At 73.0% G+C, this 54839-nt stretch carries 55 protein-coding genes and 2 pseudogenes (1 of these 57 running past the window's edge); 29 read left to right on the top strand and 28 right to left on the bottom strand.

Annotation, left to right across the window (positions count from 1 at the left end; genetic code table 11):
• Window positions 1-434: the 3' portion of a DUF4386 domain-containing protein gene (locus tag ACZ4VT_RS18135; protein WP_467950742.1), read on the top strand. The gene continues 322 nt to the left of window position 1, outside the view; 434 of the gene's 756 nt are visible here — the last part of the coding sequence; its start codon lies beyond the left edge, outside the window; its stop codon occupies window positions 432-434.
• Window positions 435-440: 6 nt separating this feature from the next.
• Here ACZ4VT_RS18135 and ACZ4VT_RS18130 read toward each other — a convergent pair whose 3' ends face one another.
• Window positions 441-1532: a polyprenyl synthetase family protein gene (locus tag ACZ4VT_RS18130; RefSeq protein WP_467950740.1), complete on the bottom strand. Its 1092-nt coding sequence runs from the start codon at window positions 1530-1532 to the stop codon at window positions 441-443.
• 969 nt (window positions 1533-2501) lie between these two features.
• Between ACZ4VT_RS18130 and ACZ4VT_RS18125 the strand changes: the two genes are divergently transcribed.
• From ACZ4VT_RS18125 to ACZ4VT_RS18110, 4 genes are all read left to right on the top strand, one after another.
• Entirely contained in the window at window positions 2502-2912 is a 411-nt protein-coding gene (locus ACZ4VT_RS18125; protein WP_467950739.1) for a VOC family protein, read from the top strand.
• A 282-nt stretch (window positions 2913-3194) separates the two neighbouring features.
• A complete protein-coding gene (locus ACZ4VT_RS18120; RefSeq protein WP_467950902.1) occupies window positions 3195-3725 on the top strand; it encodes a helix-turn-helix transcriptional regulator in 531 nt (176 codons plus the stop codon).
• A complete protein-coding gene (locus tag ACZ4VT_RS18115) occupies window positions 3725-4390 on the top strand; it encodes a glyoxalase (RefSeq protein WP_467950738.1) in 666 nt (221 codons plus the stop codon). The genes ACZ4VT_RS18120 and ACZ4VT_RS18115 overlap by 1 nt, the downstream gene beginning before the upstream one ends.
• A gap of 106 nt (window positions 4391-4496) precedes the next feature.
• Window positions 4497-4910 (top strand): VOC family protein, encoded by a 414-nt coding sequence (locus ACZ4VT_RS18110; RefSeq protein WP_467950736.1) that lies wholly within the window; start codon window positions 4497-4499, stop codon window positions 4908-4910.
• Between the two features lie 537 nt (window positions 4911-5447).
• On the opposite strand, the gene ACZ4VT_RS18105 is transcribed toward ACZ4VT_RS18110, so the two are convergent.
• Both ACZ4VT_RS18105 and ACZ4VT_RS18100 read right to left on the bottom strand, forming a co-directional pair.
• Complete coding sequence (locus ACZ4VT_RS18105; protein WP_467950735.1) at window positions 5448-5651, bottom strand: helix-turn-helix transcriptional regulator; 204 nt, start codon at window positions 5649-5651, stop codon at window positions 5448-5450.
• On the bottom strand, window positions 5648-6067 hold the full coding sequence (locus tag ACZ4VT_RS18100) for a hypothetical protein (protein ID WP_467950733.1): 420 nt from the start codon (window positions 6065-6067) through the stop codon (window positions 5648-5650). The genes ACZ4VT_RS18105 and ACZ4VT_RS18100 overlap by 4 nt, the downstream gene beginning before the upstream one ends.
• A gap of 788 nt (window positions 6068-6855) precedes the next feature.
• Here ACZ4VT_RS18100 and ACZ4VT_RS18095 point away from each other — a divergent pair.
• From ACZ4VT_RS18095 to ACZ4VT_RS18085, 3 genes are all read left to right on the top strand, one after another.
• On the top strand, window positions 6856-9477 hold the full coding sequence (locus ACZ4VT_RS18095) for a winged helix-turn-helix domain-containing protein (protein ID WP_467950731.1): 2622 nt from the start codon (window positions 6856-6858) through the stop codon (window positions 9475-9477).
• Between the two features lie 174 nt (window positions 9478-9651).
• Window positions 9652-9849 carry a hypothetical protein gene (locus tag ACZ4VT_RS18090; protein ID WP_351300711.1) on the top strand — a complete coding sequence of 66 codons (198 nt, stop codon included), beginning with the start codon at window positions 9652-9654 and terminating at the stop codon, window positions 9847-9849.
• A gap of 258 nt (window positions 9850-10107) precedes the next feature.
• Window positions 10108-10476, top strand: a complete 369-nt coding sequence (locus ACZ4VT_RS18085) for a DUF7144 family membrane protein (RefSeq protein ID WP_467950729.1) — start codon at window positions 10108-10110, stop codon at window positions 10474-10476.
• Between the two features lie 27 nt (window positions 10477-10503).
• Here ACZ4VT_RS18085 and ACZ4VT_RS18080 read toward each other — a convergent pair whose 3' ends face one another.
• The 3 genes from ACZ4VT_RS18080 to ACZ4VT_RS18070 are packed head-to-tail and all read right to left on the bottom strand — an operon-like array spanning window position 10504 to window position 13341.
• Window positions 10504-11337 carry a ribonuclease BN gene (locus ACZ4VT_RS18080; protein WP_467950727.1) on the bottom strand — a complete coding sequence of 278 codons (834 nt, stop codon included), beginning with the start codon at window positions 11335-11337 and terminating at the stop codon, window positions 10504-10506.
• A gap of 43 nt (window positions 11338-11380) precedes the next feature.
• Window positions 11381-12499: a carboxylate-amine ligase gene (locus ACZ4VT_RS18075; RefSeq protein WP_467950725.1), complete on the bottom strand. Its 1119-nt coding sequence runs from the start codon at window positions 12497-12499 to the stop codon at window positions 11381-11383.
• A 2-nt stretch (window positions 12500-12501) separates the two neighbouring features.
• On the bottom strand, window positions 12502-13341 hold the full coding sequence (locus ACZ4VT_RS18070) for a class II glutamine amidotransferase (protein WP_467950724.1): 840 nt from the start codon (window positions 13339-13341) through the stop codon (window positions 12502-12504).
• A gap of 249 nt (window positions 13342-13590) precedes the next feature.
• Between ACZ4VT_RS18070 and ACZ4VT_RS18065 the strand changes: the two genes are divergently transcribed.
• From ACZ4VT_RS18065 to ACZ4VT_RS18045, 5 genes and pseudogenes are all read left to right on the top strand, one after another.
• Entirely contained in the window at window positions 13591-13866 is a 276-nt protein-coding gene (locus tag ACZ4VT_RS18065; protein ID WP_351582874.1) for an isoamylase early set domain-containing protein, read from the top strand.
• A 58-nt stretch (window positions 13867-13924) separates the two neighbouring features.
• On the top strand, window positions 13925-14551 hold the full coding sequence (locus ACZ4VT_RS18060; protein ID WP_467950722.1) for a glyoxalase: 627 nt from the start codon (window positions 13925-13927) through the stop codon (window positions 14549-14551).
• 136 nt (window positions 14552-14687) lie between these two features.
• Window positions 14688-14942: pseudogene (locus tag ACZ4VT_RS18055) on the top strand (WCX domain-containing protein); the annotation flags it as partial.
• 213 nt (window positions 14943-15155) lie between these two features.
• Window positions 15156-16478 (top strand): serine hydrolase domain-containing protein, encoded by a 1323-nt coding sequence (locus tag ACZ4VT_RS18050; protein ID WP_467950901.1) that lies wholly within the window; start codon window positions 15156-15158, stop codon window positions 16476-16478.
• A gap of 141 nt (window positions 16479-16619) precedes the next feature.
• Window positions 16620-17630 carry a hypothetical protein gene (locus tag ACZ4VT_RS18045; protein ID WP_467950720.1) on the top strand — a complete coding sequence of 337 codons (1011 nt, stop codon included), beginning with the start codon at window positions 16620-16622 and terminating at the stop codon, window positions 17628-17630.
• Window positions 17631-17650: 20 nt separating this feature from the next.
• Here the strand turns inward: ACZ4VT_RS18045 and ACZ4VT_RS18040 are convergent, their stop codons facing one another.
• Complete coding sequence (locus tag ACZ4VT_RS18040; protein WP_467950718.1) at window positions 17651-18082, bottom strand: VOC family protein; 432 nt, start codon at window positions 18080-18082, stop codon at window positions 17651-17653.
• Window positions 18083-18222: 140 nt separating this feature from the next.
• On the opposite strand from ACZ4VT_RS18040, the gene ACZ4VT_RS18035 reads away from it, so the two are divergent.
• The gene (locus ACZ4VT_RS18035; RefSeq protein WP_467950716.1) at window positions 18223-18819 is read left to right on the top strand and encodes a class I SAM-dependent methyltransferase; all 597 of its coding nucleotides are present in this window, start codon (window positions 18223-18225) and stop codon (window positions 18817-18819) included.
• 4 nt (window positions 18820-18823) lie between these two features.
• Here ACZ4VT_RS18035 and ACZ4VT_RS18030 read toward each other — a convergent pair whose 3' ends face one another.
• Together ACZ4VT_RS18030 and ACZ4VT_RS18025 are read right to left on the bottom strand one after the other, a co-directional pair.
• Entirely contained in the window at window positions 18824-19003 is a 180-nt protein-coding gene (locus tag ACZ4VT_RS18030; protein ID WP_467950714.1) for an alpha/beta fold hydrolase, read from the bottom strand.
• A 171-nt stretch (window positions 19004-19174) separates the two neighbouring features.
• Entirely contained in the window at window positions 19175-19819 is a 645-nt protein-coding gene (locus ACZ4VT_RS18025; protein WP_467950712.1) for a ScbR family autoregulator-binding transcription factor, read from the bottom strand.
• Between the two features lie 258 nt (window positions 19820-20077).
• Between ACZ4VT_RS18025 and ACZ4VT_RS18020 the strand changes: the two genes are divergently transcribed.
• Both ACZ4VT_RS18020 and ACZ4VT_RS18015 read left to right on the top strand, forming a co-directional pair.
• Window positions 20078-21199 carry a DUF6183 family protein gene (locus ACZ4VT_RS18020; RefSeq protein ID WP_467950710.1) on the top strand — a complete coding sequence of 374 codons (1122 nt, stop codon included), beginning with the start codon at window positions 20078-20080 and terminating at the stop codon, window positions 21197-21199.
• Between the two features lie 35 nt (window positions 21200-21234).
• On the top strand, window positions 21235-22425 hold the full coding sequence (locus tag ACZ4VT_RS18015) for an epoxide hydrolase family protein (protein WP_467950709.1): 1191 nt from the start codon (window positions 21235-21237) through the stop codon (window positions 22423-22425).
• Between the two features lie 34 nt (window positions 22426-22459).
• Here the strand turns inward: ACZ4VT_RS18015 and ACZ4VT_RS18010 are convergent, their stop codons facing one another.
• A complete protein-coding gene (locus tag ACZ4VT_RS18010; protein ID WP_467950707.1) occupies window positions 22460-23008 on the bottom strand; it encodes a flavoprotein in 549 nt (182 codons plus the stop codon).
• A 60-nt stretch (window positions 23009-23068) separates the two neighbouring features.
• Here ACZ4VT_RS18010 and ACZ4VT_RS18005 point away from each other — a divergent pair, with 60 nt between their 5' ends.
• Window positions 23069-23530, top strand: coding sequence for an SgcJ/EcaC family oxidoreductase (locus ACZ4VT_RS18005; protein WP_467950705.1), 462 nt, complete (start codon window positions 23069-23071; stop codon window positions 23528-23530).
• A 25-nt stretch (window positions 23531-23555) separates the two neighbouring features.
• On the opposite strand, the gene ACZ4VT_RS18000 is transcribed toward ACZ4VT_RS18005, so the two are convergent.
• Complete coding sequence (locus ACZ4VT_RS18000) at window positions 23556-24053, bottom strand: pyridoxamine 5'-phosphate oxidase family protein (RefSeq protein WP_467950899.1); 498 nt, start codon at window positions 24051-24053, stop codon at window positions 23556-23558.
• Window positions 24054-24249: 196 nt separating this feature from the next.
• Here ACZ4VT_RS18000 and ACZ4VT_RS17995 point away from each other — a divergent pair, with 196 nt between their 5' ends.
• Both ACZ4VT_RS17995 and ACZ4VT_RS17990 read left to right on the top strand, forming a co-directional pair.
• Window positions 24250-25188 carry a hypothetical protein gene (locus tag ACZ4VT_RS17995; RefSeq protein WP_467950703.1) on the top strand — a complete coding sequence of 313 codons (939 nt, stop codon included), beginning with the start codon at window positions 24250-24252 and terminating at the stop codon, window positions 25186-25188.
• A gap of 82 nt (window positions 25189-25270) precedes the next feature.
• Window positions 25271-25966, top strand: a complete 696-nt coding sequence (locus ACZ4VT_RS17990) for a DUF6882 domain-containing protein (RefSeq protein WP_467950701.1) — start codon at window positions 25271-25273, stop codon at window positions 25964-25966.
• Window positions 25967-25996: 30 nt separating this feature from the next.
• Here the strand turns inward: ACZ4VT_RS17990 and ACZ4VT_RS17985 are convergent, their stop codons facing one another.
• From ACZ4VT_RS17985 to ACZ4VT_RS17970, 4 genes are all read right to left on the bottom strand, one after another.
• Window positions 25997-26665 (bottom strand): PP2C family protein-serine/threonine phosphatase, encoded by a 669-nt coding sequence (locus tag ACZ4VT_RS17985; protein ID WP_467950699.1) that lies wholly within the window; start codon window positions 26663-26665, stop codon window positions 25997-25999.
• Window positions 26574-26813 carry a hypothetical protein gene (locus ACZ4VT_RS17980; RefSeq protein ID WP_467950697.1) on the bottom strand — a complete coding sequence of 80 codons (240 nt, stop codon included), beginning with the start codon at window positions 26811-26813 and terminating at the stop codon, window positions 26574-26576. The genes ACZ4VT_RS17985 and ACZ4VT_RS17980 overlap by 92 nt, the downstream gene beginning before the upstream one ends.
• Before the next feature lie 422 nt (window positions 26814-27235).
• Entirely contained in the window at window positions 27236-28111 is an 876-nt protein-coding gene (locus ACZ4VT_RS17975) for a YwqG family protein (protein WP_467950695.1), read from the bottom strand.
• 119 nt (window positions 28112-28230) lie between these two features.
• Window positions 28231-28461 (bottom strand): DUF6355 family natural product biosynthesis protein, encoded by a 231-nt coding sequence (locus ACZ4VT_RS17970; protein WP_467950897.1) that lies wholly within the window; start codon window positions 28459-28461, stop codon window positions 28231-28233.
• Window positions 28462-28690: 229 nt separating this feature from the next.
• Between ACZ4VT_RS17970 and ACZ4VT_RS17965 the strand changes: the two genes are divergently transcribed.
• The gene (locus ACZ4VT_RS17965; protein WP_467950693.1) at window positions 28691-28927 is read left to right on the top strand and encodes a hypothetical protein; all 237 of its coding nucleotides are present in this window, start codon (window positions 28691-28693) and stop codon (window positions 28925-28927) included.
• A 31-nt stretch (window positions 28928-28958) separates the two neighbouring features.
• On the opposite strand, the gene ACZ4VT_RS17960 is transcribed toward ACZ4VT_RS17965, so the two are convergent.
• The gene (locus ACZ4VT_RS17960; RefSeq protein WP_467950896.1) at window positions 28959-29369 is read right to left on the bottom strand and encodes a C40 family peptidase; all 411 of its coding nucleotides are present in this window, start codon (window positions 29367-29369) and stop codon (window positions 28959-28961) included.
• Between the two features lie 414 nt (window positions 29370-29783).
• Here ACZ4VT_RS17960 and ACZ4VT_RS17955 point away from each other — a divergent pair, with 414 nt between their 5' ends.
• On the top strand, window positions 29784-31133 hold the full coding sequence (locus ACZ4VT_RS17955) for an MFS transporter (RefSeq protein WP_467950692.1): 1350 nt from the start codon (window positions 29784-29786) through the stop codon (window positions 31131-31133).
• A complete protein-coding gene (locus tag ACZ4VT_RS17950; protein ID WP_467950691.1) occupies window positions 31130-32320 on the top strand; it encodes an anhydro-N-acetylmuramic acid kinase in 1191 nt (396 codons plus the stop codon). Before ACZ4VT_RS17955 ends, ACZ4VT_RS17950 begins: the two co-directional genes overlap by 4 nt.
• 10 nt (window positions 32321-32330) lie before the next feature.
• On the opposite strand, the gene ACZ4VT_RS17945 is transcribed toward ACZ4VT_RS17950, so the two are convergent.
• Both ACZ4VT_RS17945 and ACZ4VT_RS17940 read right to left on the bottom strand, forming a co-directional pair.
• Window positions 32331-32555, bottom strand: a complete 225-nt coding sequence (locus ACZ4VT_RS17945) for a hypothetical protein (RefSeq protein WP_467950923.1) — start codon at window positions 32553-32555, stop codon at window positions 32331-32333.
• A pseudogene (locus ACZ4VT_RS17940) lies at window positions 32500-32866 on the bottom strand (FAD-dependent monooxygenase); the annotation flags it as partial. The gene ACZ4VT_RS17945 and the pseudogene ACZ4VT_RS17940, both read right to left, overlap by 56 nt.
• 64 nt (window positions 32867-32930) lie before the next feature.
• On the opposite strand from ACZ4VT_RS17940, the gene ACZ4VT_RS17935 reads away from it, so the two are divergent.
• On the top strand, window positions 32931-33485 hold the full coding sequence (locus tag ACZ4VT_RS17935) for a YbaK/EbsC family protein (protein ID WP_467950689.1): 555 nt from the start codon (window positions 32931-32933) through the stop codon (window positions 33483-33485).
• Between the two features lie 14 nt (window positions 33486-33499).
• Here the strand turns inward: ACZ4VT_RS17935 and ACZ4VT_RS17930 are convergent, their stop codons facing one another.
• The 3 genes from ACZ4VT_RS17930 to ACZ4VT_RS17920 all read right to left on the bottom strand — a co-directional run bounded on the left by ACZ4VT_RS17930 (window position 33500) and on the right by ACZ4VT_RS17920 (window position 40652).
• Entirely contained in the window at window positions 33500-34456 is a 957-nt protein-coding gene (locus tag ACZ4VT_RS17930) for an ABC transporter ATP-binding protein (RefSeq protein ID WP_467950686.1), read from the bottom strand.
• Complete coding sequence (locus ACZ4VT_RS17925; protein ID WP_467950682.1) at window positions 34453-37257, bottom strand: hypothetical protein; 2805 nt, start codon at window positions 37255-37257, stop codon at window positions 34453-34455. Before ACZ4VT_RS17925 ends, ACZ4VT_RS17930 begins: the two co-directional genes overlap by 4 nt.
• Window positions 37258-37325: 68 nt before the next feature.
• Entirely contained in the window at window positions 37326-40652 is a 3327-nt protein-coding gene (locus ACZ4VT_RS17920) for an FtsX-like permease family protein (protein WP_467950680.1), read from the bottom strand.
• 277 nt (window positions 40653-40929) lie between these two features.
• Between ACZ4VT_RS17920 and ACZ4VT_RS17915 the strand changes: the two genes are divergently transcribed.
• Entirely contained in the window at window positions 40930-41700 is a 771-nt protein-coding gene (locus ACZ4VT_RS17915) for an ABC transporter ATP-binding protein (RefSeq protein ID WP_467950678.1), read from the top strand.
• Here the strand turns inward: ACZ4VT_RS17915 and ACZ4VT_RS17910 are convergent.
• Together ACZ4VT_RS17910 and ACZ4VT_RS17905 are read right to left on the bottom strand one after the other, a co-directional pair.
• Window positions 41690-42076: a hypothetical protein gene (locus tag ACZ4VT_RS17910; protein ID WP_467950675.1), complete on the bottom strand. Its 387-nt coding sequence runs from the start codon at window positions 42074-42076 to the stop codon at window positions 41690-41692. The genes ACZ4VT_RS17915 and ACZ4VT_RS17910 overlap by 11 nt on opposite strands.
• A 143-nt stretch (window positions 42077-42219) precedes the next feature.
• Window positions 42220-42534 carry a VOC family protein gene (locus ACZ4VT_RS17905; RefSeq protein WP_467950673.1) on the bottom strand — a complete coding sequence of 105 codons (315 nt, stop codon included), beginning with the start codon at window positions 42532-42534 and terminating at the stop codon, window positions 42220-42222.
• A 629-nt stretch (window positions 42535-43163) separates the two neighbouring features.
• On the opposite strand from ACZ4VT_RS17905, the gene ACZ4VT_RS17900 reads away from it, so the two are divergent.
• Window positions 43164-44357, top strand: coding sequence for a serine hydrolase domain-containing protein (locus ACZ4VT_RS17900; protein ID WP_467950671.1), 1194 nt, complete (start codon window positions 43164-43166; stop codon window positions 44355-44357).
• Between the two features lie 524 nt (window positions 44358-44881).
• Window positions 44882-46468, top strand: a complete 1587-nt coding sequence (locus ACZ4VT_RS17895) for a glutamate synthase subunit beta (RefSeq protein ID WP_467950669.1) — start codon at window positions 44882-44884, stop codon at window positions 46466-46468.
• A gap of 73 nt (window positions 46469-46541) precedes the next feature.
• On the opposite strand, the gene ACZ4VT_RS17890 is transcribed toward ACZ4VT_RS17895, so the two are convergent.
• From ACZ4VT_RS17890 to ACZ4VT_RS17870, 5 genes are all read right to left on the bottom strand, one after another.
• Window positions 46542-46988 (bottom strand): hypothetical protein, encoded by a 447-nt coding sequence (locus ACZ4VT_RS17890; RefSeq protein WP_467950667.1) that lies wholly within the window; start codon window positions 46986-46988, stop codon window positions 46542-46544.
• Window positions 46989-47164: 176 nt separating this feature from the next.
• The gene (gene gap / locus ACZ4VT_RS17885) at window positions 47165-48163 is read right to left on the bottom strand and encodes a type I glyceraldehyde-3-phosphate dehydrogenase (protein ID WP_467950665.1); all 999 of its coding nucleotides are present in this window, start codon (window positions 48161-48163) and stop codon (window positions 47165-47167) included.
• Between the two features lie 128 nt (window positions 48164-48291).
• The gene (locus tag ACZ4VT_RS17880) at window positions 48292-49245 is read right to left on the bottom strand and encodes a GlxA family transcriptional regulator (protein WP_467950663.1); all 954 of its coding nucleotides are present in this window, start codon (window positions 49243-49245) and stop codon (window positions 48292-48294) included.
• 108 nt (window positions 49246-49353) lie between these two features.
• On the bottom strand, window positions 49354-51258 hold the full coding sequence (locus ACZ4VT_RS17875) for an ATP-binding cassette domain-containing protein (RefSeq protein ID WP_467950661.1): 1905 nt from the start codon (window positions 51256-51258) through the stop codon (window positions 49354-49356).
• A 614-nt stretch (window positions 51259-51872) separates the two neighbouring features.
• On the bottom strand, window positions 51873-52493 hold the full coding sequence (locus tag ACZ4VT_RS17870; protein WP_467950660.1) for a TOPRIM nucleotidyl transferase/hydrolase domain-containing protein: 621 nt from the start codon (window positions 52491-52493) through the stop codon (window positions 51873-51875).
• An 81-nt stretch (window positions 52494-52574) separates the two neighbouring features.
• Between ACZ4VT_RS17870 and ACZ4VT_RS17865 the strand changes: the two genes are divergently transcribed.
• The 3 genes from ACZ4VT_RS17865 to ACZ4VT_RS17855 all read left to right on the top strand — a co-directional run bounded on the left by ACZ4VT_RS17865 (window position 52575) and on the right by ACZ4VT_RS17855 (window position 54740).
• On the top strand, window positions 52575-53057 hold the full coding sequence (locus ACZ4VT_RS17865) for a hypothetical protein (protein WP_467950658.1): 483 nt from the start codon (window positions 52575-52577) through the stop codon (window positions 53055-53057).
• Window positions 53058-53197: 140 nt separating this feature from the next.
• Window positions 53198-54004: a class E sortase gene (locus ACZ4VT_RS17860; RefSeq protein WP_467950656.1), complete on the top strand. Its 807-nt coding sequence runs from the start codon at window positions 53198-53200 to the stop codon at window positions 54002-54004.
• Window positions 54005-54200: 196 nt separating this feature from the next.
• Complete coding sequence (locus ACZ4VT_RS17855) at window positions 54201-54740, top strand: hypothetical protein (RefSeq protein ID WP_467950654.1); 540 nt, start codon at window positions 54201-54203, stop codon at window positions 54738-54740.
• Window positions 54741-54839: the final 99 nt, after the last annotated feature.

Genomic DNA, 54839 nt, shown 5'->3' with positions numbered 1-54839 from the left:
TCAGGAGGCAGGCCGAGAGCGCGGCGGGCGCCGACGAGGCTTCCCTGATCACGGCCGGCAGGGCGCTGGTGGCCTTCCACGACTGGACGTTCCTGTTCGGGCCGAACTTCGTACTGGGGGCCAACACCCTGGTGCTGGCCACCCTGATGTACACCGCGCGGCTCGTGCCGCGGCCCATCGCGGTCCTCGGACTGGTCGGCGGGGCGATGATCTGCGCCTCGGCGACCGCGGTGCTGTTCGGGATCTACGAGCAGGTCTCGGTGCCGGGGTCGCTGGCCGCGCTGCCCGTGTTCGCCTGGGAGGTGACGCTGGCCGTCCGGCTGCTCCGCAAGGGCTTCGACGAAGGTGCCGACGAAGGCGCCAACGAACGTGCCAACGAAGGCGCTGGCGTCGGCGTCGGCGTCGGCGCCAACGAAGGCGTCGGCGCCGGGTGACCGTGCTCAGGCCATCCGGTGCACGTTCCACAGCGGCAGGCTCCGGAAGAACTCCACCGCCTCCGTACGCCAGTACGGCTCCCAGGACGCGGCCTCCGCGGAGGCCTCCTGCGCGTACCGCCGGATCTCCGCCTTGAGCCGCCGGTCCACGCCGGCGCCGCGGGCGATCTCCGCGATCCGGCCGAGGGTGTCGTCCGAGCAGTCGGGATCGCCGAGCGCGGCCTCGACGAGGGCCGCCTCGGGCCCGGTCACGGCGGCCAGGAGCGCGCGGACCGCGTAGGTGCGGCGGCCCGAGCGGATGTCGGCCCCGGTGGACTTCGCCTCGTCCGCCGGGTCGTCGCCCAAGGGACCGAAGAGGTCGAGGAAGTCGTCGCGCATCTGCTCGCCGATGCCCACCAGCCTGGCGTACCGGTGCAGTCGGGCACGGTGCGGCGCCGGGTCCTCGCCCGCGGCCAGCAGGCCCATCGTCAGCGGCGCGAGGATCGAGTAGCGCGCACTCTTGAAGTCGGTGACGGTGTGCAGGAACTCCTCGTCGGGCAGCGCGTGCGAGTCCCGCTCCAGGTCGGCGAGCTGCCCGGCCACCGTCTCCGCCGCCGTACGGGTGTGCACGGTGAGCAGTGCCTGGCGCAGCTCGACAGGAGCCTCGGCCTCCAGCAGGACCTGGGTGGACAGGAACGCGGCGAGGTCCCCGGCGAGTATCGCGAGGCCGAGGGCGGTGGCGTCGTGGTCGGGGAACTCCCGGCGGTAGGCGTAGTAGGTCGAGGGGCCGCCGCGGCGCAGGGGCGCGTCATCGATGATGTCGTCGTGGACGAGCCCGTGCGTCTGGAGCAGTTCGATGCTCAGCGCCGCCTCCGCGAGCCCCGGCACGTCGTCGATGGTGACCAGCCGGGCCGCCTCGTACATGAGGACGACGCGCAGCCGCTTGCCGCCGCGCATCGAGAACTCCCGCAGCAGCTCCAGGCACCGGGGAACGTACCGGCTCGGCACCGGGACGTCGAAGCGCCCCGCGAGGCCGTCGAAGTACTGCTCGAACCGGGAGTCGAAACGCGTCCGGTGCAGGGCGGCGCGTTCGAGGGCGGAGGTGACGTTGGCATGCATGAAGATCAGTATCCCCGCGACCCCGGGCGGCCGAGCACCGCCAGGATGCGGCGCGCGTACCCCCCGGGGCGTTCGGAAGCTGCCTGATGGACCGTACGCTGCGCCGATTCATGCCGGATCCGGAAACCTCTACCGGCTCGCGGAACGGCGGTCGCTGGTCGTCGACTCGCTGCTCGTGCTGGGCACGTCGGCGCCGGGCCGTTGCTCGGGCAGGAGCAGCCGCCGGGCCGGCGGTCCATGGACGCGCCGGGGGCGGTCCTGACGGCTCTCGTGGGCCCGGTCCTGCCGGCCCGCCGCATCGCGCCCGTCGAGGTGTTCGCGAGCTGTTTGGCGGCGCAGGCGCGGACCGCGTCGGCGGCCGCAGGCTCCAGCTGCTGACCCCCTATGGCCGGGAGGGCCGCCGGACCCCGCTCGGGGTGAACCGGGCCCCGGCAAGGGGTGGGGCGACGGCGAACAGGCGGTCCTGGTCGGGCTCCTGACGGGGTATCCAGGCCAGGTGCCGTGTGCGAGCATCCCGTGGATCCGTATGCCGGTGCTGTCGATCCGCGTATTGGTGCCCAGTCCGAAGACGAGGAAGAAGAGAACGAGAGTCACCAAGGGGATGGTCAGTCCGACCTGGAACCCGAATGTAGGGGTGTCGTCGAGCCACAGCATCAGCCTGCCCGCCGCGGTGCAGCTCGTTCACGATCCCGACCCCCGCCGCGGTGAGCAGGATCAGGAGGAGCGGCCCCCACGCCCAGCACCAGCCAGGTCAGCCCTCCGAGCGTCAGCATGAGCCCGTACGCGATCTTCTTTCTCTCCACAGTCCCCCCGCCCTCGCAACTCTGCAGCGGCGCGCGCAGTGCAACACGGATGGTGATCAAGGGACCCGGACCGCTGCGCGGTGCCGGAGCGCGTGAACGTCCGGGCGTGTCCATCGATCAGGAATCGAGAAGCGCCGTTCACGGCGCTGCCTCTAGCCTGCTCACCATGGACATCACCATTCACACGACCGCTCTTCCGCACGACGACCCGGACGCGTCGCTCGCCTTCTACCGCGACGTCCTCGGCTTCGAGGTCCGCGGCGATGTCGGGCAGGGCAGGATGCGCTGGATCACGGTCGGCCCGGCCGGTCAGCCGGGCACATCGATCCTTCTGGCGCCGCCTGCCGCCGATCCCGGCATCACCGAGGACGAGCGCCGCACGATCACCGAGATGATGGCCAAGGGCACCTACGGCTGGATCCTGCTGGCCACCCCGGACCTCACCGCCACGTTCGAGAAGGTGCAGGCCGGTGATACCGAGGTCGTCCAGGAGCCGACCGAGCAGCCGTACGGCGTCCGCGACTGCGCGTTCCGCGACCCCGCGGGCAACCTGATACGCATTCAGGAGCTGCGCTGACCTGTGCGGTATCGATGCGGCTGCGCGGGCCGACATCGCGACGGTAGCTGACGTGCCTGCCCTGCCGCCCGCCGGCCCGGGTCGCGTCCGGGTCCTCATGGAACCGGTTGTGAACCCGGACTCCGTCCCGCTGCTGTCCGGCAGTTGCCCGCAGCGGCGGCTGGTCGAGTTCGGCGGGCCGGTCCACATCACCAAGCCTCTGGGGTGCCCGCCGAGGCGGGCACCCCAGACGCCCGAAGACGCCGATGGAAACGGAAGATGAAAGACGAAGGGGAGGGTTGTATGTGCAAGCCTGAATGGCGGCGTGCCCGCGTCCAGGCACAGCGCCTGGCTGATCTCGCGCGGCTGCGCCGTGTCCGCGACCGGATCGACAGGGAATGCGCGCAGCCGCTGAACGTGGAGGCGCTCGCCCACGATGTGAACTTGTCCGCCGGGCATCTGAGTCGGCAGTTCCGGGCCGCCTACGGGGAGTCGCCGTACGCGTACCTGATGACGCGTCGCGTCGAGCGGGCGACGGCGCTGCTGCGGCGCGGCGACCTCAGCGTGACCGAGGTCTGCTTCGCGGTCGGCTGCGCGTCGCTGGGAACGTTCACCACCCGCTTCACCGAGCTGGTCGGCATGCCGCCCGGAGCCTTCCGACGCGAGGCGGCGCATGCGGCGAACACGGCGGCCGGCCATGCCCCCGCTGCGGGTACGGCCCGCGATGAGGGGTCGGCGATCAAGGTGGAGGGGATGCCGGCGCGCGTGGCGAAGCAAGTCTCAAGACCGGTCAGGAATCGAGAAGCCCCGGCCGCCGTGCAGCCCCTAGCGTGATGCTCATGGCGACCACCACTTCCACCGCAGCCCACACGTCCCTCGCGTCCGTCACCCTTGAGGTGGCCGACCCCGAGTCCGCCCGCCGCTTCTACAGCGCCTTCGGCGTGGGCACGTACATACGCCTGCGGGCGTCCGGGGCGCACTCCACCGGATTCCGCGGCTTCACCCTGGCGCTCACGGTGTCCGGGCCGGCCACCGTCGACGGCTTCGTCGGCGCCGCCGTGGACGCCGGCGCCACGGTCCTGAAGCCCGCCGCGAAGTCGCTGTGGGGCTACAGCGGCGTCGTCCAGGCTCCCGACGGGACGATCTGGAAGATCGCGACCTCGGCGAAGAAGAACCACGGCCCCGCCACCCGCGAGATCGACGATGTCGTCCTGCTGATCGGCGTCGAGGACGTGAAGGCCACCAAGCAGTTCTACGCCGGCCAGGGCCTGACCGTGGCCAAGAGCGTCGGCGGCAAGTACGCCGAGTTCGCCCCCGGTCAGTCCAGCCCCGTCAAGCTGGCGCTGTACAAGCGCCGCGCCCTGGCCAAGGACCTCGGCGTCCCCGCCGACGGCACCGGCTCGCACCGCATCGTCCTCGGCGGCACCGCCGACACCTTCACCGACCCCGACGGGTTCGTCTGGGAGGCTGCCGCGTCGCCCGCCCCCACGCCGTCCTGACTTCCGGCCCTGCCCTACCGATTGACCGGCGAACACGCGCCGGTGCGACAGCCGGGCCCTGCCCGGACGTCCGGTACGCATACCTCTACAGCGCAAGGAGCAAGACATGAAAGCGCACGTCAGCTCGATCCTCCTCGGGGTCCGGGACATGGACCGGGCCAAGCGGTTCTACACCGAGGGGCTCGGCTGGAAGATCCAGAGCGACTTCGGCATCTCGGTGTTCTTCGAATCGGACGGCGCCTCGCCGGTCGGTTTCTACAGCCGCGAAGGCCTGGCCGACCAGGTGGGCACGGACCAGGAAGGCAGCGGCTTCAGCGGACTGGTTCTGACCTACGTCGTCCGCAGCGAGGCACGGGTCGAGGAGATCATGGCGGAGGCCCAGAAGGCCGGCGCCACGATCCTCAAGCCCGCCGGTGCTCTGCCGTGGGGCGGGTACGGCGGCACCTTCGCCGACCCGGACGGCTACATCTGGAGCCTCGGCTACAGCGCCCAAGGAACGGACCAGCCCTACGCGGAGTAGCCGCGATCCCTTGCCTCATTCATGCGCGGCCGCCACCTGCTCGGCCTCAGCAACGCCAACCGGCAGGCCGCAGGTGTCGCGATCGGCGACGAAGCCAGCCGGCCGATCCACCCCACGGGCCGGTTGCCATGTGGCGGGCCTGCGGCCCCGTCCGGCGGCAGAGCCGCCGTCACCCACCCGGCCTTCTCCCCGCGGCATGACGAAACGGTCACGGACCGCCACACCGGGCGAGCCGGTTCGTTGGACCGGCATGGAGCAGCAAACCGTTTCGCCTCCGCAATGGACCCGGTTCGTCCGGCCGGCGCGGGAGTCATGGCAGGTATCCCAGACTCCGGTCTACGACTCTGTTGAGCGGCAGTGGCTCGCGGAGGGCCGGGAAGTGCCCCGCCGTCCGGGTCTGCCGGTCGGCGGCCGACGGCCGACGGCCACCGACGACCTCTCTCACCGTGGCTGAGCAGCGAGCCGCCGGGTGGCTGCCGTCGTCTGCGCCGCCGGAGCCCGCGCGCAGTCACTGCCGCAGCTGGCGGTCGGTGTTTGTCAGTGCGTGTCTTCGTCGGGCGAGAAGAGGTTCTCGATCGGTTCGCCGAAGAGGGCGGCGATCTTGAATGCGAGGGGCAGGCTGGGGTCGTAGCGGCCTGTTTCGATGGCGTAGACGGTTTGGCGGGATACGTCGAGGCGGTCGGCGAGGTCGGTCTGGCTCCAGCGGCGTACCGCCCTCAGTTCCCTGAGCCGGTTCTTCACCGGGTTCGCGGGGTCTTGAACAGCAGGGCCGCGATCCAGACCAGGATGCTTGCGAGGAAGCTGATCTGGACCAGCCGGCGCAGGTCGCCGACCCCGGCCGCCTGGAGGAGCCCGACGGTGTAGAGCGCCATGATCAGCACACCGAACCCGATCGCCAGGGCTTCGAGCTGGCAACGACGCTGGTATTCATCCGCGCGGCGCAGGCTCCTGATGACGGCCCGGACGATCCACAGCCCGGGGGCGAGGTTCAGCAGCGACCAGAACAGTTTTGCCGAGTCCGCCGCACCGAAGAGGCCGAACTCCGCGATCACACTGAGCAGTCCGAGGGCGATGACGGCCGGCAACCAGTCGACGAACCACGCGCGGGTGCGGACCGTGTCGCTTCGGCTCTGACGGTTCTCTGATGATTTCCCCATACGGCAAACGTAAAGGGACCTTGTCTCAATGTAAATGGTCCTTGTCAGGGAAGGTGGTGGGGCCGCCGCGGTACCGGCCACGGGCGCTACCTGCCCCGGTCCCGTCGAGGCCGCAGGGCCGATTGCCCGCGGCGGAGCCCTCCCCGGTGCCGCCGTTACAGGCACCCGCCGCCCCAGGTGCGCCGCCAGCTGGTGACGGCCCGCCGTGCCCTGGAGGGGGCCAACCGCGTCTCGCCCCCAGCAGCGCTGAGTTGCGGGGCCCGGTAACCAACCGTGCTGATCGTTGGGCCTCCGGGTGTGGGTGTGTGCAGGGGCGGGGCAGGGGCGCAGACGGGAGCCGGCCGGACCGTGTGCGTCGGCGTGTCCACCGGACCCGCGACGCGGGGCGGTGCGCCGCCCGGCCGGGCGGTCATCGGGCCGACGTACCGGTGACGGGCGTCGGAGGAGGGCCGCCCGGTCGACGTGCGAAGGGCTCCCGGGCGGACCTCCCTCCCCAGGCTGCCCTGTCACCGGCCGAGGCGGGGTGAACGCGGCCGGAGCCTGCGCCGAACGGGACTCACCCGGATCGGGTGACACGACTGGTGATCACCAGTGATCACGGTTTGAGTGGGGGGCGCGGGCCGGCCGCGGTCCGCACCCCCGCAGACCCTGACCCGAGCCCATCTGACACCGGTGACCGCATGGAGAAGGCCGCAGAAAACCCCGTAGAGAACCCCGCAGAGAACCCCGCAGGGCCCGATTCACCCGCGCCTGCGCCGTACGGGAGCCCGGCACCGTCCGGGGACCCGATGCTCACGGCGCGCTTCGCCGTTCCGGCCGTACCGCGGCTCCTCGTGCACCGGCCCGAGCTGCTGAAGCGCATGACGGCCGGGGTACGGGGGCCGCTCACCCTCGTCAACGGTCCGGCCGGTTCGGGCAAGACGGTGCTCGCCGCCCACTGGGCGGCCGGCGGGCTCGCGCCGCGTCCCCCCGTATGGCTGACCGTCGAGCCGGGCGACGCCCCCGGCGCCCTCTGGGCGTACGTCCTGGAGGCCCTCCGCCGGGGCGGGGTGGCGCTGCCGGACGGGGTGGGCAGGCCCACGCGGGCCGAAGGAGTGACCCGGTCGTTCCTCGTCCGTCTGGCGGACGGGCTCGCCGCGTCGGCGCGGCCCGCGGTGCTCGTGCTCGACCAGTTCGACACGGCCCGGCCGCCCGAGGCGATGACGGAGGGACTGGACTTCGTACTCCGGCACGCGTCCGGAGGCCTGCGCATCGTGCTCACCGGCCGCACGGACTCGCTCCTGCCGCTGCACCGCTACCGGGCGGCCGGTGAGATCACCGAGATCCGCCAGGCGGACCTGAGGTTCACCCACGAGGATGCCGAGGCGCTGCTGGCCGAGCACCGGCTGAAGGTCTCGCCGGAGGGGATCCGGCTGCTGGTGGAGCGGACCGAGGGGTGGGCGGCCGGGGTACGCCTGTGCGCCCTGGCGATGCAGCACAGCGCCGACCCCGAGACGTTCCTCCGCCAGTTCGCCGCCGACCGCACGATCATCGCCGACTACCTGCTCAAGGAAGTGCTCGACGCCCAGCCGCCGCCCACCCAGGACCTGCTGCTGCGGGTCTGCGTCACGGACCGCCTCCACCCGGACCTCGCGGACGAGCTGACCGGGCGCGACGACGCAGCCCGGACCCTCGCCGGACTGGCCCGCGACAACGCCTTCCTCGAACGGATCGACGCATCGGCCTGGTACCGGCTGCACCCGCTGTTCGCCGAGGTCCTGCGCGCGCACCTCAGGCAGCGCTGTCCCGGCCTCGAGCCCCGGTTGCACGGGCGGGCGGCGCGCTGGCTGGCCCGGACGGGGCGGCTCACGGAAGCGGTCGTCCAGGGTGCGGCGGCCGGTGACTGGCCGTTCGCGGCGGCGCACCTGGTCGACAACCTGGCGATCGGACGGCTCTTCACCGGCCTGGAGGCCGATCAGCTGGGCCGGGCGTTCGCCGGCATGCCGGCCGACCAGTCGGGCGCGGCTCCCGCACTGGTCGACGCGGCCTGCCGGCTGGCCGAACGGGACCTCCCCGGATGCGAGGCCGGGCTGCGGCGGGCGGACGCGCACCTGGGCCCCGACTCCGGCCCGGCGGCGAGGCTCGGCCGCGCCTTCCTCGGCGTACTCGCGGGGCGGCTGGCGGACGACCTGACGGCCACCGAACGGGCGGCGTCCGACTTCGGCAGGCTGCTCCCCGAGCTGCCCCCGCACCTGCTCGCCGAGCGCCCCGAGATCCGCGCCCTGGTGTCGGCGGCCCTCGGCGCGGCCGAGCTCGGCGCCGGACACCTCGACCGCGCCGCTTCCGCCCTCACGTCCGCCGTCGACGCGTGCGCAGAACCCGGTACGGAGTACCCGCTCTGTGACGCGCTCGGCTCACTGGCCCTGACCGAGCTGATGCGCGGCCGGCTGCGGCAGGCCGCGCAACGTGCCCGCGCCTCGCTCGCCGTCGCCGAGCAGTACGCACTGCCGACCGGGCGCCGGACCGGTCTCGGCCACCTCGCCCTCGCGGGCGTCGCCGTGGAGCAGGACGACCTGGCGGCCGCCCGGTGCCACCTCGACCTGGCGACCGCGGAGGCGGGGACCCGTCCGGAGCCCGTGGCCGCGGTGGCGGCCGCCGTCATCCGCGCCGGGATCGCGGCGGCCGGGGGCGACGGGGAGGCCGCGCTCGCCGCCCTCCGCACGCTGCGGACGGCCGGGGCTCCCGTACGGACGCACGCCTGGGCGATGGCCGGGCTGGCCGTGGCCGAGTCGGCCGCGCACCTGGTACGCGGTGACGCCGCGGCGGCCCTGCGGGTCCTGGACGCGGTGGACGCCGGGGACGGAGAGCGCCCGGCGCACCTGGTGGCCCGGGCCCGCGCCCTGCTGGCGGCCGGCCGCGGCGAGGACGCGGCGCGGGCGCTGGCGGGCCTGCCGGACGACGACGGTGCCACGACGCCCGTACGGGCACGGGCGCGCCTGCTCCGGGCGCAGATCGCAGCGGCCGACGGCGACCCCGAGGAAGCCCGCCGGCGGCTGGGGGAGGCGCTGGGCCTCGCCCGGCCGGAGGAACTGCGCCGGATGTTCACGGAGAGCGGCCCCTGGGTCCGCCGGATCCTGAGCCGGGACCCGCAACTGGCACGGCTGCACGACTGGCTCCCCTCCCGCACCCCGGTCCGTGCCCCGGCGTCGACGACCGGCGGGCAGCAGCCACCCGTCGTGGAGCCGCTGAGCGAGCGGGAGACCGAGGTGCTGCGCAAGGCCGCCGAACTGCTGTCCACCGAGGAGATCGCCGCCGAGCTGTACCTGTCGCCCAACACGGTGAAGACCCACCTGAAGAGCATCTACCGCAAGCTTTCCGTCACCCGGCGCAGCGAGGCCGTCCACCGGGCCCAGGACCTCGGGATGCTGTGAGCAGGTCCGCCCGTCCGGCGGTCGCAGGTGCGCCGGCCTTCTCGCCCGTACCGGGCGATGCCGAGCCACCGGGCGGGGCCGACGATGAGGAGGGACGAAGGCCGGGAGCGGGCAGAACGCCGGTTCCGCTTCCCGCCCGACTCCTGCCCCGTCCCCAGAGGAGTGAGTGCTCTCATGCGCTACGAATTCCGCATCTCGGGCGTCGTGCCGGACACCCTCGCCGCGAACTTCCCCGAGCTCGACCGGATCCCCGTCCGGGAGCAGACGCTCCTGCACGGCAGCGTGACCGACGAGGCCCACCTGTACGGGCTGCTCACGCGCTTCCAGTCCCTGGGCCTGCGGGTGCTCGAAATGCGCCAGCTGCCCGCGTGACACCCCAGGCGCTCCCGGCGGAGCCAAGACCACCCGCTACGGGTGATCACAAGGACCTCCGCACCGGACGACACTGCGATGTGGGTGCCGATGCCTGTGACCCGGCCGAGCCGGAGCAGGACGGTCCGGCGCCGTACCGCCATCTGTGAGGTGAATTCCATGGGTCAGCCGACACCGACCGGGGGGAACTGGAACACCGGCCCCGCGCCGGGCAACGCTCCACTGGCTCCCGGCAGCCAAAACGACGGTGCGGGGAGCATGGGCACGCTGTTCGCCGCGGTGCTCCTCATCGTGACCGGGTGCCTCGCGATCTTCCAGGGCATCGCGGCCATCTCCAAGGACGACGTCTACTCGCGCATCGGCAACTACGTCTTCGAATTCGACCTGACGGCATGGGGCTGGATCCATCTCGTCATCGGCATCATCGCCGTGCTCACCGGAGTGGGCCTGATCGCCGGCTCGAACGCGGCCAGGGGCGCGGGCATCGCACTCGCCAGCCTCAGCGTGCTCGCCAACTTCATGTGGCTGCCGTACCAGCCCTGGTGGTCCGTCATCATCATCGCGATCGACGTGTTCATCATCTGGGCCCTGTGCACGAGCTGGACGCACACGCCCGCCACCGAGTGACACGCGGACAGCCCGTCTCGGCGCGCCTCAGCGACCCCCGTCCGGAGGGTTCGCGGGGCGCGCCAGTCCGTCGTGGAACAGCCGGCCGAGGAGCGCACCGCCGAACACGACGACACCGACGCCGACGAGCCAGGACTGGATGACGAGGACGGTGCCGAAGGGCCCGTACGAGACGGCGCTGGACGCGATCAGCGGTGAGAACACCAGCCGGGAGAAGACCCGGAGCCCGAACAGCCCGAGCATCGTGGCCACCGCCCCGGGGAGCAGGGCGGTCCACGGGACGCGGCCGCCGAGCAGCAGCCGCTGGGACCACCAGAAGAACAGGGTGCCGATCGCGACGGTGACGAAGCCGCGGGCGGGGGAGCCGTGCCACGGCGGGGAGATCGCGGACAGGTACAGGACGCCGATCAGCACGGCCAGCCACAGCACGTGCCGCCACCTCGCCCACCAGCGGGCCGGGGGCAGGTCCCATACCTTCTCGTAGCCGCTCTGCAGCGACGTGCCGAAGGACAGGCCGAACACGGTGAGCAGGGCGAGGCCGAACGCCGTCGTGGTCCTCCACACCTGGCCGGGCAGGGCGAAGAGCTGTTTGATCTCCACCATGGCGGGTGCGGACACCCCGAGCCCGTCACCGAGCCATTGGGCGAACCCCTGTCCGCCGGTGGCGTCCGCGGCGGACACGACGATCAGCAGGGGGACCAGGGTCAGGAACCCGAGCGCGGCGAACCCGAGCGCGCGCTGCCACAGTTGCAGGTCCCGAACGTTCCCCCAGCGGCGGCCGGCCCGCACCCGACGGAGGGTGCTGCCTATCCGGCGGGCCGGCGACGGCTGCCCGGGTCCCTCGGGTCTGGTCGTGGACATGGCCGCTCCAGCTGCTGCTTCCCCACGGTACGCGTAGAGGCCGTCAGACGTCGGTCACGTGCCGTGCGAGGGCGTCCACCACATCGCTCAGCCTCCCGCGGCGCCGGTGGGCGGCGCGCTGTCCGGCGGCGCCGCCTCCCGCGGTGCGCAGGCGGTCGAGCAGGGTGTCGACGAGGAGCAGGTCGCCCGACGCGCCGAGTCCGGGTGCGGCCCGCTCGCGCAGCCGGTCGACCAGATCCCAGGCCGGAAGGCGTGCGCCGCGGCACGGATCCAGTCCGTCACCCTCCAGGCCGTGCAGGGCGGCGAGCCGGTGTGCCTCCCGTAGCCTTCCGCACTCGACGCACGGGGCCGGTCGGCCTTCGTCGATCTCAGGCAGCACGGTGGCCGCGAGCCCCCGCACGAGTGCGGCCAGAAGGCTGACGGTGTCGAGGTCGGCGTTCACGTCGGCGACCCGGATCTCGAGCGTCGGCACGTGTTCGGAGGGCCGTGCGTACCAATAGATCATCCGTCGGTCCAGGAGGGCGCCACACCGTACGAGGTCGTCGGCGATGCGCTCGTAGGCGCCTTCGTCCAGGACGGGGGTGGGGCCCACCGTGGGCCAGCGAGCGTGCGCGACCGACCGCCAGCTCGCGTAACCGGTGTCCCGTCCGCGGTCGAAGGGGGAGTTGGCGGCGAGCGCCTGCAGGACCGGCAGCCAGGGGCGGATCCGGTTCGAGAACTCCAGGGCCTGGGCCCGGTTCTCCACGCCGATGTGCACGTGGCAGCCGCACACCACCTGGTCGCGGGCCCCGATCACCGACGCGAAGCGGGTGGCCATCCTCCGGTAGCGTTCGTCGGGGGTGATGGTCAGCGGACGCTCCGGCGGGATCACGGGTGTTCCGGAGGCGAGGAGCAGGCATTGCTCGCTCTCCGCCGCCCTTCCGAGCTCCCCGCGCAGTCTGGCCAGGTCGGCGGCGAGAGCGGCCGTGCTCGACGTCGGTCTGGTGCACACCTCTACCTGGGCGGTGAAGAACTCCGGCTGGACCAGTGCGCCCAGCCTGTGCGCCGCCGCGGCGATGACGAGCGGTCCGCGGCCCACCGGGGCGCGGCTGCGGCGGTCCACGAGGATGAACTCCTCCTCCACCCCCATGGTCAGCTTCGGCGTCCGCACGCGGGAGGTCACGGTCACGGGGATTTCGGCTCGAACGGAAAGTAGTCCGTGTGCCGGTCGGAGGGGAGCACCGAATAGCTGGCCTCCGGCAGCTCGTTCCAGATGCCGGGCAGGTCGCCCAGCGGTTCCGAGACCACGATCCGCGTCTCGTCGGAGACCTCGCGGAGGTAGTCCAGTTCCGGATAGAGGTGTCGTACGGTGTCGGCGCGGCTGCTGTAGTACAGCGACCGGGAGCAGCCCTGGCTCGAATACCTGAACGCCCAGACCCGCTCGCCGTCACTCACCGCGATCGTCATCTGCAGCGGATTCGGCACCCCGTGCTGCCGTCCGAGATCCTCGACGAGACCCGCCATTCGGGCCACGGCGCCCGGAACGTCCTGGTCGAGGCCGAAGGTGACCGCGAGGTAGAACATCACCTCGGAGTCCGTGGAGCCCTCGATGGAGGGGAACAGCGCGGGATCGACCGCCATGCAGAGGTCGCGCTGCAGCCGGTGGAAGTCCGTGACCGCCCCGTTGTGCATCCACAGCCAGCGGCCGTGACGGAACGGGTGGCAGTTCGTCTGCTGGATCGCCGAGCCCGTCGAGGCACGGACGTGCGCGAAGAACAGGCTGGACCGCACATGGGCGGCGAGCTCGCGCAGGTTCCGGTTGTTCCACGCGGGTCCGATGTCGCGGAACACCGCCGGCGTGCCGTCGTCGTTCCCGCTGTACCAGCCGATGCCGAAACCGTCCCCGTTGGTCGACTCGACGCCCTCCCGCGAGCGGAGGCTCTGGTTGATCAGTGAGTGCTCCGGCCGGTAGAGCACGGCATCGAGCAGCATCGGCGAACCCAGGTACGCGAGCCAGCGACACATGCCACATCTCCTTCTCGGCTTCCTCCGAGCCTAATCCCGTGGATGTCGCGGTTCGCGCCGACGAACCGCCCCCGGGCCCCGAAGACGAACGGCGCGGGCGCGGCCGCGGCAGGAGCGTTCCGCGTACCTTCGGCTACGGATGGTGGCGTAAGGGTGATGCCGGGCGGCCGGCGGCGGCGTCGGCATGCGCGCGGCGGCTCCAGTGCCCAGGATGGTGGGATCCGACCCGCGTGCCGTTAGGAGCCCCCGATGCTGGAGCGCAAGCTGCGCAAGGACCGTACCCAGGTGACGTTCGTCCTCCCCGCGGACAGTCCGGCCGGGACGGTGAGTGTGGTGGGCGACTTCAACGATTGGCAGCCCGGGGTCCACACCCTGCGGCCGCGCAAGGACGGGAAGCGCGCCGTCACCGTCGAGCTGCCCAACGAGAGCACGCACTGCTTCCGGTACCTGGCGGCCGGTGACTACTGGTTCAACGACGAGAGCGCCGGAGACCAGGAAGGCTGCAACAGCCGTCTGCACACCTGACCGGATCGGTCAGGAATCGAGAAGCAGCGGCGGGGGAGCGGCGCCTAGCGTGATGGGTATGACTTCCCTCGCATCCGTCACCCTCGAGGTGGCCGACCTCACCGCCGCCGACCGCTTCTACACCGCCTTCGGCCTGGGCACGCAGGTGCGCCTGCGTGCCTCGGACGCGCCGACCAGCGGCTTCCGAGGTTTCGCGCTGGCGCTCACGGTGTCCCGGCCGGCCGACGTCAGGGCTTTCGTCGACGCCGCCGTCGATGCCGGCGCGACGACGCTGAAGCCCGCCTCCAAGTCGTTCTGGGGCTACGGCGGCGTCGTACGGGCCCCGGACGGGACGATCCTGAAGGTCGCGAGCTCGGAGAAGAAGGACTCCGGCCCGGCCACCCGGGAGATCCAGCAGCTCGTTCTCCTGCTCGGAGCCACGGACGTGGCCGCGACCAGGCAGTTCTACGTCGATCAGGGCCTCGTGGTGGCCAAGAGCTTCGGCCGCAAGTACGTCGAGTTCGCCGCCGGGCCGGGCCCCGTCAAGCTGGCCCTGTACGGGCACCGGGCCCTCGCCAAGGACGTCGGCGTCCCCGCCGACGGCACCGGATCACACCGCCTCGTCCTCGGCAGCGGTTCCGGACCCTTCACCGACCCGGACGGCTACGCCTGGGAGACCGTCGCGGCCCCGGCGCCCACCGCCTGATCCCTCACCCCGCGGTGTGGGTCTCGCGGTCACGGGACCGGTCGGGCGGCAGCAGGGCGGGGTCACCGGCGAGCATCAGGAACCGTGCGCGGCCAAGGCCTGGAGGTGACGTCGAGCGCGCGGACGCTACCGGGCACGGGTGACCGTACAGGGCCCGGCGGCAGCGGTGGTCGAACGGATCAACTTGGCGGTCGGCACGGTCGAGGCGCTCGACGCCGGCACCTGCGTTCTGGTCACCGGCGCCGACACGGTGCAGACCCTCGCCGTCCACCTGGGCATGCTCGACTTCGACCTCGACGTCACCGAGCCCGCGGAGCTGGTCACCCCCTCCGCGGGGGCCGCCGGCGACTGTGACAAATGTAATGGGTTGTCAAGGTGCCTCTGCATCTGAAGGTTGATGCCTGGTTCGTCCTGGCGGAGGAGGCCGCGTCGTGGGTACGGGGCGAAGAATCGAGGTGTCCCGGATCGCCGGGCCCCACCGGGCCGCCGGGCCTCACCGGGCCACCGACGAGGAGCTGCCGTGCCCCACACCAGTCCTGCCCACCGCCCCGCCGCGGCCCCCGTGCCGCGACTGCGCCGCATCGCCTCCGTCACCGCCGTCGCCATGGCCCTGCTGGCCGGCCTCGCGCCGGCCGCCAACGCCGCGGGCGAGGGCACCCTGGCCGCTCATGCCGAGGCGGCGGGCCGGCATCCCGACCGCGCCCCACTGCAGAGGAGGCTGAACGCGATCCACGAGGCGGGCATCTACGGCGCCTACTCCGCGGTCCGCGACGGCCGCGCCCGCTTCGACGGCGCCGCCGGCCTCGCCGATGTCGCCGCGGGGATACCGGCCCGCCCCGACCTCCGGCACCGCGTCGGCAGCGTCACCAAGACCTTCACCGCCGTCGCCGTACTCCAGCAGTCGGCGAAGGGCCGGGTGGGCCTGGACCGGCCGGTCGGCGACTACGTGCCCGAACTCCTGCCCGGCGAGCGCGGCCGCAAGGTGACCGTCCGCATGCTCCTCAACCACACCAGCGGAATCGACGACTACATCGCGGACGCCTTCCCCTCCCTCCAGAAGGGCGCCACCGACAGCCTGGACGACAACCGGTTCCGCACGGTGCGACCCGACGAGCTGATCGGGTACGGGGTGGCCCGGCCACAGCTGTTCGAACCCGGCACCGCCTGGGCCTACTCCAACACCAACTACCTGCTGTTGGGCGAGGTGCTCCGCAAGGTGACGGGACAGGACCCGGAGCGGCTGATCACCCGGGACGTCATCCGGCGGGCGGGCCTGCGGGACACCTACTTCCCCGGCACCGACCCGCACATCCGCGGCCCCCACGCGCGCATGTACGAGAACTTCTTCGGGCTCATCGACCCGCCGCGCGACTACAGCGTCTACAACATGACCTGGGCCGGCACCGCGGGAGCCCTCGTCGCCACCCCGCAGGACCTCAACACGTTCTACCGCGCCCTGCTGAGCGGCGACCTGCTGCCGAGCCGCCAGCTGGACGAGATGCGCACCACCGTCGAAATCAAGGACGAGACCGGAGCCGTCGCCCTGCGCTACGGCCTCGGCATCTACTCCCTGGACACGCCGTGCGGGCCCGCCTGGGGTCATGACGGGGGCGTCTGGGGCGCCGGCACGTGGGCACTGTCGAGTCCGGACGGCGCACGGCAGTTCGCCATCGGGTACAACCTGATGAAGTACCACCGCCTCACCGAGGACGGCACGGCCGTCGAACCGCACCCGGCCGACGCCGCTTTGAACGACTACAAGGACCGAGCCCTTTGCGGCACCACCGCGCCGCGCGCATCGGACCCGGCCGGCAAGAACCGTCCGACCGAGGGCCCGGCAACGGACGTCCCGGCCCCGGCCGTACCCCGCGCCCTGCCCCAGGTCGACGCGATCCCGCCCCGGCTGTCGGAGAGCGCCGGCCGCTGAGGCGGCGCGGCCGCGGTTCTCTGTGTGACGCAGGAAATACGCCGCATGGAGAACTGCGCCGGGGCGCGAACGTGCCTACGCTGGGAGCAGGCCGCCTCGGTGCGTGCGTCCCCGCACGCCTACCTAGGACGATCGATGCCCATGAAGCGCCTGGCAGAGTTGCGCTCGATCAACGGAATCCCCGCGCTCGCCACCGTGGCCGCGATGGCCGCCGCGTGCCTGATGCCCGGGTACACCGCGACCGCCGCTGCCGCTGCCGTCGCCACCGCCCCGGACGACGGTTCCTGCGCGACCTCACCGGCGGACAGCTTCTGGCGCGCCCCTGTGGACCGGCTGCCCGTGCACCCGAGCTCCGCCCGGTACGTCTCCTCGATCGGTTCCACCGAGCCCCTGCACCCGGACTTCGGGTCGGGGCTCACGGAAGGCGAACCCTTCGGCATCCCCATCACCGGCACGGACACGAACCTGCCGGAAACGAAGGTGACCTTCGACATCACCGAGGAAAGCGATACGTCGGGGTACCGGATCCCGTCGAACGCCAGGATCGAGAACGGTCCGGCGAGCAGCGGAGACCGCCACGTGGTCGTCTGGGACCGCGCCCTGTGCAAGTCCTACGAGCTCTGGAACGCGCGGCAGCAAGGGGACGACGCCTGGCACGCCGGATCGGGCGCGGTCTTCGACCTGCGGTCCAACGAACTGCGGCCCGACGGATGGACCTCGGCCGATGCCGCCGGCCTCGCCATCCTCCCCGGGCTCGTGCGCTACGACGAGGCGGCAGCCGGGCGGATCGACCACGCGATCCGCATCACCGTGCCGCGTTCGGACCAGAGCTACGTCTGGCCCGCGCGGCACCAGGCGGGCGCCGCGGCGGACAAGTCGCTGCCTCCCATGGGGCTGCGGCTGCGGCTCAAGAGTTCGGTGGACACCTCGCAACTGGCCCCACAGGCCAAGGCCGTGGCCGAGGCGCTCAAGAAGTACGGGGCCATCGTGGCGGACAACGGCTCGGCCTGGTACATCACCGGTGAGGAGAACGCCGGTTGGGACAACGCGCAGCTCGACGCGCTGAAGGGCTTCAAGGGATCGGACTTCGAGGCGGTCGACACCTCCGGACTCCAGCAGTCGCCGGACTCGGGCGCCGTTGCGCCGAAGTGATCCCCGAAGCGAGTCAGGTCTCAGCGTTCGGCGAGCTCCGAGGGGGCTTCCTGGACGACCCAGCCGTTCCCGTCGGGGTCGGTGAAGGTGAGGAAGGAGTTCCAGGTCCCGCCCTTGCCTTCCTCCCAGCCCGTCGCACCCACGTGGCGTACGGGGGACACGTCCACGCCCCGGTCCGCCAGGTTCCGGTGGGCCTCTTCGATGTCGACGACGCACAGCTGAAGGCCGTGGAGCGTGCCGGGCGCCATCGTTCGGGTGCCGGGCGCCGCCGGCATTCCCCGGAGCATGGCGATCGAGCAGCGGGAGCCGGGCGGCGTCATCTGGATGATGCGCACTCCGGGCGCGACCTCGTCGTCGAGGTCGACCTTGAAGCCGATCTTTTCGGCGTAGAAGGCCTTCGCGCGGTCCATGTCGGTGACGGGGACGGGGACCACTTCGAGCGTCCAGTCCATGGGTGCCTCCTTGGTGTGTCCGGTCGTGAGTGCCGAGCTGGTTCCACGTTCGCCCACACGGGCCTGCTCGGGCACGTCGAAACGCCCGTAAGCCTCCGACTTGACACGGCTGATCGCCCTCCACGTGTTTCCATGGCGACGTGGAGAGCATCACTCAGGACCTCCTGACCAAGGGGTTCGGCCGGCCCAGCGGGCTGCTCGGCCGGCTCGGCGGCCGGCTCATGGCACAGGGCAACGCCGCCACCGAGCGGCACGCCGTCGCCCTCGCCCGTCCCGCCGAACAGGAGGTCGTCCTGGTCGTCGGGCCCGGCCCCGGAGTCGGGCTCGAAGCCGCGGCCCGCCGCTCGGCCCATGTGATCGGCGTCGATCCTTCCGACGTCATGCTCGCCATGGCCCGCCGCCGCTGCGCGTCCGCCCTCGCCCGCGACCGGCTCCGCCTCACCGTCGGCACCGCCGCCCGCACCGGCCGACCCGACCACTCCGTCGACGTCGTGATCTCCGTCAACAACCTGCACCTCTGGCCCGACGTACCCGCCGGCCTCGCCGAACTCCACCGTGTCCTGCGCCCCGGCGGCCGCATGCTCCTCGCCGCCCACGAGAAGTGGCTCCCCATCGCCCTTCCCGCGCTCGCGCACACGGTCCTGGCGGCAGGCTTCACCTCCGTCCGCACCTGGACCTGGCAACCCCCGACCCGCATGGCGTCCACGGCGGCCCTGCTGAGCGCGGTACGCGCCTGAGGGCTCACCCTCGGCCGCCCTCGGCGCGATGGACGAGTGCGGCGATGCGGGTGGCGAGCTCGGGCCACAACTCCCGCGGAAGGTGGTGGCCCATGCCCTCCAGGACCACCAGCTCGGCACCCGGGACGGCGGCAGCCGTGGCGCGCCCGACCCTGACGTCGCAACGGCCACCGCGTCCACCCACGTCAGGCCGGGAGACAACCACTAGGGCACAGAACCTTCGCCAGCCGGACCGCCCGATGGCTCGAACCGCCCCCGGGTGACGGGTGACGGGTGTGGGCAGGGCGGCCTCGGCCACGCCGTGGCGAGCACCCCCGTGGTTCGCCACGGCGTGTGCGAGGCCGTCCTGAGCGGGTCAGTCGGTGGGGGGAGGTGAGGCGGGTCTGGGGGTGCCGGTGGGGTGGAAGCGGGCGATGCGGTGTGGGGGGACGATGGTGGGGAGGAGGAAGTTCCACAGGTCGGTGACGCGCGTGTGCAGGTCTTCGCGGCGGGTGCGGACGTGTGAGGTGACCTGGATGCCGGTGAAGGCTCCGACGAGGAGGGTGGCGAGGACCCGGATGTCGAGCGTGGCGTGTATGTCGCCCTCTTCCTGAGCCGGGGTCAGGCAGCCGCGGCAGGTGGCGATCCAGGCGTCGTACGGGGTGGGGTCGGGGTTGGAGAACGCGCCGAACTCGATGACCAGGCGGATGCCGGCGCGGATGCGGACGTTGGTGCGCAGCCCGTGCGCCATCTGGTGGCTGAGGTCGATGACGGTCTGCAGGCCGGGGTTCTCGATGGCGGGGACGTGTTCGGAGACCTGGAAGTGTTCGTCCATCAGGGCGCGCGCGAGGGCTTCCTTGGACGGGAAGTGGAAGTACAGGGCGCCCTTGGTGACTCCGGCGTACTTGACGACGTCGCTGAGGCTGGTGCCGTCGTACCCGCAGAGGTCGAAGGCCGTGGCCGCGCCGTCGAGGATGGCTTGGCGGGTGATCTCGGCCCGCTCCTGTCTGGCCCTCGTCACGTCCTCGCCCCCAGGTCGCTGTCGTCGAGCGGTGTTCGCCGTGGTGTGGTGTGCCGCCAATGTAGACCGGCCGCCCGAAAGAAAACCAGTCGACAGGTACTTGTTTCGCGGGGCGGGGGAGCGGTTCGGGGAGTTGTGAGGGTTTTTGCGTAACGGCATTACGTAGGCGGTGAGTTGAAGCCGCGTCCGCCGGGGGCGTGGCTGTCCGGGGGCGGGGTTTCCGGAGGCGGATGCCGCCGGACGCGTAGGCTCCGTGCCGTGGCTGATCAGATTCAGAAGATCGTGACCGAGTTGCCCGACCTGACGAAGGTCACCGACGTGTGGGCGGTGGCCGACGGACGTGTCGCTCAGGGAGACCCCGCCTTCTGCGCCGACCTCGGCATCGCTCTCGCCGGCGCGTACGGCGCAGGACAGGTGTGGCAGTACAGAAGCGTCTTCGACCACCTCCTTCGCCTGCTCGCCACCACTCCGGGCCCCGAGAACGCCGCCCAGGCGCTGCGGCTGGTCTCCTCGAAGGCGGTCACCAGCAGGAGGCTGGACCGTTTCACGGCCTCGCTGCTCGCCTCCGGCCAGGAGGCCGACGCGCTGGCCACCGCGTTCACCGGACCCGCTTCGGAGGAGCTTCGGGCCTGCCTGATCCACGAACTGGTGCTCAGGGGTGTCGCCGTGGAGGAGACGCCCGGTGTCTCCGGCTGGGCCACGTCGCCGCACTGGAGGCACCACCCACTCGGCCGGCTGCCCCTGACGCTGTCCGACGTGGAAGGCGTTCCCGACCTGCCCCGCTACAGCCCGCGCGGCAGCAGTCACTCGATGCCGTTCGGCCCCTCGGAGACCCGCGCACTGGTGAACGTCACCGGCGCGCGTGTCCCCCCGGCGGAGGAGACGACGACGGAAGCCACAGCCGCCGCCATGGCCCGAGCCGTGGCGAACTGGGCCGAGGAGTCCAACGGGCGCATCGAGGCACGGGTCTTTGAGCTCACCGCCCCGCTGGACCCCGAATCCCTCCCGAAGGCGCTCCTGTCGCTGGGGCTGGAGTGCCTGCGCGGAGCCGGCAGGAAGGCGGCTCTGTCGGTCTCCGTCCTTCCGCCGGACCAGGCATGGGCCGTGCTCTTCGCCGCGGCGTCGGCGGGCGGGGCGTACAACTCCGGCTCCTTCGGCGCCTACGGCCGCCTCGCGGCCTGGCAGTCCCTGGCCGCGCTGGCCGGCTGCCCGGAAGACGCCGCCGTCGGCGAGGCCGAAGCACGCGTACGGGACTGCGTCTGGCACGGTTTCGACGCCGGCACGAAGTGGTTCGAGCAAGTGGCCTGGGACATCGGCCTGGCCGCCTTGGCCCCGGACCGCCGGCGGCTGGCCGTGCTGGCGGCCACGGACACCGACTGACGTGCGGGGCGCACCGGCTGTCTAGCATGCGGGTCATGAGTGATCTTGGTGAGGGGCTGTGCGGGTTCCGGCTCGCCGTGGAGCAGGGCGAGCTGGATGACCTCCGTGAGCGGCTGGGCCGGGTGCGCTGGCCGGACGAACTGCCCGGCGTGGGGAGGGCGTACGGGATCCCGCGCGAGCGGGTGCGCGAACTCGTCGCGTACTGGTGCGACGGCTACGACTGGCGCGCGGCGGAGGCACGGCTGAACGAGTGGCCGCAGTTCGCCACGGTCATCGACGGAGCACGGGTGCATTTCGCGCACCTGCGCTCGCCCGAGCCGGACGCGACGCCCTTGCTGATGACCCACGGCTGGCCGGGATCGTTCGTCGAATTCCAGCGGGTCGCAGGTCCGTTGACCGATCCGCGGGCGCACGGCGGGGATCCGTCCGACGCGTTCCACCTGGTGCTGCCGAGCATCCCCGGCTTCGGGCTCTCCGGGCCCACGACCGAGACGGGCTGGGAGTTCAAGCGGGTCGCGCGAGCTTTCGGCGTGCTGATGGAGCGGCTGGGGTACGGGTCATACGGGGTGCAGGGCGGTGACTGGGGTGCCGCGATCTCGCGGGAGCTCGGGCGGATCCTGCCGGGTCGGGTGATCGGAGTGCACCTGAACCTGCTGCCGGGCGGCGGCGCCACCGCCGAGCCCCGGCCCGAGGAACTGGCCGCGCTGCCCGCCGCCGAGCGGGAACGGACGCTGGCCTCCTGGGAGCGGTACCGGACCTGGGCGCGTGATCGGCAGGGCTACGCCGACATCCAGGCGACCCGGCCGCAGACCCTCGCGTACGCGCTGAACGATTCACCGGTCGGGCTGCTCGCCTGGATCGCCGAGAAGTTCGACGAGTGGAGCGATCCCGGCTGCCCCGTCGACAGGGACCAGCTGCTGACCAACGTGATGCTGTACTGGCTCACCGGTACGGCCGGCAGCGCGGCCCGGATCTACTACGAGCGGGCACACGCCGACTACGCCGGGCAGCCGCCCGAGGTGTCGCACACCCCGACCGCACTGGCCGACTTCCCCCGGGACAACTTCATCCCCCTGCGGCACGTCGCCGCGCGCACCGACACCATCGTGCGCTGGACCTCGTACGACAAGGGCGGTCACTTCCCCGCGATGGAGGTCCCCGATCTGCTGGTGGGGGACGTACGGGCCTTCTTCCGGCAGCTCCGGCAGGTGCGGCAGCCCGGCTGAGCGCCGCCGCCGCGACGCGGACGCGACCGGTCGTTCAGAGCCGGGTGGTGCTGATGCGGTCCACGGCGTCCAGGGCGGCCGGCCAGGGGAAGTGGGACGGGGAGTCGGGGCCGGCCGGACCGGGGACGAAGCCGTTCTCGCCGTAGAGGAGTTCGACACCGGCGCCGCGCAGGGTGGCCAGGGAGGTGTCGAACTGAGGATGGGCGGCGAGCGCGGCGTTGGTGCAGGGCATGGCGACCGTGGGGGTGTTCTTGCCGAGGGCTTCGGCCGCGACGCCGACGGCGAAGCGGTCGGTGAGGCCCAGGGCCCAGGCGTTGATGGTGTTGAAGGTCGCCGGGGCGAAGAGGAGGGCGTCGGCCGCAGGCCATACGTCGGCCTCGCCCGGGAACTTGTACTGCCAGCGCACCGGGTGACCGGTGAGCGCGGCGAGTCCGTCAAGGCTTTCCGAGACCCAGTGCGCGGCGGTGGGGGTCAGCCCCAGGCAGACGTCCCAGCCGCGGGTCTGGGCGTCTTCGACGACGTGGGCGACGTCGAAGACGGGCGGGGCGGCTGAGCAGAGCAGGTACAGGGTCTTCGTGGTCATGAGGCCAATATGATCATATTGCTTGACCTCAAGTAAGGTTGAGGCGGCACGATGAAGCCCATGGACATCGAAACGGACATCGAAACGGACATCGAGACGGACACGGACGCGGGCATCGAGCGGGCGGCCGAGGCCGCTTCCGTCAAGGCGATCGAAGAGGTCGTCGCCACGGTCGAGCGCACGCAGCGGGCCAAGGACGCCGAGGGGTTCCTGGCCCTGTTCCATCCGGACGCGCTGTGGACGACGGCGCACGGGAAGGTCCTCATCGGGTTCGAGGAAATCGCCGCGTTCACGCGGGCCGTGTTGCCGGCGGCGAGTGGGGACGGGGAAGTCACCTACGAGGTGGTCCACATCCGGTTCCTGCGGCCGGACGTCGCGGCGGTGAAGGTACGTCAGGTCTACCGCGAGGCCGACGGCGGCGGCAGCGAGGGCGCTCCGCTGTACGTGATGACCCGCGAGGCGGACGGCCCCTGGCTGCTGACCGCCTGCCAGAACACCCAGGTGAAGGTGGATCCGGCCTGAGCCCTTTGGCCCGGGCCGTGGTGCCTCAGGCGTCCTCGCGTTCCTCCCGCTGCCGGACGAGCTCCTCGACCGCGCTCGGGAGGGTCGTCTCGAAGTCGATCAGCTTCGCCCAGGTGGGGGTCACGACGATCCGGACCATGCCGTCGTACAGCGAGCGGATCTCGGACTCCCATACGACCCGCTGCTCGGGCGTCATCTTGTACGTGCTGTTCGACTGGAGGAACTCGTCCGGGATGCCCTCGACGACGTCCAGCTCGGCCCGGCCGCGGATGAGCAGGATCTTCGGCGGGTGCACCTCGGTGTCGATCGTCAGGGCGACCGCCGGGTTGTGACGCAGGGCCGGGAGCTTCGGGGCGTTCTGCGGTGTGCACATGACGATCTCCGCGCCGTTCCAGACGAAGGCGATCGGAACGGCCCGCGGCGTGCCGTCCTTGGCCATGTAGGCCAGGCGGGTCAGGTCGCGGGCCAGGAGTTCCCGGCTGAGCGGACGGTTCAGGACCTCGCTGATCTCGTTCGGCTCCACGGTCGGACCCACCTTCCAGTGATCGTCGTCCAGCACCACCCAGACCGGGAGATCCCAGGTGTTTTCGTTATGTATGGGGTGGGGAGGAGCGGCCAAGATATCTCCGGTGGCCTCGCCTGTCACGTGTGACGGGCCGGTGCGCGCGCCCCGTCGGCCGCTGCGCGCCGAAACGCCGCCGGTGGGGGAGAGTGGTGCTGTGGTCGACGTCGACGCGGTGGCAACCGAGCTGTACGGACTCAGGCCGGAGGAGTTCACGGCCGCCCGGGACGCGCACGTCGCCGACGCGCGCAGGGCGGGGGAGCGGGACGCGGCGAAGCGCATCGCGGCCCTGCGCAAGCCCACGCTCGCCGTCTGGGCCGCGAACCTGCTGGCCCGCGCCGACGCGGAGCAGGCGCGGCGCCTGCTGGAGCTCGGCCGGGAGCTGCGCGAGGCGCACCGGACCCTGTCGGGGGAGGACCTGCGGAAGCTGTCGCACCAGCAGCACGTGGTGGTCGCGGCGATGGCCACCGAAGCCCGTCGCCTGGCCGGCGACGCGGGGCAGGAGGTCTCCGAGGGTGTTCAGCGCGAGGTCGAACAGATCCTCCGCACCGTCCTGGCCGACCCCGACGCCGCCGAGACCTGGGCGCGGGGCGTGCTGGCGAAGGCCCCGCCGCAGGTCGTGGGCTTCGCCGAACTGGGACCCGTAGACGTACCCGGCACGGCACCGCCACCGAAGCGACGAAAGGCCGAAGACGAAGCCGAGACGGAAGCCGAAGCCGAAGCCGAAGTCGAAGCCGAGGCCGAGGCCGACACCCGGGCCGCGCAGGCGCAGGCGCAGGCCCAGGCACGGGCCGGCGCCGAGGCGGACCGGACGAACCGGGAGGCGAAGCTGGCCGAGGAAGCGCTCGCCACGGCGGAATCGGAGCGGGCACAGGCCCGCGCCGCGCTCGGCGCGCTCGACGAGCAGATCACGGACCTACAGGCGCAGCTGGACCAGGCCCGGCAGGAACGCGAGCGCCTCGGCGCCGCCGCGAAGGAAGCCGATCGCCGCCACCAGCAGGCTGCCCGGGAGGCGAAGGCGGTGCGAGCGGCAGCGCGGAAGGCCCGGCACGCCCTCGACGCCGCCGTCGGCGCTGCGCCGCGGGCGCGGCCGTAATCACTGCCTGCCTGCCTGCCGGTATCGGCGATGCCGGTACCCGCATGCCGGGTGATCGGGCCGGCGATTTAGGGTCATGGCCATGATCGTGACGAATCAGTTCAGTGACGCGTTCCTCCTGGAGGCCGAACGGCATGCGGCCTGGGGCGCCGCACAACTCGAAGCCCTGACCGCGTACATGCCGGAAGGGCCCTGGACGGCGGACCTTGAGGCCTGCCTCTACCGGCAGGGCGGTCTCGAGCTGCGGATCGCCGTGCTGGGTACGTACGACGTGCGGGAGCGGTCCTGGATGTGGGGCTGGGCCAACCCGGGACTCCGCGGCAGTGAAGTGGTGGCGCTGACCGGTGCGATCGAGCGCTACGGAAGGAACCACGGGATCGCCGAGTTCACCGAGGAGACCCTGGACCTGTCCGGTTTCGAGGATCCCCGGCGGGCGGCCGAGACGTTGGCCTTCGCGGGCATGGGGGTGGCCGAGGCGCCCGGTTACCTGGGCCTCCCGGCGGGACCGGACAGTCTGGTCTACTTCCTGCCGGACGACCCGCAGGTTCCGAGGGCCGGCCTCAACACGGTCGCGCTGCCCCGGGAACTCGTCACCGGGGCGGGCCTGATCGGCCGTTCGGCCCGGCGGGTGGTCACCGGCTACCTGGAGTACCACGGCCTGCCCCTGAGGGAGGAGGGGGACAAGATCCTCACCGATCTTCCCGGGGGCAGTGCGGCGGAGATCGAGTTCGACCACGCGGGCCGCATCGCCGCCGTGCGCCTGACGGCCGTCGCCTGAGTGCCCCTCCCGTGTCAGCCGACGCGTCCCTCAGTCGGTGGGCCCGCCGGTGCCGGCGGGAGCGGCCTCGCCGGCGATGAGGTGGGGCGTACGGGGACGGAGGCGGGCGGCGAGTACGGCGACGTCGTCTTCGGCGTGTTGCGCGTCGAGTCCGGTGCAGACGGCGCCCACCACATCCGCGACTCCGGCCCCGGAGGTCATGCGGAGCGCCGCGAGCCGGGCCAGGGAGGTGTCGATGTCCTCGCCGCGCCGTTCCACCAGGCCGTCCGTGTAGAGCAGGATCGTCTGATCGGGGGTGAGTGGCAGGGCGACGGCCTCGTACCCGCCGATGCCCGTGCCCAGCGGAGGGCCGACGGGCACCTCCAGCAGCCTGCCCGGGCCGTCGCCGGTGAAGACGGCGGGCGGCAGATGCCCGGCGCTCGCGTACACGGCCGTACCGCGGGCGGGATCCACGCGGACGATCAGGCAGGTCGCGGGGCGGCGGCTGTCGTCCGCCGCGGAGAGCGCGTCCAGCTGGCGGAGCACGCGGTTCGCGATCAGCGTCCGGATCGCCGAGCGGCTCGGACGAGTGGTTGCGGACCGGCTGCTCGGCGGGCGCGCGGCGCGATCACGCCCCGTCCGGCGCGGTCGTACGCGCGACGATCGGGGCGCTCCGTGCCGGAGACGGGCTCCGGTCGCCGGACCCGGCCGGGGAGGCACACCGGCAGGCGGCGCCGTCGGGCGTGGACGCCAGCGTTCGCTGCCGCCGTACGTGACGGGCGCGCAGTACGGCGTACAGCGCGGCGGTGGCGACACCGGCGGCGCACCAGGCGCCGAGGATCACGGCGATCGTGGTGAGGACGGCCACGGGTACTCCTCGGGTGGGAGTCGGCGGGGGCGGCGGCAGCGGAGTCGGCCGCCGGCGGAGGCATGAGGGCCAGGGGCACCGGCTTCGACCACGGCCGCCGGACGGAGGGGTGAACTCGCCACGTCACACGCCGTGTTGCTCTGGACGCTGGTGCTGAGGTGCGCACACGCGCCGAGGAACGCCGATACATCTGCGACGAGGGTCACCGTGAACCGCCTTCGGGCAACGATCCTGAGCGGCGCAGCCGTTGTGGCTGCGGACGCCATGCCCCGGGGAGCCACACGCGGCAGCGGAAGGGTGAAAGGAGTCGGGCCGTGTGGTGCTCACCGTGAGGGACAAGTACCCCGGGGGCGTGGACTTCACGCTGCCAACTGCCCCACGAGAGAACAGTATCGGGGTGCTCCCCTGCCGCCGGGGCCGTGTCAGCAGCACTGCCAGGTGAAGCGGGCCTCCTCGAAGCGGCCCGCCGCCAGGTCGGACCGGCGTATCAGCCAGTACAGGGTGCCGACGTCGCCCCACATCATGTCCGCCTCGTGATCGGTGTCAATCTGCGCGAGGAGGACCCACCCGGCGGCCTCGTCGGCCAGGCGGGGGTCCTGCCAGGAGGTGCCGGGGCCGAGCACGGCGCCGGCGATCTCCCACTCCACCGCCCCCTGCACGGGCATGGCGTGGCCGCCGACCCGGTGCCGGGCACCCCTGGGGTCGGGGTCGAGGGCCCTGAGGGCGTCGTCGAAGGGTCTGGCGTTGACGGGGTGCCTGCGCCAGTCGCGCGAGCCGACGACCTCGCCGAAGGCCGCCCGCACGCTCGGGGCGTCGTCCGCCGGCACGGTGAGCCCGGCCTGCGCGGTGAGCGGCACCTCGGGGTACGGGGGCAGCCCGTCGGGGGCGGGGTGCGGGTGGGTGGCGGTGCCGGCCGGGACGTACACCACCTGGGAGCCCTGCCGGGTCTCGGGGTCCGCCGGGTCGACGAGGGGGTCCTCGTCGCCGAGGCGCCCGTCGAAGAGGAAGAAGAGGAGGGTCCCGGAGGCGGGCAGGGGGAGGCCGACGTCGCCGGCCGCCGCGAGGGCCGCGCAGTCGAGGGACGCGATGTGCGAGAGCGGGCCGTTCCCCTCCCACACCGGCCACGGCGTGCCGGCGGGCAGCTCCGGCAGCCCGCCGAGCCGCCCCGCCGGCGGTCCGTCACCCGCGTGCGTCAGGCGCAGGCCCGGGGCGAGCATGCCGAGCCATCGCGCGGCGTCGTCGGGGGAGAGGAGGCGGTGGGCGAGCTCGTGCAGGGCGTCGGCGGGAGCGTGCGTCATGGATCGATCATGCCCGAGAGCACTGACATCTCCTCCGGGAGGCCGGACGTGCGCCGGCACCGGGCGCGGTCCTGCCGGACCGCTCGCACCCGTGTCGGCCGGCGCATCGCCCGTCCGGCTCAGCAGGTGCGTCCGACGTAGTGGGCGTTGCTCACCTTGCTGCGCGATCCGAGCCACGTCTTGCCGGGGCTCACGCACTTCTCGTAGTTGGGTCCGAAGACCTCGACCTCGATGATGACGCGTGAGCCGTCGTTCGTGCAGTGGTTGTAGAAGGAATCGGAGCCGTTGGCGAAGTAGCCGCACGGATCGGCGGCCGCGGGCGTGGCGGTGACCAGCCCACCCGCGATCATCAGGCCGACGGACAGCAGGGCGGTGGTGAGGCGACGAGCGTGCACGGAAACTCCTCAAAATTCGGTACTGACAGCAATGCGATCACCCTAGGTGCCACCCACCTGGCCGAATCGATTCAGCGGTGACCCGACACACCGATCGTGTGAAGCCGGAACCGGCTGCGTCCACTCGGCGGTAGACGCGCCGCCGCATCGCATTACGTGGGCGTCGGCATGGAACCATCTCCGCATGACAGAAAGCTCGAGCCCGTACATCGCCTCGCCGAGGGTCACAGTGCTGGCAGTGCAGCCGGGAGATCCGCCGTTCCGGATCGTGGAGATCGACGGGGAGATGGTCCGTATGGCGGAGTCCATGACCGACGTGATCCTGGCTGCCGCGGCCGCGGGAATCACCATCCACGACCTCGACGATCCGGACGCGGTCCATTGGGTGGGCGGCGGGAAACTCACCTGGCGGCTGCACTAGCCAGTAGGGGTGTCGTGTGGGCCGGGCCCGTTCAGGTGGCCCGGCCGTAGCGGACCTCTGTGCTCCAGATCCGCTCCAGACGTACGAAGGTGCCGGGGCGTGGAGCGTGCCAGATCCTGTCCTGGCCCGCGTAGATGCCCACGTGGCCCATGGTCGCGCCACTGGGGAAGAAGACCAGGTCGCCGGTCACGCGGTCGGACTTGGGGATGTGGCGGGTGTGCTCGTACTGCTGCTCGGCGGTGCGTGGAAGGCGTTTGCCGGCCTTCTTGAAGGCGTAGAGGGTCAGCCCCGAGCAGTCGAAGCGTTTGGGGCCGGTAGCGCCGTAGGCGTACGGCGAGCCCTGTTTGGAGGCGGCCACCTCCACGGCTCTGACGCCGTAGGGGGCGGCCGCGTGGGCCGGCTCCGCGTAGCCGGTCAGTGCGACGGCGGCGAGCAGCAGTATGGAGAAGACGGCGCGCGCTCGGGGGCAACAGCCCGTGAGGAGAGAGCCCTTGGGGGCCTTTCGGAAGTCGGTCCTGAAGCAGGACAATCGTGATACCTCCGCAATCGGTTGGCAGGCGGCAGTTCGGTTCAGATCAGCGGTCCGGTCCTGTTCTCGGTGGAATGAGTCGTGCTTTGGCTCTGACGGCGGACCAGTTTTCTCCGACGGGATGCACTCAACGGCATCGGACACGGCGCGAATTGTCCCGAATTTCCTTTCGATTCGAGATAATAGTTATGCATGACTTCCGACTGTGATTCCAAATCCCGCCGGTGTCAGGGGATTTCGGAACCGGCCCGCCAACTCCCCGGCGCATACGGCTGAACCGCGCCGCCGCCAGGCATCGGGCCACCGCGGAGCGGGCACTCAGCACGGGTGACCTCGACCGAACTGCTTCCGGCGCCGCCGCCGCACCGCGCCGCCGCCCGGCGGGCCCTGCTCGCCGGTTCGGCCGGCAACCTCGTCGAGTGGTACGAGTTCGGCGTCTACGGCTGCTTCGCCACTGTCATCGCGGCCAACTTCTTCACCCCGCCCACGGGCGCGGGAACGGGCACGGGAGCCGGATCCGCGAGCGGTGCCGAGGCGCTGGTCGCCACGTACGCCTCCTTCGCGCTCGCCTTCTTCTTCCGCCCTGTCGGCGCACTGCTCTTCGGCCGGATCGGCGACCGTCTCGGCCGCCGCCCCACCCTCGTCCTCGTCGTCGGCCTCATGACGCTCGCCACCACCCTGATCGGCCTTCTCCCCACCCGGGAAGTCATAGGCCCGGCCGCACCCTGGCTCCTCACGTTCCTGCGCGTCCTGCAAGGGCTCTCCGCGGGAGGGGAGTTCGGCGGCGCGGTGTCCCTGATGGCGGAGTACGCGCCACCGGGCCGGCGGGGCCTCTACGGTGCGTGGCAGTCCTTCACCGTGGCCCTCGGCCTGCTGGCCGGAGCCGGCACGGCCGCCGCCCTGGCGACGCTCCTGCCCGCCCCGGCGCTGTACGCGTGGGGGTGGCGGATCCCCTTCCTGCTGGCCCTGCCGCTCGGATTGGTCGCGCTGTGGCTGCGTACGGCACTGGAGGAACCGCCCGGGGCGACGCCCCCGGCCAAGGCCCCGGACGCGGCCCGAGGCGACCAACTGCCGCCCGCCGGTGGGGTGCAGGCCCGTGCCGTCGTCCTCGGCATCGGGCGGATCATGGGCTGGTCGGCGGCCGGGTACACCTTCCTCGTCGTCCTGCCGTCCCACCTCCAGGCCACCCTGGGAGCCTCCTTCCGGAACGCCCTCCTGGCCACCACCCTCGTCAACCTTGGGTTCGCCGCCTCGATCCTGCCCGCCGGGCTGCTCAGCGACCGGTACGGACGGCGCCCGGTCATGCTCGGCGGCGCCCTCGGGATCGCCGTACTCGCCTTCCCCCTGCTGCACTTGCTCCAGTCCCCGGACGCCTCCCCGCAGGTTCGGGCCGCGGCCGTGCTGACCGCCGGCGCGCTCGTCGGACTGCTGGCCGGACCGGGGCCGGCCATGCTGGCCGAGATGTTCCCGCGACGTGTGCGCTGCACCGGCCTCGGGCTGGCGTACGCGCTCGCCAACGCGGTGTTCTCCGGCTGCGCGGGGCTCGTCATCACCGCCTTGACCGCCCGGACAGGAGACACCGCCATCCCCGCCTACTACGCCGCCGGAGCCTGCGCCATCAGCTCGCTCGCCCTGCTGACCCTGCGCGGGAACGACCACCGGGAGCCCCTGCGATGAGGGTGGTCGGCCTGATGTCGGGGACCTCGTACGACGCCGTCGACGCCGCCGCCTGCGACCTGGAGGTCCCGGCAGGGGACGACACGCTGCACCTCACCCCGCTGGGCATGGTGAGCGAGCCGTACCCGGCCGGGCTGCGGAACGCGCTCGCGGCGGCCCTGCCGCCCTCCGCGACCACGCTCGCCGACGTGTGCCGCCTCGACACGCACATCGGGCAGGCCTTCGCGCGGCTCGCCGTCCGAGCCGACCACGAACTCTCCGACGGGCGCACCGAGTTGATGGCCTCGCACGGCCAGACCGTGTACCACTGGGCGGCGGACGGACGCGTCCACGGCACCCTCCAGCTCGGCGAACCGGCCTGGATCGCCGAGGCCGCCGGCTGCCCCGTCGTCTCCGGCTTCCGGCCGCGGGACGTCGCCGCCGGCGGCCAGGGCGCGCCGCTCGTGAGCCTGATCGACCTGATGCTGCTGCGCGGCCGGCCCGGTGTCCCGGCCGCCCTGAACATCGGGGGCATCTCCAACGTCACCGTCTCACCGCGGTACGGCGACCCCGTCGCGTTCGACACCGGCCCGGGCAACGCGCTGATCGACGCGGCGGTGCGCGAGCTGACCGGCGGGCGGCTCGACTACGACGAGGACGGCGCGCTCGCCGCCGCCGGACGGGTCCACCAGGCCCTGCTGGAACGGCTGCTCGCGGAGCCCTACTACCGGTTGCCCGCACCGCGCACCACGGGCAAGGAACTGTTCCACGAGGGCTACCTGCGCTCCCGGCTGACCGGCTTCGAGCAGCTCCCGCCGCAGGACGTGGTCGCCACGCTCACGCGCCTCACCGCCCGGACCGTCGCCGACGCGCTGCGGCCGCTGGGCGCCACCGAGGTGTACGCGTCGGGCGGCGGCGTGCGCAACCCGACGCTCATGGGAATGCTCCGCGCCGAGCTGGGCGGCACGGCGCTGCGCACCTCGGAGGAGCTCGGGCTGCCGACCGCGGCGAAGGAGGCGTACGCGTTCGCCGTGCTCGGGTACCTCACCCTGCACGGCCTCCCGGGCAACGCCCCCGGATGCACCGGAGCCGACGGCCCCCGCGTCCTCGGTTCGATCACCCCGGGCAGCCGCCCGCTCCGGCTGCCCGCGGAGCCGGCCACTGTTCCGCGTTCCCTGACCGTGCGGGCCGCCCCGGAGCCGCGCTGACAGCGCGCCCCTACGCGGGCGCGCCCGACGCGCCACAGGGCGCGTCAACGCGCCGCGAAACCGACCACTTGGGCAGGTGGTCGAGCAGATCCCGCTGGTCGTCGCCGACCCACGCCACGTGGCCGTCCGACCGCAGCAGTACCGCGGGCACGTCCACTTCCACTTCCTCGTCGGCGTCGACGAGACACCACGCCGCGGCCCCCGTCGCACCCGACGAGGTGGCGCGAGCGCACACGCGTGCCTTTCCCGCCGGCGCCGCCCTCATCGCCGGGGGCGCCCCCGCGCGCCAGCTCGACGGTCACCCCGTCCTCGTCCTGGCTCAGCCCGACCACTTCGCATCCGCGCCGGATCTCGGCACCGAGTTCGAGGGCGAGCTCCTCGAGCAGCCGCTCGGTGACCGGCAGCGGGGTGGTGAGCCCGTACGGGTGGGCGGTGTCCAGCCGCTCCGGCCACGGCTTCATGACGCCCCCGAAGAAGCCGCCGACCCGGAACTTCTCACTGACCGCGAGGAACCGCTCCAACAGGCCGCAACTCGCAGGCCGGCATCAGGCCGGTCGGTCCAGCGCCGACAACGATCACCTCGATCGCCGTCGGGTGTTAGCGTGCGGTCATGCGCGCTCCCATCGGGCCCTTCGACAACGCGGTGCCGGCTCCCGACTGCCTTGAGGAACTCGTCCCGCCCGTGGCCGAAGCCGTACGGGGCTGGGCCGGGCACGTCCCCGCCGAGCAGATCCTGTACGTGGACACCGACCCCGCCATCGCCGACACCGGCGCCTTCGTCGCGCACTACGGGCACGAGCTGCTCGGCCAGTCGGCGAACTGCGTGGTGGTCGCCGCCAAGCGCGGTGGCGCGACCACCCTCGCGGCCTGCCTCGTGCCCTCCGTCGGCCGGGCCGACGTGAACGGCGCGGTCCGGCGTCACCTGGGCGCGCGCAAGGTGTCCTTCGCACCGATGGAGACGGCCGTCGAACTGACGGGCATGGAGTACGGCGGCATCACGCCGCTGGGTCTGCCGGACGGCTGGCCGCTCCTGGTGGACCCCGCGGTCGCCGACATGCCGTACGTACTCGTCGGCAGCGGACGCCGCCGCGGCAAGCTGATCGCGCCCGGGAAGCTGTTCGCGGAACTCCCCGGTGCCGAGCTCGTCGAGGGCCTCGCCCCCTGACGCTCCCGTGATCGCTAACTGCGGTCGGGGCGGAGCTCGATGTGGTCCGGGGCCAGGTCGACCGCCACGCGGTGTTCCATGCCCAGGGCCTCCAGGAACTTCGGGGGCAGCTGGACGCGGCCGGAGCGGTCGAGGACGACGTACTCGCGTTCGCTGATCGACTCCTCGCCGTGCTCGTCGGTGACCAGGCGGCGCAGGACCTCGCTGCTGGTGCGGCCGTCGCGGATCGCCACGGTGCGCCGGACCTCGCCCGCCACCATGGGGTCGTGCGTCACGATGACCACCGTCACCCCCAGTTCCTTGTTCACCGTGCGGAAGGTGTCGAAGACGGCCGCCGCCGTCTCCGAGTCGAGTTCGCCCGTGGGTTCGTCGGCCAGCAGCACCCTGGGGTCGTTCGCCATCGCCACGGCGATCGCGACGCGCTGCTGCTGGCCGCCGGACAGCTCCGCCGGGCGCCGGTGCGCCAGTTCGCCGATGCCGAGGGCGTCGAGGATCTCCGCGACCCGGGCGGCGCGCCGGCCGCTCGCACCACGCCGGCCGCCGCCGCCCTTCAACTGCATCGGCAGAGCGACGTTCTGAGCGGCCGTCAGAAATGGCAGCAGGTTGCGGGCCGTCTGCTGGAAGACGAACCCGACCGCTTCGCGCCGGTAGCGCAGCCGGTCCCCGGCCGAGAGTTCCAGCAGGTCGTAGCCGGCGACCGCGGCGCTGCCCGCCGTCGGGACGTCCAGGCCCGCCAGGATGTTCAGGAGGGTGGACTTGCCGCTGCCCGAGGCGCCCACGAGCGCCACCAGGTCGCCCTGGGCGACCGTCAGCTCCAGCCCCTGCAGGGCCTGCACCTCGATGCCGTCCGTGCTGAAGATCCGGACCAGACGGTCGCAGGCGATCGCCGCGTCCACCGCCGGGGTGCGGGGCTCCGCGGCGGCCGTCGCCCGGCGGCGCAGCTCCTCGTACGTCGGCTGCTCGGTGTTCAACGCTGGTCTCCCGCTCTCAACTCGGTGGTGATCTGCCGTCGCCCGGATGTCGCCGCCTCGACGAGCACGGCCGCGGCGACCAGGGCGGCCAGGCCCAGGGCCTGCGTCAGTACGGGCCCCGCGGTGAGCCGTACCCCGGTCGGCACGCTCGCGCCGACCAGCGTGGACAGGTCCATCGCCGGGCCCAGCAACGCCACCGCGGCCGCCGCCACCAGGGCCCCGCCCAGTGTCGCGGCCAGGGTCTGCGGCAGGGTCTCGGCGAGGATCAGCGCCACACCCTGGCGGCGGCGCAGTCCCATGGTGCGCAGCCGGGCCAGCAGCGCCGCCCGTTCGGGAACGGTCCGCATCAGCGTCAGCAGAACGGCCAGCAGGGCGAAGCCGGCCGCTCCGGCCACGGAGGCCCAGAAGAGGCGCTCGGCCGACCGCTGCAGCGGTTCGGCGCCCAGCTCGGCGACGGCCTCCGCACCGGTGCGTACGGGATACACGTCGTCGGCGGGGTGCGCCGGGGCGGCCGGACCCTGACCCGCGGCGAGAACCGGAGGCGCGGACGGCGACGGGGAAGGGGCCTGAGCCGACGAAGCGGGCGGGAGCGCGGCCCGGACCAGCGCGCGCAGCCGGTCGCCGTCGACGGAACCGAGGGCCAGCCACTGGTTCGGCTGGTCGGCGCCGATGACGGCCGCCGCCGGACCCGCCGGCAGCACGACGGTCGCGGCGTCCCGGGCCGGCCGCGCCGGGGTGCAGTCGATGACGCCGGCGACCCGTGCCCGCAGCTCTCCGCCGTTGCCGGGCCGCAGCGTGTACGTGCCCGGACCGGCCAGCCGTGCCAGGCCGGCGCTGAACAGCGCGGGCACGGGCGCGTCCGCGGGCTGCCCGGCGCCCGCGGTCAGCAGGGCGGGGTCGAAGGAGCCGCAGCCGAGGGCGCGTGACAGCTCCGCGTAGGCGCCCGGTTCGACGACGATCACGGAGACCTGGGTGGAGCGCTGGGTGGTGCCGACGACCGAGGAGTCGTGGTCGATCCACAGCGGCACGGACGTCCGTACGCCGGGCAGTTCGCCCGCGGCCTTCGCGAGACCGGCCGGGAGCGAGGCCTTCCCGAACGCGGTGATCGCCGCGTCGCCCCCGACCGCCAGCCGGGCGACCCCCAGCCGGCTCGCGTCCACCGAGTGCAGGACGGCGGCGCCGAATCCCCCGGTGGTGATGGCGAGGAGCAGGGCGATCATCGGCAGGACGGAGGGGCCGCCGCGGCCGCGGGCCTGCCTGCCGGCGGCCCCCGAACCGCGGGCGGCCCGCGCGAGCCCGAGGAAGCCGACCAGCCCGGAGCGGCGGCCGGCCGCCCGTGCGAGCCAGCCGGTCAGGACCGGCTGGAGCCGGGCCAGCAGCAGTCCCCCGCACAGTGCGAGCAGCAGCGGAGCCGCGATCAGCAGCGGGTCCGGGTCGCTGCCGGCCGGGGCGACCCCGCGCCGGCGGACCTCCAGTACGGCGGCGGCCGTGGCGACGAGGACGAGCAGTTCGGCCACGGGCCTGCGCCACCGCCCGGCCGGACGCGCCGGGGCCAGCAGTACGGCAGCCCGTACGGGGAAGGCAAGGAGTGCGAGCAGGGCGACCACCGCGGCCGAGAGCAGCGCGGGCGCGAGCCGGGGCGTGGGCAGCAGGAGTACGGCCAGCGCGGTGGCGGTCGCGGCCGCCGGGAGCACCGTGACCGCGCCCTCCCCGAGGAGCCGGCCGACGATGCCGGCGCGCGAGCCGCCGCGCGCCAGCAGCAGGCGCAGCTCGGCGTCCCGGCGGTCCCCGGCGAGCGCTCCGGCCAGGCACAGGACAACGAACGCGACCCCGCCGACCCCGGCGGGTCCGATCAGGGCGAGCGGAGCCGCGGCCTGCCTGCGGTCGTGGGCCTGTTTGAACAGTTCGGGCAGCCACGAGGTGGTCCGCAGCCGCTGGCGGGCGGTCTCCCGGGTGAGGGAGGCGGCGGTGGGCCCGGCCACGTACGAGGCGATCTCCTTCGTCGTGGCGTCGAGGCGGTCCGCCCGCAGACGGCCGACGTCCACCGGTAGCCGCCAGAAGTCCTCGGCGGTGTCGCCCCAGGTGTCCATCCGACCGAGGTCCCCGGCGCCGATCAGGGCGTCGACGTGCCAGGAGAGGTTCTCCCCGTTGTAATGCTCACAGGCGCGTGGGAGGCAGTCGAGGCCGACCCAGAGGTCCTCGGCCGGGTCGGGGACCGCGTAGAGGCCGACGACCTCCACGGACGGCGTGCCGTTGACCAGGGGCGTGCTCCTCAGGACGGATCCGAGGCGCGCTCCGAGGGTCTCGGCGGCCCGCTGCGAGAGGGCGACCTGCAGCGGCGGATCGTACGCGGTGGCGCCCTCGGGCGCGCCGGTGGGCGGGCGGGTGTCGCTCGGCCAGCGCCCCTCCACCAGCTTCACGTGGGCCGGGGCCTGTGGGACGTACAGCAGGGACATCGCGGGCGGGAATCCGGACGGGCGGGACAGTTCCGGATTCAGCAGCGGCTGCCGCTTGGTGGTCCGCGTGCCGTGGACCACCGCGTCCGGGTCGACGTGGAAGGTGTCTCCGGTGTGGGACAGGAGGCTCTTCAGCGTCGCGTCGAGGGCTTCGGCGCTCTGGCCGCCCACCGGGGCCGGCGCGGTCACCTGCAGGCTGGTGTTGGTCTGCCCGCTGTGCTCCAGGAAGGACCTCAGGGCCTGGTCGGCGCCCCGGTCCTGGGCCCGCGGCAGCGCGGCGGCCAGCAGGACGGCGACGAACGCCAGCGCGGCGGCGAGCAGGGTGCCCAGGGGAGTCGCCCGCAACCGGGTCCTGACCCAGGGCGCGGGCCGTGGCCCGGACCGCGGGGCGGGGGCGGACGGGGGCGGGGTGGTCACATCTCCTCCACGGGACGCAGCCGGCCGGCGATGTCGCGGCCCCGGGGGCCGCTGAGCAGGGCCGACAGCAGGGGAACGGCGGCGATGGCGGCGGCCGTGAGCAGGGTCTGCCAGAACGGCAGGTCCACCCGTACGGGCGGGAACGGCCGTCCGGCGGCGGGTGTCAGCACGACCAGGGGCGCCATCAGATGCACGAGGGCGACCCCCAGTCCGGTCCCGACGGCGGTCCCGATGACGATCAGCACCCCGCCTTCGGCTGCGGATGCCAGGGCCAGCGACCGGCGCGGGGTGCCGAGCGCGAGCAGCACCGAGAACTCCCGTCCGCGCACACGTCGTTCGGCGGCGGTGGACGTCGCGAAGCCGATGGCCGCCAGGACCGCGCACGCGGCGGCGAGGGCGGCCAGCGCACTCTGCGGGCCGGCGCTCAGCGGGTCCTCCAGCAGGCGCGCGGTGATGTCCTCACGCAGCTCGACGCGCTCGGTCCTGGACCCTTCGCGCAGCGCGGTAGCCGCGCGGGCCGGGACCGGATCGGCGGCCGATGCGGCGGGCAGCCACCACTCGGTGGGCGGGGCCGGCTGCCGGCCGGCGGACTCGACCAGGAACCGGCCGAGCGTGCGCAGGTCGACGGCGAGCCCCGACCGTCCGGCCACCGGGAGGGAGTCGACGGCGGCGGTGATCCGCATCGGGACGGTCGCCCCGTCGAGCGTGACGGGGACGGTCGCCCCCACGGAGGCACTGATGGACCGCAGGTAGCCGGTGGTGGCGACCGCCGGGACCGCGGCGGGGGCGGGGGAGGTGGACGCCGGGAAGAGCACGGCGCTGACACCCTTCTCGGTGCCGGCCCCACCCCAGAACCGGACCTGCAGGTGGTCCGTGGAACCGGCCGGAAGCGGGGAGAGCGCGGGGGCCCGTAGGTTGCGCGGTCCCTGCGGGGGAGCGGACCGCCAGCCGCCCGTGGCCGAGGGTCCGGGCGCGTCGACCGCCGTCGCCGCGCCGTCCGCGGTGTCGCAGACGCCGATGCGGCGCAGGGTCAGTTCGCTGCCGTCGCCCGCGGGGCCCTCGTCCCCCGCGTACGAGAGGCGTATCCCCGCCAGGGTCAGCGGGGCCGCGGCCGAACCGACCGGGGCACCGGTCAGGGAGTCCAGGGGGAAGGTGAGCGTGGCGTCGCCGCTGGTGGGCAGCGTGACCGAGGGCGTCCCGTGGGTCGCCCCGAACCGGTCGCGCAGCAGCAGGCTCACGGCCGCCCAGCTCGTACCGGCGGACCGTACCGTCACGCCGAGCTCGATCCGGCGGGGAGAACCCGGCAGGGCGACACCGGGAGCCTGCCCGGGCGCGGCTCCGGCCGCGCCGGTGGCCGTGGACCCCGGCAGGGTGTCCGGGCCCTGCGCGGCGAGCGGGGCGAACAGTTCCCGCATTCCGTGGCCGCCGCGCAGGTCCGCGCGCAGCGGTACGGCTTCGGCCACCTTGGCGGCGTCCACCGCGAGGACGTCGGTGGTGCCCCCGCCGGGCAGCGGCTGCGCCTGGCGGGCCACCGGAATCAGACGGTCCGAGCCCGGCAGTGCCGCGTAGCGTCCGCCCTGTCCCATCGGGGGCATGCTGCTCCCGGAGATCCGCAGGCCGCCGGCGGTCATGAAGTCGGCCTGGTCGCGCTGGGACTCGGACCAGGCGGTGTGCTGGCCGAGGGCCAGGATCCCGCTGGAGACGGCGAGGACGAGCAGCAGCACGGGCCCGGTGCTCCGGCCGGGCCGTCGCGCGATCTGCCAGCCGAACAGGGCCGGGCCGAGGCCCCGGCCGCGCGCGGCCAGCCGTCCGCCGGCCCGCGCCGCGAACGGCAGCAGCCGCAGGACCAGCAGGGTGCCCCCGCACAGGGCCAGGGTCGGGGCGGCGACCAGGACCGGGTCGATGCCGAGCCCGCCGTCGGCGGGGGCGTCGGGCCCCTGGGAGTCCGTACCGCCGTACCGCGACAGCTGCTGGTAGCCGAGGACCGCGAGGACGATCACGGCCAGGTCCAGGCCGGAGCGGGCGGCGCCCGCCACCAGTGCCTGCCTGCCGCCGGCGCGGCGCAGGACGGCGGCCGAGGCGCCGCGCAGGACGGAGGGCAGCGTCGTCAGCAGGACGCAGGCGAGGGCGCAGCCGGCGGCGACCGGCCAGACCAGCCAGGTGTCCCGGATCTCCAGGTGGACCTTCCCGAGCGGTCCGAACCGGCCGAACAGGCGCAGCAGGGGCGGGGTGAGCAGCGGTGCCAGGACGGCGGCCGGCAGGGCGAGCAGCAGCGACTCGGCCGCGCCGAGCGCGCCGAGGCGGCGGCGGGAGGCGCCGCGCGCGGTGAGCAGGACGCCCTCCGGTTCCTGGCGCACGGTCAGGATGTGGGAGACGAGGAGCAGGGCGGCGGCGGAGAGGACGGCGAGCTGGAGGGCTCCCACCATCAGGGTGGACCGGGCGACGAGCATGCCGGAGTCCAACTCGGAGAGGAGTTTCGGCAGTTCGGTGGCGGCCCGGAGGGAAGTGGTGCGTTCGAGGGCGTCCCCGGCGGGCTTCGCCGCGGACCGGACGGCCTCGGCCTCGGGGGTGCGGACCGTGCGCAGGTCCGGGGTCAGCAGCGTGAGGCGGTAGTTCTGCAGGAGGCCGCCGGTCGTGAAGGCGCTGTCGTCCACCAGGAGCGGGCCGTAGGTGGCGAGGGAGCCGGACTGGATCTCCCGGCCGCCGAGCGGGTCGAGCCGCCAGTACCCGGCGTCCGGATCGGAGGCCCGGTACACGCCGGTGACCAGCACGGTCAGCGCGGCGCCGTCGAAGCGGTCGTCCAGCCGGACCGGTGCGGGCAGCGCGGACTCGGCCAGGCCGAGCCGGGCCAGCGCCGCGCGCGGCACGGCCACCTGCATCGGTGAGGCCGGAGTGCCGGTCCCGGTTGCGGTGACCGGTGCGGGCCACTGGCCGGCGAGCAGCTGTACGTGCTCCCGGCCGAGTGCGGCGAGCAGGGTCAGGTCGGCGTCGTGGCCCGAAGCGGCCGCGCCGGGGAGTCCGTAGGAACGACTGCGGGCCACGCTCTCGGCGGTGACCGGAAGCCGCCCGAACACCTCGTCCGCGTAGGCCCGGAGGGACTCGTCGTCCTTGGCGCGGGAGGAGGCCGGATGGCCGCTGGTGACCACGACGGTGGTCCGGGCCCGTTCCGAGCCGGTCAGGGCCTGCCGGAGCCCTTCCTCCTCCACGCCACGGGTGAATGCCGTGAGCGCGGTCAGAGCGGTCGCGGTGATCAGTACGGTGAGCAGTACGGCGACGGCGAGCGGCCATCGCCCGCGCAGCCGGCGCACGACGAAGCCGAGCACGTGTTGAATTCCCTCCCCCGTCCGGACCTTCGGTACCGGATAGCGGACGATGCTGTCAGATTCGAGCCAGAGAGGGAAGGGGCTTGCGTGATGGGTGCGACGGATGCGCAAATGCGATCAGAAAGCTGCAACGGGAGCGGGTGCGGGCCATCGGACCGGGCACTCCACACGGACCACCGGACCACACGGACCACACGGACCATGCGGACCAGGCAGAGAACGCGGACAACACGAACGGTGCGCACGATGCGGGCAACTCGACGGGGGAGTGCAGGCGATGAGTGACAACCATCAGGAACCGGTGGCGGCGGCGGTTCCGGCGGCCAGGGAAGGCACCACCCCTGCGATCGTGGTGGTGGACGACCTGCACCACAGCTTCGGCAGCGGACCGCAGGCCGTCCACGCCCTGCGCGGCGTGTCCTTCGAGGTCCGCCGCGGCGAACTCACCGCTCTCAGGGGCCGGTCGGGCTCGGGCAAGACCACCCTGCTCAACCTCGTCGGCGGCCTCGACGCCCCCACCGGCGGCCGGATCACCCTCGACGGCACCGACCTGGCGACCCTTGGCGAGGCGGACCTGCTCGCCCTGCGCCGCGACCGCATCGGTTTCGTCTTCCAGTCCTTCGGCCTGATCCCGGTCCTCACCGCCGCCGAGAACGTCGGCGTCCCGATGCGACTGCGCCGCATGCCCGCCAAGGAGCGCGAGGAGCGCGCCCGGACCCTGCTCGCGCTGGTCGGCCTCGCGGACCACGCCGAGCAGCGCCCGGGCGAGCTCTCCGGCGGTCAGCAGCAGCGCGTCGCGGTGGCCCGCGCCCTGGCCAACGAGCCCGACCTGATCATCGCGGACGAACCCACGGGCCAGCTCGACTCGGAGACGGGCCGCTCGATCATGGAACTGCTGCGTGCGGTCGTGCGCAGCGAGGCGGTCACCATCCTCGTCGCTACCCACGACCCGAACCTGATCGAACTCGCCGACCGGGTCGTGGAACTGCGCGACGGCCGCGTCGTCGGCACCGCCGCGGGCGAGGACGCCGAGCCGGTCAGCCGGTGAGGGTGACGCAGGGCAGACCGACGCTGGCGTTCCCGCGGAAGCCTTCCGCGCAGATCCGGGTGCCCGCGGGGAAGTGCCGCTGTGGGTACGCCTGGTCCCGGTAGGTCCTGAACTTGGCCACGTCCTCGACCTTGGTGTTGGCGCTCCAGCCGTTGGTGCTCCACACCCGTGCGCGGATGCGGTTCGGCTGGTTCGTGTTGGTGACCGACACCTCCACCCGGCCCAGATAGGTGCCCGTGTCGTAAGTCTCGATGCAGACGGAGTGGTTGCACCACTTGCCGTCGGCCACCGCGGACGGTCCAGTGGCGATGACGCAGCCGAGCGCCGCGGCGGCTGTTGCGATGCCCGCGCCGATCTTCTTGGTGATGGAGTGCATGGCAGACGACCTCACGCATTCTTCCCGGGCCGTGGCGTGGCACGGTCCCGGTCGGCAGATGTCCCCCGGGGCCGGACGGCCCCGGGGGACCAACGCCGGACAAGATCACGAGTTACGCGGCCCGGCTCGCCCGTGCGTCCGGGTCAGGTCGCGTGGAGGTCGAGGGTCCGGCCGTCGGGGTCCGTGAGGAGGTGGCGGCCGGGCGTGAGAGGCGGGGTCGCGGCGGCGCCGGTGAGGGTGAGTCCCAGGCGAAGGGCACCGGTCTCGCGGTCGGGGCGGGCGGGGTAGATCTCCAAGACCGCGCCGTCCGCCAGCGTGGCCGCGTAGTGGCGCGGGCCCCGTCCGTGCTGCTCGCTCGCGAAGCGCAGGCCCAGGTCCTCGTAGAAGCTCCGGCACTCTTCGAGCCGGGGCGAGTACAGGACGAGCAGTGTGGCGCGGATGCCGATCGGGTCGCTCATGGTGCTCCGGGCGGGTTGCGGGTTGCGGGCTGTGGGTGGCGTGCGTGCGGCAAGAGCCGTTGCCGGTCCGGGCGGCCTTGCGGTGGGGTGATGCCCGGGGCCCCGCCAGCATAGTTACCGCTCAAGCCGGAGGCGCCGGAAGGTTCGTTCCGCGGCGCCCGTCCGGCTCGGCGCCCATGCCGCGGCCGGTTCAACTGCCGTTACGCCCCGCTCGCCGGGCCTCTCTACCCTCCTCCTGTCCTTCACCCGACCGAGGGGAACCCGGTGTCCTTCGCCCTTTCCGTCCGCACGGCCGCCCTGCCGGCCGCCGTCCTGGCCGCACTGGCCCTGCCCCGCTCCGGCTCACGTCGCAGTCGCAGCCGCAGCCGCAGCCGCATCCGTCACGGCCACGGTGGAGACCGCCCCGGTCTCGCACAGCGGCGACGCCGCCGACGACCCCGTCGTTGCTGCCCGGATGCGGTGGGCGTCTCGCCTCCGGTGCCGCAGCCGGACACGAGGAGCGCGCCGCGGGCCCCCGCAAGGGCCGGATGGGCTACCGCCGGCCCTTGCCCGGCCGTGTCGCCGCCGGCGTCGCCGGTGCTCCTGTCATCGTGGGCCACCGCGCTCAGTCGTCCCCGGGAGGTACCTCCGTGTCCCCACGCCCGTACGGCCGCCCCCGCCGGATCCGCCCGTCACTGCGCCTGGCCGCCGCCACCGCCGTGTGCGGCGCCCTGCTCGGCGCCACCGTGCAGCCCGCGCAGGCCGGAGCCGACCGCACCCCGGCGCCCGCGTCCTCCCTCGACCGGGAACTGCGGGAGCTCGTGGCGCGCCCCGACGGGCCTCCCGGTGTCATCGCCGTCCTGCGCGACGGAGACCGTACGAAGGTCCACCGGGCGGGCGTGGCCGACGTGGAGAGCGGCCGACCGCCGAAGGCGACCGACCACATGCGGATCGCCAGCGTCGCCAAGGCCTTCAGCGGAGCGGTGGCCCTGGTGCTCGTCGACCGCGGCCGGCTGCACCTGGACGACACGATCGGCGAGGTGCTGCCCGCCCAGCCGGCCGCGTGGCATCAGGTGACATTGCGTCAACTGCTCAACCACACCAGCGGTTTGCCCGACTACTCGGAGTCCGACGGGTTCATCGACATCGTCTCCGAGGACCCCCGCCACCGGTTCGACTCCCGGCGCCTGCTGGATTTCGTCGCCGGCGAGGACCTCGCGTTCCCGCCGGGCAGCCGCTACCAGTACTCCAACTCCGACAACATCGCCATCGCCCTGATGGCCGAGGCCGCCACCGGACGCCGGTACGAGGCACTGCTGCGCGAGCTCGTCTACGAGCCGCTGGGCCTGAACGAGACGAGCCTGCCCCAGGGGTACCGGCTGCCCGAGCCCTTCCTCCACGGCTACCAGATCGACCCGCAGGCCGGCCCCGTCGACGTCAGTGAGGCCATCAGCGCCTCGGGGGCGTGGGCGGCCGGAGGCATCGTCTCGACGCCGAAGGACCTGACCGCGTTCATCCGTGGCTACGCGGGCGGTTCGCTCGTCTCGGAGCGCACCCGCCGCCAGCAGTTCACCTTCATCCCCGGCGCGCTGTCCCAGCCCCCCGGCCCCGGCCGCACCGCGGCCGGCCTGGCCATCTACCGCTACACCACGCGCTGTGGAACGGTCTACGGCCACACCGGCAACACGCCCGGTTACACGCAGCTGGCGGCGGCCACGGCGGACGGCCGGCGCTCACTGACCTTCTCGATCAGCACGCAGACGTCCCTCGACAACAACCCCGGCCTGCTCGCCCGCGTCCGCAAGGTCCAGGAGGACTTCGTCTGCGCCCTGCTGCGCGGCTGACCCCGGCGGCCACGGAGCCGGGGTCGAGGCGCGCGCCACCAGCCCCGCCCGCGCCGTCACTCTTCGGGTGCGGGCAAACCGGCAAGACCGGTGTCGCGCAGGATGCGTCCGACGGTGTCGTAGAGTCCGCTCGCCGCGCCGATGACCGTCTCCGATCGGCTTGGTCGCGTGCCGGGCGAGCGTCACCTCGAAGGGCACGTCCAGGTGGTAGCCGTGGGTCGAGCCGCGAGTGGTCGGCGCGCAGCCGGCCGCGACCGACGATGTGCCCGAGGCGCTGTTCCCGCGCAGCAGGCCAGCCGGGTGTCCGGGGTGCCCACCCTCACTCGCGCAACGCTACCCGCCCGCGCCGTCGCGCAAGGGTCGGTCGTCACCTTCCGCGCCCGGCCGTTCACCGGATTTCCTTCACCCGGAGCGCTGGCGCGAAGGCGGCGTAATCTGGTCGAACCGCCACAGAATGCGCGTACGAGGAGCATGGTGCGCCGCCCGCGCCGTGCCCCACCGCGAACGATCCAGGGAGGCGGCGCGTGACCGATCCGTTCGGCTTCCTCAGGATCCCCCGCGAGGCCGTTCCGGCCCGGCCCGTCGAGGAACGGCTGGGCGACTGGCACGAGGTCCACGCGGGCCAGGCGCTGCTGCCGCTCGTCTCCCGGCAGGCCGACCGCTGCATGGACTGCGGCATTCCGTTCTGCCACACCGGCTGCCCCCTGGGGAACCTCATACCCGAGTGGAACGCGTACGCCGCCCACGGCGACTGGCGCGCGGCGTACGAGCGGCTGCACGCGACCAACAACTTCCCGGAGGTCACCGGCAGGCTCTGCCCGGCCCCGTGTGAGGACGCCTGCGTCCTGACGATCAACGCGGACCCGGTGACCATCAAGAACGTCGAGCAGGCGATCGCCGACGAGGGCCTGCGGCGCGGCTACCTCACCCCGAGGCCGCCGGAGAGGCGCAGCGGCAAGACGGTGGCCGTCATCGGCTCCGGTCCGGCCGGACTCGCGGCAGCGCAGCAGCTGACCCGGGCCGGGCACGCCGTCACGGTCCACGAACGGGCCGACCGGATCGGCGGACTGCTGCGCTACGGCATCCCCGAGTTCAAGATGGAGAAGATCCACCTGGACCGCCGCATCGAGCAGATGCGGGCCGAGGGCACGGTGTTCGTCACGGGCACGGACATCGGCGGCGCGGCCGGCCTCGCCGCGGGCCCCGCCGCGGGTCACGCGGTGGGCGCCGGCGCGGCAGAGGGCACCGGCGGGGCGGCCGGCACCAGCGCCGCCGAGCTGCGCGGCCGGTGCGACGCCGTCGTCGTCGCGATAGGCGCCGGAGAGCGCCGGGAACTACCGGTCCCCGGCCGCGCCCTGCACGGCATCCACCAGGCCATGGAGTACCTGACCTGCGCCAACCGGGTGCGGGAGGGCGACTACGCCGTCTCGCCCGTCAGTGCCGAGGGCCGGCACGTCGTCATCGTGGGCGGCGGCGACACGGGCTCCGACTGCCTCGGTACCGCCCTGCGGCAGGGCGCGATCTCCGTGGTCCAGCTCGACATCAACCCCGAACCCGGCACGGGCCGCACCGACGGCGAGCCCTGGCCGGTGTACCCGAAGACTTACCGGATCTCCCACGCCCACGAGGAGGCCCGCGGGTGCGAGGGTCGCGACCCCCGGCTGTTCTCGTCCGCCACCCTGCGCTTCGAGGGGGACGCCTCGGGCCGGGTTCGGGCGCTGCACCTGACCGCCGTCGAGCCGGTGGCCCGCAGCCCCCTGGCCGGCTCCGAGCACGTCATACCGACCGGACTGGTGCTGCTGGCCCTCGGCTTCTCGGGCCCCGAGCGGGCCGGCGGCCTGCGCGAGCAGCTGGGGCTGGAACTCGACGAGCGCGGCAACTTCGCGCGCGACGCCGGTTTCGCGGCGGGCGGCGGAAGGGCGCCGGGAGTGTTCGTCGCCGGCGACGCGGGCCGCGGCCAGTCACTGGTGGTGTGGGCCATCGCCGAGGGCCGGGCGGTGGCCGCGGCCGTGGACCGCTACCTGACCGGCTCCACCTGCCTCCCGGCTCCGGTCGCCGCCCATGACCGCCCGATGACGGCCCTGGGGCGCCTGCGGTACGGGGACTTCTAGCCGCTCGTACGCGGCGAGGGGCCGCCACCGTACGGGGGGGATGACCCCACCACCGGCGAAAATACGCCCCGCGTCACAGATTTGGGTTCGGTACCCCCCCGGAGAAGAAGCACTCCCACGGGACGGGCACGCCCGGGACGGGTCCGTCCGGAAGCCGTACGCCGTCGGGGAGGGGCGCGTCGTTCGGGACGGGCTTGGCCAAGGGGTCGTCGCACGGCGCCGTGATACAGAACCAGGTACGGCTCCGGGGCGGATCGATGCGGATGCCCGTATCGGTGCCGGCGTCGCCCTGGCGGGACCCGAAGAGGGACTCCGCGGCGCGCCCGATGAGCAGGTGCTTGCCACTGTTGTCGCTGCCTCCCTGATCATCGGGGGCCACGACGCGGTCATCGGCCACGGCGGCCCGCGGGGTCTCCGGGGCGGCGGCGAACGCGCTGGTCGGGACCAGCGCGCCGCCCACGACCACGGCGGTCGAAGCGGCCAGGGCGAAGAAGCGCGGGGTGCGGAAGAGGTGGGTCATGGATGCTCCCGGGTTCGAGGTGTGGAGGGGGAACCTCCAGTAGGCCCCGCCCCGCCCCGCACGGTCACGTCCCTGAAACCCGTGGCTTGACGTACTCACGGCACTCCGCTAGCCGCGTACGCCCCTCCGGCCGGCCCGTGCGGCCGGCCGGAGATCCGCCGGTGTGCGCTGCCGGCTCAGCGGGTCGCGAGGAGGGTGAGGGTGTCGATCACGCGGTTCGAGAAGCCCCACTCGTTGTCGTACCAGGCGACCACCTTGACGTGGCGGCCGTCGACGCGGGTCAGCTCCGAGTCGAAGATCGACGAGGCGGGGTTGCCCGTGATGTCGGAGGACACCAGCGGGTCGTCCGAGTACTCCAGCACGCCCGCCAGCGGACCCTCCGCGGCGGCGCGGTACGCCTCCAGGATCTCCTCGCGCGTCACGTCACGGGCCACCGTCGTGTTCAGCTCGACGATCGAGCCCACCGGGACCGGTACGCGGATCGAGTCGCCCGACAGCTTGCCGTCGAGCTGCGGCAGCACCAGGCCGATCGCCTTCGCGGCTCCGGTCGAGGTCGGCACGATGTTGACGCCGGCGGCACGGGCACGGCGCGGGTCGCGGTGCGGGCCGTCCTGCAGGTTCTGCTCCTGCGTGTAGGCGTGCACCGTCGTCATGAAGCCGTGCTCGATGCCGGCCAGGTCGTCCAGTACGGCGGCCAGCGGAGCCAGCGCGTTGGTCGTGCACGAGGCGTTCGAGACGATGGTGTGCAGGGCCGGGTCGTAGGTGTCGGAGTTGACCCCGTACGCCAGGGTGACGTCGGCGCCGTCGGACGGCGCGCTGACGAGCACCTTCCGCGCACCCGCCTTGACGTGGGCGCGGGCGGCCTCGGCCGAGGTGAAGCGGCCGGTGGCCTCGAGCACGATGTCGACACCGAGCTCGGCCCACGGCAGCTGCGCCGGCTCCCGCTCGGCGAGCACCTTGATGCGGTGACCGTCGACGACGAGGACGTCCCCGTCGACGGTCACCGGGCGGCCGAGCCGGCCGGCGGTGGTGTCGTACGCGAGCAGTCGTGCGAGGGTGGCGGGCTCCGTCAGGTCGTTCACGGCGACGACCTCGAGGTCGCTGTCGCGTTCGAGGAGCGCGCGGAGCACGTTGCGCCCGATGCGGCCGAATCCGTTGATGGCAATGCGAGTCATGAGCGATGTCCCTTTCGTTCGCCATCAGGTTCGCGTCCGGCGCGTGCCCGCGACAGCGGCGTGATCGCCATGGTTCAAAAGGATCCCGCCACGGAGGAGTGGCGGGCCGATCGCCGGCCGATCCGCTGTCAGCCCTGGGTGAAGGTGCGCCGGTACTCGGTCGGGGTGGTGCCGAGGATCCGCTGGAAGTGCAGGCGCAGGTTCGCGCCGGTGCCGAGGCCCACGTCGGCGGCGATCTGCTCGATGCCGCGCTGCGAGCGTTCGAGCAGCTCACGGGCCACGTCGACACGGGCGCGCATCACCCACTGCATCGGCGTGTAGCCGGTGTCCTCCGCGAAGCGTCGCGAGAACGTGCGGGGCGAGACCCCGGCGTGCCGGGCCAGTGCCTCGAGCGTGAGGGGCTCGCCGAGCCGGTGCAGCGCCCACTCGCGTGTGGCGGCGAACCGCTCGCCGAGCGGCTCGGGCACGCTGCGCGGCACGTACTGCGCCTGGCCGCCGCTGCGGTAGGGGGCGGCGACCAGGCGCCGGGCCGCGTGGTTGGAGGCGGCCACGCCGATGTCGCCCCGCAGGATGTGCAGGCACAGGTCGATGCCGGAGGCGGCGCCGGCCGAGGTCAGCACCCTGCCCTCGTCGACGAAGAGCACGTTCTCGTCGACCCGGACCAGCGGGTGTTTCGCCGCGAGTGCCCGGGCGTAGTGCCAGTGGGTCGTGGCGCGTCTGCCGTCGAGCAGGCCCGTGGCGGCGAGCGCGAACGCGCCCGTCGAGATGGCGGCGAGCCGCGCGCCCCGCTCGTGGGCGCCGATCAGCGCGTCGATGACGGCCCGCGGCGGATCGTCGCGGTCCGGGAACCGGTAGCCGGGGACGAACACGATGTCGGCCCACGCGAGGGCCTCCAGCCCGTGGGTCACGTGGTACGCCAGACCGTCCCCGCCGGCCACGAGCCCGGGCGCCGCCCCGCACACCCGCACCTCGTACGGCATGCTCGCCCGGGTCGTGAAGACCTGCGCGGGGATGCCGACGTCGAGCGGCTTGGCGCCCTCGAGGACGAGGACGGCGACACGGTGGAGACGGGAGGCTGACACGGCCTCGAGCGTACGCGGCACCCGGGCCCGGCCCCGCCCCGCCGCCGGGTGCGCGGGCGGTGCTGCGGAGCGCACAGCCGGGGGTGGGCTCCGCAACGCCTCATGTCGTCAGCGGTCCTGGGAGAGTTCGTACAGCTCGCGGAACCGGCCGCCGTTCAGGGACAGGAGCTGGTCGAAGGGGCCTTGTTCCACGATGCGGCCGCCGTCGAGGACGACGATCCGGTCGGCGAGGCGGCAGTTCTCCATCCGGTGCGTGACGATCACCGTGATCCGGTCCTCCTTCATGTCCCGCAGGCCGGAGAAGACCATGTGCTCCCCGCGGGGATCCATGGCGCTCGTCGGTTCGTCCATGACCAGCAGGCCCGGCTTGCGGTGGAAGGCGCGACCGCAGGCCAGTCGCTGCCACTGGCCGCCGGAGGGTTCGTGGCCGCCCCAGACCGAGCGGGCCAGCAGCGTGTCCAGCCCGTCGGGGAACTCCTCGACGGTCGTCCGCATGCCCACGGCGTCCAGCGCCTCCCACACGGCCTCCTCGCCGCGGGGGTCCGGCCGGCCGAGGGTGATGTTCTCCCGCGCGGAGAACGGCCAGTACCCGTAGGACTGGGTGACGAGGCCGACGTGCGACCAGGCGGAGCGCTGATCCGCGTCGGACGTGGGCACGCCGTCCCAGGAGACGGTGCCGGAGGTCGGGGCGGTCAGGGAGGTCAGCAGGCGGATGAGGGTGGACTTGCCGGCGCCGTTCTCGCCGATGACGGCGACGACCTCACCGCGGGCCAGCGTCAGCGAGACGGGGCCGAGGGCGGGGGCGTCCTTGCCGGGGTAGGTGTACGAGGCCTCCTCCAGCCGGATCTTCTCCGGGGCGCTCTCCATCACCTGCGGACCGCGCGGGCCGGACTTCTCGGCGGCCTCCTTGACGAAGGTGGTGTAGTCGCCGAGGTAGAGCGCGTGCTGGAACATGGCCGCCCCGTAGACGACGAGCTGTGACAGGGCGGCGGTGGAGGTGCGCATGGCCAGGATGGCCGTGCCGGCGGCGGCGATGACCATGTAGCCGCCGATGACGAGCCCGGCGAGCGCCCCGTACGTCGCCACGACGAAGACCCCGGACGCGGTGGCGGCGATCAGGTGGACGACGAGGTAGCGGGGTGCGGAGCTGACCATCCTGGAGTCGATGCGCTCGCAGACGGCCGCGTACCAGTGGTGGGCGTACGGCCGCATGCCGTTGCCGCGCAGCTCGTCGGCGAGCTTCGGGGTGGTCAGGTGCCAGCGCATCATGTGCTTGATGTTCCGGGAGGCGATCGTCTGGTTGTGGAGGCGGTAGTCGAGGCGGGCGGCGTACACGGAGCCGAGGCCGCGGGGAACCACCGACAGCAGGAGCAGCGGCAGCAGAACGGGGTGGACCACGGCCAGGACCGACGCGACCGCGACCATGTCGATCACGCCGCCGGTGAAGCCGAGGGCGTCCTGGAGGAGCATGGAGGAGCGGGCGGAGCCGGTCTCGGCGGCCTCCGAGCGCTCGGTGAAGTCGGGGGCGTCGTAGGCTGCGAGCTCCACGTCCATGTGGGCGTCGACCATGGCGAGGTCGGCGAGGGTGGCCATGCCGGGGTTGAGGCGGCGGGCCGCGCTGCCGGAGGCGATGGAGGCCAGGGCGCCGAGGGCGGTCATCGCACCGGCGACGACCAGGGGCCAGGCGGCGGCCGAGATGCGTTCCTGGACGCCCTCACCGGCCAGGAGCGGGACCATCGCCTGGGAGATCGCGGCGAGCGCTGCCGCCGTGCAGATCCCGCCGAGGATCTGGGCGGCGACCAGGACGTGGAAGGCGGTGCGGTTGACGGCGAGGGCGAGCCGCGCGGTCTGCCGGAGGGCGGAGGGGACGCGGCGGGCCATCTGGCCGAGCGACAGCGCCTCCATGGTCTCGTTGTGCTGGCCCCAGGTGTACGTGAACTCCGGAGGCGCGGGTGGGGCGGGTGGAGCGGGTGCGGTGGCGGTCTTGTCTTCCTCGGCCTGCTGCTCGGACATGCTCTTTCTCCTTCAACCGGGTTGCTGTGGAGGCCAGTTCGGCTGTACCCGCGCATGGCGAGGAGGCCCGGGTCCGCGGTGTGCGGAGGGGCCGTCGCGGGGTCGCTGCAACTGGGGGAGTGAGTACAGCGCAGGCCGGCGGCCGGAGCAGCGGGATCTGGCCGACCTCGCGGCGGCGGCCCCCTTGGCACGGCCGCTGATCGTGTCCGGGTGCCGCCGGGCTCCCGGACCGTGGGGGAGGTCAGGTTGGCTGGAACCGGCCGGTGCGGGGGTCGGGTCATCGGAAATCGCTTGCGGGCTGCGACGCGGCCCGCGTGGGCGCGGAGTACCTGCGGCCCGAGGGCGACCGGGCAGCCGGCCGGCGGCTGCCGGCAGCCGGGTGGCGGCCATGCGTCCGGGCAGGGCAGGCCGTACTCATGAGAGCGCCCTTGCGCTCGCCCCCCCGGGACCCGGACCCGGCGGTCACCACCAGGTCCTTTTCGTGATCGCGGAGTGCGTGCCCTTCGCGATCGCCCCGCTGGTGCTCCTACCTCCCCGACGCCCACGGTCTGCCGCGCGAGCTGGTCACGAGCATGCGGCAGGAGTGACGACGCGGGGTGCGCACGAGCACCGGGTCACAGGCTCGCGAGGAGGTCGTCGAGCGGAGCCGGCACCTCGTCGAGGTCCAGGGCCTCGACGAGGAGCCGGCCGTAGCGGATCTTGCGGCCCTTCTTCGTCCCGAGGAAGCGCCGCAACTGCTGCTGCCGTGACCGGCCGTGCTGCGCGGGCTGACGCACGAAGGTCTGCCAGGAGCGGAGGTCTCCCTCCGTCTCGACGACCTCCTCGACCTTCGGCGTGCCCAGCGCCCGGATGAGCTCGTCCTCCAGGTCCGCCACGCACACGAAGATCTCCCGGCGCGGCGCCCGCGCACGCGTCAGGCCGCGGTCGAAGAAGCCCTGCTCGCCCACGTCGCACAGGCCTGCCAGACGCAGGCCGAGGCCCGGTGGTCCGAGCAGGCCCGCGTATCGGGCGACGCTCATCGCCCCGCCCATCGGCACGGCGCACACCCCCTCGGCGGCCAGGTCCCGGCCACGCCGCGCGGCCAGGGCCTCAACGGCCGCGAGGTCACTGGGCCCTTCCAGCAGCACCGCCGTCCGCACCCCCAGTCGCACGGCCAGATCGCTCGCCGGCCCGCCGGAGCCGCCCCCCGCCGCCCAGCCGCTGACCTCGTCCCGGAACATGCGCATGTCCACCATGAGGCGAGTCTCCTACCTCGACCGACGGCACGACACGGAATATCGGTACCGGATGATCGCGCGAAACGATGGAATGCCCGTATGACCGAACCCGAGGCCGACGACGAACCCCCTGAGCACCGTCGCTACGCCCGCTACCTGGAACTCCTGGAAGGCGTCCCGGAGGCGGAGGAGGCCGGCCTGCTGGCGGCCGTCCTGCGCGACGACTGCGCGTCGATGGCGGAGTCCGCGGTGAACCGCCACCTGGAGCGCCGGGCCGCCCAGTTGCTGACCGACGCCCACTTCCCCGACTGGGCCCGAATGACGGCCGCGGTCATCGGGGACCGGGCCTTCCTGTCCCGCCGCCTGCGCGAGTGGATCCTCCTCAGGGCGATCGCCCTGGACGAGCCGTGGACGGCCGATGAGGTCACGGACGCGTCCGACTGGTTCCAGCGCACGGCCGCGGCCGCGCAGGCCGTCACCTCACCCGAGGCCCTCACCGTGCTCGCCGAGCGCGGGCGCACCCGTCGCGTCCGCAACGCGGCGAGCCGCCGGCTCCAGCCGCCGCGTCAACGCCGTGGCTGATCACGGTCCGGTCGGCGAGGGGGAGGGAGGTCACAGACCGGGACCCTTATGGACCTCTTGCTCCGTATGTCACTCTGGCCGCTGAACCGGGTCACCCGCCTGCCGCACGACCCGGACGACCGACCGACACGGATGCGCCCATGACCCTGCCGTTCCCTTCCCGTGCCGTCCCCGCCGTACTGACCGGCGCCGTGGCCGTCCTCATCGCGGCGTGCGCGCCCTCCGTCGCCGCCGGTACCGCGGCGCGCCCGCAGACGCCCGCGGTACCCGCCTCGGCCGCGGCTGCCCCGCCCGAGGACTCCGCGGCGTACTCGTCCGCGCCCGGAGCGTCCCCCGCGGTCACCCCGGCCGTCACCCCGGCCGTCGTCGTTCCGTCCGTGTCTCAGCCCGTGGGCCCGGGCCCGGGCCCGGGCGCCGGCGTCCCGACCCAGGCCTCGACGCTGTCCATCCCCTCGGTGGGCATCTCGGGACTGCGCGTGATGCCGTACGAGGGCACGACCGACGACGTACCGGGGACCCGCATCCAGGACCTCGGCGTGGCGGCCAGCCCGTACGGAAGGCTGGGCGGCGTCGGACCCGGTCAGGTGGGCAACTTCCTGATCACCGCGCACCGGCTCTCGGCGGGCGGTCCGCTGCGCGACCTGCCCTCCGTGGACAAGGGCGACACGGTCCTCGTGACCCTCGGGAAGGTGGAGTACACCTACGAGATCGTCGCGACCCGCAAGACGTCCTTCCGGTCGGAGCGCTCGCTCGGCGAACAGCGCGCGGCCGTCCCCGGCACGCCCGGTGCGGCCCCCACCCAGGCCATGATCACGATCTCGACCTGCGCCACGCCCGAGGATCACGCGGAGGGCAACTTCTGGAGCGACGCCCAGGGCAACCCCGAGCACCGCATCGACAAGATAGGCGTCCTGCGCAAGACCTCCACGGTCTCGCCCGCCTCCTGACGCACCCGCGGGCCCGTCGGCGCGCCGCGCGGCCATCTCGTACCGACGGGTAGTTTCCAGCCAAATACTGGTATCGCAGTGACATGCTCCTGACAGTTCAAGGTGGCTGTGGGACTCTCCGGGCACGCACTCCGCACCCTCTGAGAGGCCCAGCGCCTCGCCCACCCCCACCAGTACGTGGCATGGAGGAGCGAACATGAGGCACACCACGCCCATCAAGCACGGCACCCGCATCTCACGCATCGCCGGGATCGCGACGCTCGTCGTCGCCGCGGCCTTCGCCGGCACCGGCACCGCCCTCGCGCACACCCCCGGCGCCTCGGCCGCCGATCAGAAGGTCGACGGCGTGATCGTCGTCGCCGGCAACAGCTGCAACTGGACCAACGCGAGCACCAGCGCCGCCGCCCCGGCCGCCCTCACCGTCGACCGCACCACGATCAACGCGCCGGGAGGCAACCTGGCCTGCGGCGGCGGCATCGCCGCCTCCCTCAACAACAACCCCGCCTTCACCTTCGACGACACCGCCGGCACGGCGCGGACCGACCTGATCGACATCACCGGCAGGCAGAGCTTCATCTCCTGCCGCTACAAGGCCACGAACATCGTGTGGGACCGCGACGGGACGAGCCGGAAGTACGTCAACCGCGCCTTCACCGCCACCAAGACCTCGGGCAGCTTCCTGTGCCCGGGCTCCGTCAACACCCCGGTCGGGGACGCGTCCATGCTGTTCCGCTGAGACGACCCCTGCGGCGGGGCCCGGCCCGGGGGTCCGCCCCCAGGTCCCCGCCACCGCCTGCGCCCACTCGGGGGGCGAACCACCCCCCCCCCCAACCAG

This window comes from Streptomyces sp. NPDC029164, assembly GCF_055563995.1.
This window is presented reverse-complemented; position numbering and strand designations above follow the sequence as displayed.

Excerpts from the sequence above, each read along its gene's own strand:
- ACZ4VT_RS17855 (WP_467950654.1), top strand. The coding sequence starts at position 54,201 with ATGAGGCACACCACGCCCATCAAGCACGGCACCCGCATCTCACGCATC.
- ACZ4VT_RS17965 (WP_467950693.1), top strand. The coding sequence starts at position 28,691 with ATGACAGAAAGCTCGAGCCCGTACATCGCCTCGCCGAGGGTCACAGTG.
- ACZ4VT_RS18080 (WP_467950727.1), bottom strand. The coding sequence starts at position 11,337 with ATGTCCACGACCAGACCCGAGGGACCCGGGCAGCCGTCGCCGGCCCGC.
- ACZ4VT_RS18005 (WP_467950705.1), top strand. The coding sequence starts at position 23,069 with ATGGACATCGAAACGGACATCGAAACGGACATCGAGACGGACACGGAC.
- ACZ4VT_RS17875 (WP_467950661.1), bottom strand. The coding sequence starts at position 51,258 with ATGTCCGAGCAGCAGGCCGAGGAAGACAAGACCGCCACCGCACCCGCT.
- ACZ4VT_RS18085 (WP_467950729.1), top strand. The coding sequence starts at position 10,108 with ATGGGCACGCTGTTCGCCGCGGTGCTCCTCATCGTGACCGGGTGCCTC.
- ACZ4VT_RS18115 (WP_467950738.1), top strand. The coding sequence starts at position 3,725 with ATGCTCATGGCGACCACCACTTCCACCGCAGCCCACACGTCCCTCGCG.
- gap (WP_467950665.1), bottom strand. The coding sequence starts at position 48,163 with ATGACTCGCATTGCCATCAACGGATTCGGCCGCATCGGGCGCAACGTG.
- ACZ4VT_RS18060 (WP_467950722.1), top strand. The coding sequence starts at position 13,925 with ATGACTTCCCTCGCATCCGTCACCCTCGAGGTGGCCGACCTCACCGCC.
- ACZ4VT_RS18065 (WP_351582874.1), top strand. The coding sequence starts at position 13,591 with ATGCTGGAGCGCAAGCTGCGCAAGGACCGTACCCAGGTGACGTTCGTC.
- ACZ4VT_RS17950 (WP_467950691.1), top strand. The coding sequence starts at position 31,130 with ATGAGGGTGGTCGGCCTGATGTCGGGGACCTCGTACGACGCCGTCGAC.
- ACZ4VT_RS18040 (WP_467950718.1), bottom strand. The coding sequence starts at position 18,082 with ATGGACTGGACGCTCGAAGTGGTCCCCGTCCCCGTCACCGACATGGAC.
- ACZ4VT_RS18090 (WP_351300711.1), top strand. The coding sequence starts at position 9,652 with ATGCGCTACGAATTCCGCATCTCGGGCGTCGTGCCGGACACCCTCGCC.
- ACZ4VT_RS18070 (WP_467950724.1), bottom strand. The coding sequence starts at position 13,341 with ATGTGTCGCTGGCTCGCGTACCTGGGTTCGCCGATGCTGCTCGATGCC.
- ACZ4VT_RS17975 (WP_467950695.1), bottom strand. The coding sequence starts at position 28,111 with ATGACGCACGCTCCCGCCGACGCCCTGCACGAGCTCGCCCACCGCCTC.
- ACZ4VT_RS17865 (WP_467950658.1), top strand. The coding sequence starts at position 52,575 with ATGACCGAACCCGAGGCCGACGACGAACCCCCTGAGCACCGTCGCTAC.
- ACZ4VT_RS17935 (WP_467950689.1), top strand. The coding sequence starts at position 32,931 with ATGCGCGCTCCCATCGGGCCCTTCGACAACGCGGTGCCGGCTCCCGAC.
- ACZ4VT_RS17870 (WP_467950660.1), bottom strand. The coding sequence starts at position 52,493 with ATGGTGGACATGCGCATGTTCCGGGACGAGGTCAGCGGCTGGGCGGCG.
- ACZ4VT_RS18010 (WP_467950707.1), bottom strand. The coding sequence starts at position 23,008 with ATGACCACGAAGACCCTGTACCTGCTCTGCTCAGCCGCCCCGCCCGTC.
- ACZ4VT_RS17910 (WP_467950675.1), bottom strand. The coding sequence starts at position 42,076 with ATGCACTCCATCACCAAGAAGATCGGCGCGGGCATCGCAACAGCCGCC.
- ACZ4VT_RS18015 (WP_467950709.1), top strand. The coding sequence starts at position 21,235 with ATGAGTGATCTTGGTGAGGGGCTGTGCGGGTTCCGGCTCGCCGTGGAG.
- ACZ4VT_RS18130 (WP_467950740.1), bottom strand. The coding sequence starts at position 1,532 with ATGCATGCCAACGTCACCTCCGCCCTCGAACGCGCCGCCCTGCACCGG.
- ACZ4VT_RS17905 (WP_467950673.1), bottom strand. The coding sequence starts at position 42,534 with ATGAGCGACCCGATCGGCATCCGCGCCACACTGCTCGTCCTGTACTCG.
- ACZ4VT_RS17990 (WP_467950701.1), top strand. The coding sequence starts at position 25,271 with ATGATCGTGACGAATCAGTTCAGTGACGCGTTCCTCCTGGAGGCCGAA.
- ACZ4VT_RS18120 (WP_467950902.1), top strand. The coding sequence starts at position 3,195 with ATGTGCAAGCCTGAATGGCGGCGTGCCCGCGTCCAGGCACAGCGCCTG.
- ACZ4VT_RS18125 (WP_467950739.1), top strand. The coding sequence starts at position 2,502 with ATGGACATCACCATTCACACGACCGCTCTTCCGCACGACGACCCGGAC.
- ACZ4VT_RS18045 (WP_467950720.1), top strand. The coding sequence starts at position 16,620 with ATGAAGCGCCTGGCAGAGTTGCGCTCGATCAACGGAATCCCCGCGCTC.
- ACZ4VT_RS17890 (WP_467950667.1), bottom strand. The coding sequence starts at position 46,988 with ATGACCCACCTCTTCCGCACCCCGCGCTTCTTCGCCCTGGCCGCTTCG.
- ACZ4VT_RS17915 (WP_467950678.1), top strand. The coding sequence starts at position 40,930 with ATGAGTGACAACCATCAGGAACCGGTGGCGGCGGCGGTTCCGGCGGCC.
- ACZ4VT_RS18110 (WP_467950736.1), top strand. The coding sequence starts at position 4,497 with ATGAAAGCGCACGTCAGCTCGATCCTCCTCGGGGTCCGGGACATGGAC.
- ACZ4VT_RS18095 (WP_467950731.1), top strand. The coding sequence starts at position 6,856 with ATGCTCACGGCGCGCTTCGCCGTTCCGGCCGTACCGCGGCTCCTCGTG.
- ACZ4VT_RS18050 (WP_467950901.1), top strand. The coding sequence starts at position 15,156 with ATGGCCCTGCTGGCCGGCCTCGCGCCGGCCGCCAACGCCGCGGGCGAG.
- ACZ4VT_RS17970 (WP_467950897.1), bottom strand. The coding sequence starts at position 28,461 with ATGATCGCGGGTGGGCTGGTCACCGCCACGCCCGCGGCCGCCGATCCG.
- ACZ4VT_RS18100 (WP_467950733.1), bottom strand. The coding sequence starts at position 6,067 with ATGGGGAAATCATCAGAGAACCGTCAGAGCCGAAGCGACACGGTCCGC.
- ACZ4VT_RS17860 (WP_467950656.1), top strand. The coding sequence starts at position 53,198 with ATGACCCTGCCGTTCCCTTCCCGTGCCGTCCCCGCCGTACTGACCGGC.